The sequence below is a fragment of the Methylomonas sp. LW13 genome (assembly GCF_016865255.1).
GTDB lineage: Bacteria > Pseudomonadota > Gammaproteobacteria > Methylococcales > Methylomonadaceae > Methylomonas.
Genome location: NZ_CP033381.1, coordinates 1,383,894 through 1,441,564 on the forward strand (window position 1 = coordinate 1,383,894; position 57,671 = coordinate 1,441,564).

The window sequence follows — 57,671 nt, forward strand, 5'->3', positions numbered from 1 at the left end:
CGTTCATGCTGCCGAAGTTTTCAATGGCGGCCAGTTGTTTAACGATGACCTTTTGCTCGGCCATGCGTTTGGCGCCGTGCGCCAGATTGATGCTGATCACCGCCGGTAACAGCTGCGGCGTCAAGCCGACCGCCAGGGCCAGCGCGAACAGAAACGAGTCCATGATCGGTTTGTCCAGATAGACGTTGATTGCAAAGATCATGATGACCAGGATCAACGTGACTTCCATCAGTAGATAGCCGAAGCGGCGCACGCCGTGCTCGAATTCGGTTTCCGGCGCTTTCAGTTTGATGCGTTCGGAGAGTTTGCCAAATTCGCTGCCGGAACCGGTCGCGACCGCCAGGGCCGTGGCGCTGCCGCTTTGTACGTGCGAGCCCATCCACAGGCAGTTTTGGCGTTGGCTGAGACCGGTGTTGATCGGTAATTCGGTAACGTATTTTTCCGCGGGGTAGCTTTCGCCGGTGAGAATGGCTTCGTCGACGAACAAGTTGTCGGAACTTAGCAGCCGACAATCGGCCGGAATCACGTCGCCAGCCCGCAACTGCACGATGTCGCCGGGGACGATTTGTTCGGCGGGCAATTCTTGGAAAGTGCCGTCACGCAACACGGCGACCCGGATTTGCACCATCGCCAGTAAGTTGCTGACCGCGTCGGCGGCGCCTTTTTCCTGCCAAAAGCCCAACAGCGCGCTCATCAGAATAATGCTCAGGATGATCAGCGCATCGAGTTTGTCGTGTAGGTAAAAGGACAGGCCGGTGGCAAACAGCAGGATCAGAATAATCGAACTTTTGAATTGCCCGAAAAACAAGCTGACGGTGCTGGGCGGCTTGTGATTTTGTAAACGGTTATCGCCGTAGTGTTTTAGCCGCGCTGCGGCTTTCGGCTGGGTTAGGCCGCGTTCGTCTGTTTGCAACTGCTGGAATAGTTCCGAAATCTGGTGATGCCAAAATGCTTTTACTTGTTTGGGGACGATTTTGCTGGGCATCTGCGACCTCGATAATCGGTTGAGCGGACCTTGTGTTTAACGTCCGCTGCTTAAAAATTAACAAACACCGACGCCATGCCCAAATGCCGCATCGTCGCCGCACTGTGATTGGCGTTATCGACATATTGGTTCATGTAACCCAATTCGGTTCTGACGTTTTTGTTGAAGCTCCAGCCAAAACCGGCAAACGCGCGGTTTTGATCAAACCCTGATTTGCCGCCGAAGGTGGTGGAATTGACCCGGTAAAAGGCTTCATCCCAAGCAATCAGGCTCAAGCGCGGCTCGAACTCGAGGGGATGCATGAATTTGATCATTTGCCGGGGACGTTCGCGTAATTGGCTGCCGTTTAAAAAGTTGGTTTCCCACATCGTGCGGAAGGTAAAAGTGCCGATCTCCGTGGGCAATACATAACGAAACGCCGGCCAAATATCCTGTTGCGAGACATAAGATTTACCGATGTTTTGAGTCGGTAGCCAAGTGTAACCGGCCCAGAGTGTGGCTCGGTCGCTTAGGGCATAACCGGCCGCTGTACGCACCATGCCTTGATACCAATGACCCCAATCGCCATCGAAGCGCGATTGGCCTTCCAGCCAGACCCGGCCGTTTTTCAGGCTGGGATCGATAAAGCCCATGCTGCCTTCGGCCACGGCTTGTAACCAAGCGCCGGAGTCTTCAAGCAATTCGGCAGCGTTTACAACGGTCGAAATAGCCAGTAGCGAGCATACGCAGCAGGAATACCATAATGTTCGCGATAGTGTGTGCATGACGATTCTCCAAAATTTAAGCAAAAGCGTCTGTATCTCCCGATGTTATCGGGAGAGGAACGGGCTTTTGGCGGGGTTGTTAAGGTGTGGTGCTGAGGACGGCTAGGGCGTCACGCGACTGTTGTTGCCGTCGCGTGAGCCTAAGCCGGGTCAGAGTGCAATTTTGCGGCGCGCCGCGAGATGGTGGTCGGAATAGCTTTCGTGATCGTCCAAGCCGACAATTTGGCAACGGCCGCCAGCTTGGTTGTAATCTTCGGCAAAATGGTGGATGAATTCCATGACCGTATGGTCAATCAAATTGGCTTCGGTCAAATCAAAAAATACCGTTTTACGTTGCGGAAAATCGGCCAGCAAGCTTTTCAAGGTGATGAAGTTGGAAAACACCGCCGCGCCGGATACCGCAATATGATGGGTATCGGCATCGGTTTGACGCACATGAAAAGCCATCGAAAAGGCGTTGCGCAGCTTGAGGCCACGGCTGACATGAATCGCCAGTTCCACGCCGATGCCGATTGCCACGCCAACCAGCAAGTCGGTCGCCAACACACCGAGAATCGTGATGACGAAGACGGCAAAATTATCCACACCCACGGCCAGGGTTTTCGCAAATTCTTTGGGTGAAGCCAAGCGAAAACCGGTGAACACTAACAGGGCAGCCAGAGCCGACAATGGGATTTCGTGAATCAGTTTGGGAAACAGCGCCACGAAGATCAGCAGAAATAATCCATGAAAGAAGTTGGCCCAACCGGTTTTCGCACCGTTGTTGATGTTGGCGGAGCTACGGACAATCTCGGCGATCATCGGTAAACCGCCGCACATGCCGGCAATCACGTTGCCGATACCGACTGCGGTTAAATCGCGATTCAGGTTGGAGCTGCGCTTATACGGGTCCAGTTTGTCCACGGCCGAGGCGCTTAGCAGGCTTTCCAAACTGCCCACCAGCCAGATGGTTAATACCGCCAGCCAGAATTCGCCGGTGGCGATTTTGGAAAAGTCGGGCAGATAAAAGCCGGCCAGAAAATGTTCCGGTACCGCTACCAAAAATGACGGGCCGACGCTGAATTCATGGTGCGGCAGAATCGCGGCATCCGGCAAAAACAGGTATTGGTGGATATGGTCCAAATCAAAATACTGACCCAAGGCTAAGCCGAGTAATACCACTAGCAGCGGGGCGGGGATCATTTTTAAAGTGGGATGTTTGATCACTGACCAAAGTATCAACAGCAACAAGCCGAGCAAGCCGATCAGCGAGACTTCCGGATTCATGTCCATCAGCGAGTGCGGGATTTCGGCGATGGTCCCCAACAGGCTTTTCGCTTCCGGTTTAACCCCCAGCAAGGTATGAATCTGCTTAGCCATGATGATGATGCCGATGGCGGCCAGCATGCCGTGTACCACGGATGAGGGGAAAAAGGCACTGAGCTTACCGGCCTTGAACACGCCCAGCAGCACTTGCAACACGCTGGCGATAACGATGGCGGCGAGAGTGTAACGATAACCGGCCATCGCATCGCCTTGTCCCAAGGATTGTACGGCATCAACGATCACCACGATCAAACCGGCCGCCGGACCGTTGATCGTGACATACGAGCCATTGATTCGGGAAACCACCACGCCGCCGATAATCGCGGTGATGATGCCGGACATGGGCGGAAAGCCCGACGCCATGGCGATACCCAGGCACAAAGGCAGGGCAATCAAAAATACTAAAAACCCGGATAGCAGATCGCTACGCCAGTTTTCGATTAAACCGGGGAGCCCGGATTTAGGCAAGGTGGCCGAAGAGGATGTGGTCATGGTCTTTCTCAAGTAGCCTAGGAAAACCAAAGTGCAGCGAGAAACATGCCAGTTTTGCATGAACTGCGTCAGTGCAGATATATCAAGGGTTGTGGACGTGCTTGCCCGGAAAATGGTTGTCGATTTGATGGATTGGCCTGGTTGATTCGTCAGCTTCAACCAATTGGGTGGTTTATTTGCACCGATGGGGCTTAGCTTGGGGTTTAAATAATAAGCTGGAAACGTTGATATGCCAGGGTTTAGGGATTTGGCACGCACTATGCTGTGTGAAGCATAAGAGGCTGTTGGCCTCAACTTCTGTTTGACTAGCGAGGTTTAAGTTACAGATGTCTGCTTCCGCCCATCACAATATTCACAAAGCTGCGTTCGATCTCAATGCGGCTATCGACCACATCGCCCATTGGCTGCCCAGCCAGGGGCCGATCAAGGATTTTATTCACCACAACACCTTGCATGCCGTGCAGGATTATCCGTTTCACGAAGGGGTGGCGGTGGCGGCGCAGATATATGGCGCGAAAAGCTATTTGCCTTTGGCCGATTACTTGAAACGCTATGACGAAGGCCGGATCAGCGATCAAGCGCTGGAATGGGCGATTACGCAGGCCAATTGCAGCGTCTATCAAGAGCAGTCGTTGCGGTCATCTTTGTTTGAGCCGGACGGTCACAGTCATTATCCGCCGCAGTCCTTGGCTAACCACGGTATCCGCACTGCTTGGCTCAATCACCTGGAAATCGACTTGAACGGTATGGTGCATCCGGTGATGTTCAGATTGTTAAGTAACTTTCTTGATCAGGGTATAAGCCGTTGGGCCATGCCCAAGCCGGACGAGCGTTTCTGGGATTGCGTGTTACGTTTGGTGCAAAACAGCCTGTTACCTCTGTATCCGTTTCATCAGCCGGTGGTGCGGCAAATGCTGGACGCCGGGCCCGATCAGGTGATTTTGAATTGTTTAAGCAAAATCGTCGGTGACGAAACCTTGTACGGCCAATATCTATTGGAAGTATTGCTGGCCCATCCCGGTTGGTCGGGGATGGTGCGGATAATCGAAACCCAGCCGAATGTGTTGCTGGCGCCACGGGCTATTTCGCTGAAAGAATTGTTAGCGGTGGAACTGGCTTGCGAGTTGGCGTTTATCGATAAAAAGCACGGAGGTCGGTTTTTACAGATCGCCCAGCTACCGAATTTACACGCTATTCCTTTACTGGAGCGCGATGCCACCCAACCCCAGGTACCGCTGAAAATGCGGGTGTGGCACGAGGCAATGGAGTGGTCCCTGCATTCTGAATTGCTCATAGCCTTGCGCGAGCAAGCGCCCATTAACCCGTCAGCGGAGCAAGCGCCCAAAGTGCAGGCACTATTTTGCATTGATGACAGAGAATGCTCGCTGCGCCGCTATCTGGAAGAAATGGATCCGGGTATCGAAACCTTCGGCGCACCGGGATTTTTTGGTATCGATTTTCTCTACCAAGGCTTGGACGATGCGTATCCGGTGGCCCAGTGTCCGGTGGTGATTAAACCCAAACATCTCATTTTGGAATCGACCGATACGCCAAAAGCCGACAAAGCCGAGAAGGGCGAGTCGCTGTCGACGCTGCATTTTGGCGCGCATTCTATGTTGCGTGGTTGGTTGTATACGCAAACCTTGGGCTTGGCCTACGCCTTAAGGTTGGGTTGGAGTGTGTTGCGCCCAGGCGGCCAGTTGCCGGGCATCCAAAGCTTGAGCGAAGTGGAGGCGCATGGTCATTTACATCTATTGCGGGAGAGCGACGAACTGAATGAGGACGGCTACCTGCTGGGATTTTCGTTGATGGAAATGGCGGATCGAGTGAGTGGTTTGTTGCGCAATATTGGTCTGACTAAACAGTTCGCGCCCTTGATTATGGTGGTCGCACATGGCTCCAGTAGCGTCAACAATCCACATTTCGCTGCTTATGACTGCGGTGCTTGCTCCGGTAAGCCCGGTGCGCCGAACGCGCGGGCCTTTGCCTGGATGGCCAACCACCCGCAGGTACGAGAGATTTTGCGGGAGCGGGGGATAGACATTCCTTCCGGTACGCATTTTGTCCCCGCTTTGCACAATACCAGTCGCGATGAGATCACTTACTTCGATCAGCAACAGCTGGATAAGGCCGCGCGTCACGAGTTTCACAATTTCCAACACAGTATGCAGCATGCCTTGCAGCGCAACGCGCGCGAACGCTGCCGCTGGTTTGAACTGGGGCCGAAATCGCATAACAACGCGGAAGCGCATAGTCATGTGGTGGCGCGGGCTTCGTCGATTTTCGAGCCGCGCCCGGAACTCAATCATTCCAATAATCTGTATTGTGTGGTGGGGCGGCGCGACTTGACCCGGCATCTATTCTTGGATAGAAGGGCGTTTTTGCAATCCTACGATCCCAACAGTGATAGCGATGGTTCGATCTTGGTGAAAGTGTTGTCAGCGGTCATTCCCGTGTGCGGCGGTATCAATCTGGAGTACCTGTTTTCGCGCATCGACAATTCCGTCTACGGTGCCGGCACCAAACTGCCGCATAACGTGATCGGTTTGTTGGGCGTGGCCAACGGCGTCGAGGGCGATTTGCGCACTGGCTTGCCGTCGCAAATGGTCGAGGTGCACGAGCCGGCGCGCTTGTTAATGGTTGTAGAGCAAACAACCGCGATTGCCGATCAGGCCATTGCTATGTTGGGCGGCTGGCGGGAATGGCTGGACAACGAGTGGATACGCCTGGTGGCTTGTGATCCGGTGAGCCGCGCCCTGTATTTGTACAGCAGCGATGGCTGGAAAGTGGCCGAACCCGCGGCTGGCAGACCGTTGCCGGTTGCCAGCCATTCGGAAAAAATTATTGTCGGACAAACCCGAACGATTCCTGTCCACCAATTGGCAAGGAGACAGGCGTGAGTGCTTTATTATTGGCGTGTGTGTTATTGCCATTGCTTGGATTTTTGCTGATTTTTTTCAGCCCGGACAACGAACATCGAATTGCCGCGATCAGCCTGTGGATGACCCGAATCAAAGGGGTGGCTGTGCTAGGTTTACTGGCTGCATGGGCCGCCCATGGCTTTGCCAACTTTGAATATCAATGGCTGGTGTTGTATCAACACGACGATTACCAATTCCCTTTGCTGTTTTTTCTGGATCGAGTCGGCGCCGTGTATTTATTTGTGGTGTGGGCGGTGTTCTCGGCCATTGTCAAATATTGCCGGGTTTATCTGCACCGGGAAGCGGGATATAAGCGCTTCTTTCAGGCTATTTTTGGGTTTGCGTTTGGCTTGAATCTGATCGTGCTGTCCGGCAGTATCGATATGTTGTTTGCGGGTTGGGAGATCGTCGGCATCTCCTCATTTTTGCTGATTGCCTTTTACCGCCATCGCCCGCAGCCGGTGCGCAATGCCTTACGCGCTTACACGATTTATCGGTTTTGCGATGTCGGGCTACTGGTAGGGACCTGGATGAGCCATTTGCTGTTTCACGAAAGTCAGCATTTTAGCCAGTTGTTGACCATGTTCGATCCTAACAACATTCCTCCCGCGGGGTATGCCTCCTTGTCGATTTTATCCTGGCTGATCATTTTGGCTGCTTCCGGCAAATCGGCGCAGTTTCCATTCAGTTTCTGGCTGCCACGGGCCATGGAAGGGCCGACGCCGTCCAGCGCCATATTCTACGGGGCGCTATCGATTCATCTGGGTGTGTTTTTGTTATTGCGGACCATGCCGATCTGGAGTTATCACTACCTGCCGCGCTTGATCGTATTCAGTATTGGCGCGTTGACGGTGTTTGTCGCCACCTTGGCGGAGAAAACCCAGTCTAATATCAAAGGGCAGGTGGCTTACGCCTCCATCGCGCAAGTCGGGATTATGTTCGTCGAGTTGGCATTGGGTCTGGAAGATTTGGTGTTGCTGCACTTTATGGGCAATGCGTTTTTGCGCTGCTATCAGTTGTTGGTGTCGCCATCCATCGTGGCGCATTTACTGCGGGTGGAAGGCAATGTCGATAGCGATTTTTATATCAAAAACAATGAACAACTGACGTTTTTGCCGGCGTCGATTCGCGATTCCCTGCCTGACGTATTGCAAAATACCTTGTATGTCTTTGCCTTGCAGGAAGGGCAGTTGGAATTGTTGGTGAAGAAAATTTTGTGGGAGCCCTTGAAAAACCTGGGCCGGCAACTGAACGGGGTGAGCTTGTGGATCAAAATTTTGGCGGGCCTCGCGCTGTTGGCGATCATTGCCATCGCCGCGTCCGGCGTAAGCAGCGTGGCCAGAATCTATTTGTCCATGCCGATCTCCCTGGCGATGGCGGTCGTGTCTTTAAGCGCATTCAGTAACAAACGCAGCCCGTTCCAGGTTTGGCATAGCGTGGCCTTGAGCAGTATTTTGGCCGGCGTGGCGGTGTGGTTGATGGTGCCTGCCGCTTGGTACGATGTCGCCTTGTTCTTCACCGGCATCATACCCTCCTGGGCTTTGGGCATTGTGGCGCTCAGCGTCTTGTTGAGACATTACCATTTCGCCGACGAACCTTTTGTGTTTCGCGCGTTTGCCGAAACCCGGCCCGGTTGGTCGCTGATGCTGTTTTTGAGCTTCTTAGGTCTGGTTGGCTTTCCGATTACTCCGGCATTCTTGGGCGAGGATTTGCTGCTGTCACATGCCAGTAGCCAACACCCCTGGTTTGCCGCGCCGATTACCGTGTCCTTTGTGATTAATGGCATTGCCATCGCCAGAGTCTATTTAAGGCTTTGCATGGGGCGGCCCGTCGAGCTGAGAGAGGCGGTTTTTTAAAACAAACCGGCACTAATAAGCCGTACAAGACTTTTTTGCCAAAGTAAAAGTGGTGGTCAAGCGGTAGAGGCCAAATATCGAAAGTGGCTTTATAAACGCCGCCAAGATGGGTTATGCAATCGGTTGGCCGGTGTGAACCCCCGGTTACAAATTCAGCTATGGCGGTGTTTATGAGCTTATTGCCTGCTCAGTAAGAACAGTAAAACCACGCTGATCAGAAAGAACAGCGCTGTCGTGCTTTTCCAGAACAACAAAGGATTGCGTTCTATAAGCGGTATCTTGTCTTCCGCTTTCAGGAATTGCGGGTTGGGGGTGGAAAGGTCGTGCAGGAATTCGGACAATTCGTCGTAGCGGGATCGTGGCGAAACGGCCGTGGCCTTTTTCAAGGCGCCGTCTATCCAGATCGGTACCATTTCGTTGCGGCGGATGCTGGGAATGTAAACCAGGCGCTCGAGATTGTGGCGATTGGGTTTTTCCGGCATGTTGGCGAATGGCAGGCTGCCGTTGAGCATTTCGTAACAGATGACGCCTAAGGAGAACAAATCCGACTTCACCGTGCCGGTTTGCCCCAGGTGATATTCCGGCGCGGTGTAGTTCAGTGTGCCGAGAATATTCTCGGTCTGATGCCGGTCAAGCGGGGTGATCTCGGCAATGCCGGCGATTTTCACTGAACCGAAATCGATGATCTTAACGCTGCCTTGGTTGGTGAGCATGATGTTTTCCGGCTTCAAATCCTGATGCAGCATTTCCATGCGATGAAAAGCGCGTAGCCCTTTGGCGATTTGTTCGATCAGGGCGCGAACTCGCTTGATCTCAGGCTTGGGGTTCTGACTGATCCATTCTCTTAAGGTTTGCCCCTCGATAAATTCGGTCACATAGTAAAGACAGCTTTTGGCGCGGTCGGATTCGAGTACCGTCAAGACGTTGGGATGGTTAAGGCGTTTGCCGGCCCATTCTTCGTGCAAAAAATGCTCGATATAATGGGTGTCGTCGTTATACAGCACCGATGGTGTTTTCAAAATCACCCGCCGGTTATGCAGCGTATCGAAGGCTTGGTAAATTTGCGTGCGCTTGCTGGCATGTAATTCCGCTTCGATCCGGTAGCCATCCAGCAGCATGCCGGGTAACAGCGGCGGCGGGAAGGGCAAGTGCCCATGGTGGCGCAATATCTCGTCTTCGCGCAGTTGCGGCAAGTCGTCGATGCAAACCAGTTGGCAGGTCACATTGTCGTCGCTGCCGTTAGCCAAGGCGGTTGTTACCAAGGCTTCGGCAAGGGTTTGCAGATCGGAATCCTGCGCGAGCAGGGCTTTTAGGTGGTGCTCGCTAATAAAATCGTGGAGCCCGTCCGAAGTCATTATGAACAAGTCGTTTTTTTCGACGGTCAGCGATTTGTAATCGACCTCCAAATGCGGCTCGATACCCATCGCCCGATTCAGATAGCTTTTGTCGTTGGACACCCAAAGCCTGTGGTCGCGCGTCAGTTGCTCCAGCCCATGTTGTCGCCATAAATAAATCCGCGAATCACCGACGTGCAGAATATGGGCGGTGTTGGATTTAAGCACCAGCACACTGAGTGTGCTCACCATACCTTTAACCGAGGCATAGCGGATTTGTCCCTGGCTGTGCAGCCAGGAGTTGGTGGCAGAGAGGATTTTTTGTCCGGCCTTGGCCACCGACCAGGAATCCGGCGTGCTGTAATAATCTTCCAAAAACGCGGTAATGCAGCAATGGCTGGCTTCCTTGCCGGCTTCACTGCCGCTCATGCCGTCCGCAATGCCCGCCACGATGCCTTTTAGGGTGAGTTGCGGTTCCTCGGGGACGACTGCCCCCCAGCAATCTTCGTTTTCGGGTTTCACACCTTTGTCGCTGTGCGAACCGAGCTTGACTGATAAGGTTTTGCCCATAGTCTGCGGATAATGGATGTTGCGCGGCTTAGCAGGTGCGGTAATGGCGCAATTCCGCCAGGCGCTGGTCCAGTTTAGTCATCAGCAAGGCTTGGTGATGGCGCAGTAACACCGAGTCGCTGGGGCGTGGGGGTAGGGTGGCTTCGATTTCGTGGTGGACCAGGGAAATGACATGCCGCCTCAAAACGGCATCTTCCGGCAAAAAAGGATGGTTTTTGGACTGGACGAAGTGGTGTTCTCCGCCGGATGCCTGGCAAGCGCAACGCCAGCAAACGATTAAAGTCAAGGCTAGGACGGCTAATAATGCTTCGATCATGGGTATTCCTCTAAATAACTCAATATTAAAAATTACTAAAACGATACTTCGGCGGATGACGCCGGAATGCTTTGCCGGTTAAACCACTTCGATCATGGCCACGGTGCCGTCTTCCATGACTTCTGCCATGTGGCCGGCGGGTTCCTCGATAAATTGCACCGCCAGTGCAACCACGACAGCCGTACCGGCGATGGTCAGAAAAAAGGCTTCCGGTGTGACGAACGACAAGACTGTTAGAAAGGTAACACCGCCCACATTGCCGTAAGCGCCGACCATGCCGGCAATTTGCCCGGTCATGCGGCGCTTGATCAAGGGCACCATCGCGTAGACCGCGCCGCATCCGGCTTGGACGAAAAATGAACATAAGAAGGTCACGGCAAACGCCAGGGCAATCGGCCATGCCGAATTGATTTGCGACATGGCGGCATAGCCCACTGCGCAACCGATCACGCACACGCTCAACGACAATTTTCGCCCGTATTTATCGCTCAGCCAGCCGCCGCCAGGCCGGGCGACCAGATTCATGAACGCGAAGCTGGATGCCAATAGGCCGGCTTGCACCGGGGTAATGCCGGTCTGTTTGAAGGTTTCGTGGAAAAACAGCGGCAGCATCGACACGACGGCGAGTTCGGAGCCGAAGGTCACCAGGTATGCCAGATCCAGAATGGCGACTTGCTTAAACTTGTATTGGTGTATCGGTTCAATGGGTTGGGTGAGATGTTCCTGATTAACGTGCACGATTTTGTACAAGTTGTAGAGAAACAATAGCCAAATCGCTATGTAAATGCCGATGGTGGTGTCACCGGATAACAACTTCATGCCGGTTGGAGACAGTTTCCAGGTCAGCAAGCTTAACGCTGCATACAAGGGAATGGTCATCAGGATGTAGAAGAACAGATCCCAGATGCTGGTGACTTCCATGGCGCCGGCTTTTTTGGGTTTGAAATACGTCGAACCTTTAGGGGTATCGCTGACGCTGAAAAAATAAATCACTGAATAGAGCAAAGCCACGATGCCGGTGCAGGCAATCGCATAACGCCAACCGTTTTCGCCGCCGAATGCCAAGGCCAATGACGGTAGGGCGATGGCGGCCGCGGCTGAACCGAAATTGCCCCAGCCGCCGTAGATGCCTTCGGCAACACCCAGTTGTCTGGCCGGGAACCATTCGCCGACCATTCGGATTCCGATGACAAAGCCGGCGCCGACGAAACCCATTAAAAATCTCGCCAGCGCCAGTTGCTGAAAGTCGTCGGCAGCGGCAAACATGAAGCAGGGAATGCTGCTGATCGCCAACAAGCTTGAGTAGGTGCGTTTGGGGCCGAATTTATCCACCAAAATACCGATGGCAATCCGCGAAGGGATGGTCAACGCCACGTTTAATATCAAGATGGTTTTAATTTCGGCTTGGTTGAGCTTAAGGCTCTCGGCAATCGCCAACATCAGCGGTGCATGGTTGAACCACACCACAAAGCTGATGAAAAACGCCAGCCAGCTCATGTGCAAAATCTGCATTTTGCCGGTAAAGCTAAAAAGATTGAGTTTGCTCGAGGACATAACTTACCTTTGAAAAGTGGAGGATAAAATGAATTCCGCTGGCCGGATCGAGCGTCGGAAATTCGTATCAAGTAGCTTGTGTGTACAAGCTATTGCTCCCCTTGAAAAGGGCTTATTTACTCATGAAGTGTGGGTGTCCTGAAACGAGCGAAGGCAAGGCACAACAGACGAATAAACAGCTTGGCTGAAGTTGATCAGCCTATTTTCAACGTCGTTGTTGAAGGGAGCAGAAGGTGCAGCGTTGCACGGGCTATATGATAGCACCCATTATGTGAAAGTATTCAATCCGGCTGTTGTCTGGAATGCGGAATGAGCCGGCGAAGCAGTTTCGAAGCCCCTAATTGTTGAGGGGGGTGGCTGCGGATATCAAAATGCCGAAGCGGGTTCAGGCCGCTTCGGCAGGTGTCTGTGAGTCGCGGGTGGCAGGGGTTCAATCAGCTTGGTAATCCGGCCCTTTTTACCACGGATATTCCGTTTGGGCCGAGCTCGTCGAAGCCGAGGTTGGTGCGGCCTTTGGTAAACTCTATATCTTCAACGGCGTTGAGGCGAACGGTATTTAGGGCCGGGTGAATGAGCTGCACACGTTTTGCGATTATTAGCTGGGATCAGACTTTTTTCACAAATTCAGATTTCAACTTCATCGCGCCGATGCCGTCGATTTTGCAGTCGATGTCGTGGTCGCCGTCCACCAGGCGAATGTTTTTAACGCGGGTGCCGACTTTGACAACGAGTGAAGAGCCTTTCACTTTCAGGTCTTTAATCACCGTGATGGTATCGCCGTCTTGCAGCAGGTTGCCGTTGGCGTCCTTGACTACTTTCGTCTCCTCTTCGCTGTCACCAGCGGCATCGGCTGACCATTCGTGGGCGCAGTCCGGGCAAATATTCATGGTGCCGTCGTTATAAGTGTATTCAGAGCCGCATTTTGGACAGTTAGGTAAATCGTTCATGGTTGTTCCGTTGTTTTGATTAGCTGCGAGACAGCAGGTTTAATGTAAAAAATCCAGATTAGCCGCATCCTTTAAACCATAAACTCCATCATGCCAGCCGGGAATAAGAGCATCGACAGGCAGTGATCACTATTTTCGAGCTATTCCGATTTACATTTAGGTTTGGCTATCAACCCTTCCGGCACCCGGCTGAAAGGTTGATTTATAAAGCAAGCGACTGTAACGAGTTCGCTGCTCGGTCTAGCGGCTGCCATTTTCTGGAATGACGAATCCTGGGGATTAAGCTAAAGCGACGAGTATCCGGACGTTCAGTCCAGTATTGGAACCCGCTGGCTTTGTGTAGTCGAATATGTACTTTGCTTAATACCGGGATTCGACGGCAAATCATAACCCGGCTTTAGGGATTATTGGTATCTCGCGTCGATTTAGTGCAGGGAAGCCGGATGCAAGCTATGTTGCTTTTTTTTGCAGAACCATAACTCATCGAAACGCGACTGGCCGACCAGCCAGGAGCTGGCGGCGCGGAGAATGATAACGGTAAAAACGCATCTGTTTGGCCCATTGCCGAAAGTCTTGACATGCCGGTGTTTTAAGGTTGCGACAAATCGTCGCACTTTTTCTGGACAAAGCGATTTAAGTGCACTAGAATGCGACCACCTTGACTTAGGTCAATACGAGCCGAAAAGCTTCGTATCTATTGGGGGAGGGAATGCGACCGTGTAACGGTACAACAATAATAAAAGCGCAAGCTATTAACCTGCTATCACAGATATCAGGCGTCCAAAAAACATAAAAATAACACCGGACGAAGCCCACTTAATCGTGGGCTTTTTTATGCGCCAATTACCATAAACCTGTTTGTTATTTCAGATGGCCGAAAAATCAGATTCGCTTCCACAAGATATTATGGAGGCAGAGCGTTTCATTGATGAACTAATGAACGACACCAAGCACCCGGTTCACAATCATGCTCATCCTTTGCACAAGGAATCGGTTAAAGCATTAGATGAGTTGATGCAGAGTCTGGATGCAATGCGCCATGAGTGGTTGTCTAAGGGATAGTTCAGAAAAACGCACGGATTTGTTTATTCTGACGTCCTAGCTGTTCGTATGCTTTTCTTTATGGCTAGCAAATATATCTTTATTTTTTCTCAAAAACGGATATAATCGTCGGTTCGAGTATGTTGCAGTAACAAAGCGCATTAATAGTGTAGGGAGATAGTATGCTTATCTTGACTCGTAGAGTAGGAGAGACCTTGATGATTGGTGACGATGTGACTGTTACAGTTCTCGGGGTAAAAGGAAATCAAGTTAGAATTGGCGTAAACGCACCAAAAGATATATCTGTTCATAGGGAAGAAATCTACGAGAGAATTAAGAAAGAGCAGTCTGAAGCAGGGAGTACGGAAGGCTGATTAAGTTATAGGAGAGATGGCCGAGAGGCCGAAGGCGCTCCCCTGCTAAGGGAGTATGTGCCAAAAGCGCATCGAGGGTTCGAATCCCTCTCTCTCCGCCACTAAATTTAAGTTTGACAAAGAATAACAAAAATAAGATAATAAGCGGCTCAGATAAGCGCCCGTAGCTCAGCTGGATAGAGTACACGGCTACGAACCGTGCGGTCGGGAGTTCGAATCTCTCCGGGCGCGCCATTTGAGTAAATTACCGAAATTAATCCCCTGTAGCTCAGTCGGTAGAGCGGGTGACTGTTAATCACTAGGTCGGCGGTTCGAGCCCGTCCGGGGGAGCCAAATAAATCAAGGGCTTAGGTAGAAATACCTAAGCCCTTTTTTTATGCGTGGTCACTTTTATGGTCACTTTGTTTTTCTCTTAAAACCGAAAATTTTTCGGTTCACCATCTGAAAAACGTACGTTACATAAGCAAATATTTTCGCCAAAGTCATAGTAACGCTTGGAATTAAGATCTGGAAGCTTTGCAATCGTTAACTAAAGCGAACTGTCACTCTCTTTGTTTGCCCTACTTTCATAGAAAGCGTTTACTTTGCTTGCTAGCCACATTTGAGGATTCTTAATTACCGGTGGAGGTACTTCGCCTGCCTTCCTCATTCGCCAAAATTGAGTGCGAGTCACACCTAATTTCTCCAACATATCACTGATCTTTAAGAACTCTTTTTCTTTGGCAATTTCTGTCGTCTTTTGTTCGCTTTCAGTATTCACAGGATCAACCTAATTACAAAGAGTTGTTACACACACCGCAACGTTCAGATAGATCTTCCCTCGCATTCAATAAAACCCAGGCTCGACAATTCGTGCATGTCGAAATCTGAACTTTTTTATCTTTGATGTCCTGGGCTACCACCCAAGCAGCCGAAAAGTCGAGTTGTCCGGAAGGATAGGAACGCTTGTAGGCGTCAAAAGCGGTTATCAGTGTTTGGATTTGACTGTCGGCCGATTTGTTTGAAGCAGCCCGATAGCACACGGCAAACAGCGTTACGTCCTTGTATTTCCGCCGGCTTCCAGTCAAGCCACGGGTGGAAAATTTGATGGATCCACGGCTGGGCGAACGGCCATGTAATTGACGGTATGTCTGTCTCAATAGCTTGATCGGAATCCCCGTGGCTTGATGCACGATTTTGACTTTGGCGTGACGATTAAGCAGTTCAATTGCCAGAGATTGCTGTTGATATTTCTTGAGCATTAGCTGCCTCCCTTAATCAATAGTGCCGCTTAATCCGAGCATGGCTTCCACTATCGGTGGAGATTCTCTGTTGATGTTTTGAATAAATTGACTCGAAAATCGAGGGGTAAAACATAGCCAGTTTGAGCGGGCAATTAAGTCAATGTCTTCTAAAGATAAACGACCAACTGCCAAGCGCATGGCCTCATCGGTAATTCCCAAGATTAATTCGGTCAGAACCGAGTTCTCCCGTGCGATTTCTCTGGCTTTGATGAGCCAGGCCTGATTCATGGCATAGATCTCTTCATCGCAACCCAACTGATCTATCGCCGTCAGTTTGTCAAAGTAGGCCTCAAGATTTTTGAATGCTGACTGCATCATGTTGTCGATGTGCCCCGCCATATTGACTATTTTCAGTTTCGATTTCAGAAAATCGGATCCGAATTCGGCGACCAATGGCAAAAACAATTCCTGAAAGAACCCCAGCGTGATGCTTTTAACGTCCTTAAAATCAATCGTCAGCGATTGCTGATTGGCAAAGCACTCGCGTGCCAATCGCGCGAGATTTTTGCCATGGATCGATTGAGGTATTTGGGAATTGGTGGCTGTGACGACAACGATATGCATGCGACTTCTCCTTAGTAGCTGATGGATCGTTTCTAACGAGCGCTTGGATTGTTCAATGTGAGCATTTTTGATTTTGTAGAAATCCAGCGTCGCCGACCTGAGCGATCAGTCCATACATCACAGATAGGGCATTGACTAAATGTGGCATCAGAATGAATCATGCCCAGGTAACGAGCGTGGCAACACCCGCAAAGAATGAATATCAAATTACCCGTAGTGAGCAGGGTAATTAAATACCAAGCCCGATTTATGTCTAACGGATAATTATGGGTGGATCGTGATTGAATAAATTGCCGATCGGCTAATATTCTTGAAGCAACGTTTATGTAGATCTCATAGGCCGCAATCAGTAAGGTCGCATTCAGGTTCGGGGTAGAAAGCCGGTGCCGTATGTCTTCGATCATGCCTAAAAAAAGCGAAGCATGAATGTTGTTGAAGGCCGAGCGGATGGCCCATTGATGATCATGTGGCAGCATGCCTTGTTTGGGCGATTGTCCTTGTACCGCTTTAAAAAATTCGATGCTTTGCTTTCGGGTTAAATGGCAGAGTTGGCTGACAATTGGCGGACGGGCGCCGAGTTGGATTAGTCTTTCCGCCAAGAGCAAGTCTGCGCCTATGTTTGGCCTGCTTTTAGAGAGCATGGGTTTCATCCGCAGTTCCAGTGATACAAGGTTGGAGAAGATCCACATAGGCAACCGTGGGCAAGTTGCTTGGGACATAGACAGGCAATAACTGAATTACTGCACGACTGCTTTCGGCGTGTTCACGAAGTTGCTGCTGTGTCATGCCGGCGAGACGATCTATGCCACCCCTATCAATTCCAAAGCGCCAGGCTGTTTCCGCCGGATTACTGCGTGCGCATTCCCTGGCTAACATGAGATATTCGAAATTTAACCGGGCAAGATCTTCATCCAGTGTTGACATAAACGCCTCTGTGTTGATTAACGACTGTTGTCGATATGCTAGGAGGGCAACGCGCAAATGTCCCGGTCGCAAAGTGACCTGTTTTGGGTCACTTTGCTCTGGAAGCCTTGTTAGATAGCGGTTTGCGTCGTTGAATATCATTGGTCTATTGAGCTGTCGATGCCTTTTTCGGCATGTGATGAACGGCCAATTTGATATCGTTAGGCTATTTGTGCGGCTTGAAGAATTGAATGATCCTGAAATTCTTCTAACCTCGTTCTGTTTACCAAAGGCTTTGTCCCTGACAAGCGGCATCTTACTTGGCGTTTGATCTGAATAACTACATTCCAAAATCATTTTTACTTCACTCATATCGCATTGGCTATGGAGGACATTGTTATGAATCGGCTATTCGCTAACCAGTCCGTTACTGTCGGTTACCTGGTTTGGGGTGGTTTATGCGTGAGGTAATTCAATGCTTGATCGATTGGTTGGATAGCGAGCCAAGCGATGAAAAAGGCCACCGCATATTGCGCGCGTTAGCCCAGGAATCGTTAATGAAAGCGGATTTCGAAGAGTCGAAGCGACGTTTCACGGCCGATGCAATCGTCGCTGCTGTTGGTGAGTCCTTAGAAAGTGCCGAACCTAAAAAATGGATCGACTGGCCGGGTTCGTTAAAAAAATATTGCGAAATCCGCGAACCGCAAATCATGGAATTTGCCCGTAAGCGTGGGCTTCCTCATTATCCAAAGCCGGAGCGTAAAAGCACAAAGGGAGGGCCGGGACGACACACGACGTTCTATATCAAAGCTGAACCGGTTCCGGAGATATTGGAAGAAGACCAAGCAATCGAGGACGTTCGGGCTGGGAGCAACGCAGCCGATTTGCAAGCCAGCTATCAAATGACTGAATTGGGTGAAGTCAAACCCAGTTGGGTCGCGCGTTGGTTATTCCGGCATGGACAGATCGAATTAAGACAATGGCATGTCTGGGTTATATTGGGATGGCTAGCAATCATAGCTGGGTTCGCGGTGTTAATTGCCTATGCCGGATGGCTATCGTTATCCGTGCCCAGGCCGGTGACAACGCAAGATTTGACATTACTGGTAAGTATTTTCGCGATTCCCTATGGTTCCTGGGTCACGATCATCAAGCCTTGGATATTATTGTTGGATGATCGAATCGTAGTAGCCCATGAACTGTTCACAAATTTTCATGAACAGTCTGCGCAGTTCGAACTGCTACGAGATGGGGATTTAAGAGTGGTGCGGTTAGTTCGGTATTCGGCGGCATGTCCCATTTGTGGGGCCACGATTTATCTCGAAAAAGGCGAACCGGATTACCGGCGCAGATTGGTGGGGCGATGTTATGAAAGCCCAAGAGAGCATGTCTTTAGTTTTGATCGAATCACGCGTTGCGGGCGGTTACTGGTAGATAGATAGCATTTCGAAGGTGCATCTCAGCCCTTTTAGGGTGGACATAGAACTGTAGCTTGTTCTCATTTTCGGTAATGAAAATGAGCGCATTATCCGACTGGATAATGCGTTCATGTATTGAAAGAGACTTAACTACCCATGCCTGCTTCGAGTGTTTGCGTTTGACCGGATTGAACTGGATACGCCATCACCGATGCCGGTTTGCCTTGCTGATCCAACTCAACCACGAAGGCTTTGCCGTACAGCGCAGGACAGCCGCAAAAATCTGGTAACAAGCGTTGCATGGCATTGGCCGGATCGCTGGCGGTATTGGCAACCACAAAGGCGATGAAGGCATCCGAATCGCTTTCGAAGGTCGATTCCTGAAATTCATCGTATTCGCTTCTGAAGCTGGCCATTTGTTGCAACACCTGAGCCGAGCAATCGCCTTTGGGTACGATGATGTCATCGGCGTTTTCCTGGCCTTGGTAGCAGGCCTGATCCCTGATTTCAACAACATCCCGCCCAAGCCAGATTCGGTAACCCTCGCAAAAACGCACAACTACCCAACACCAATCACCTTGGAATTGAGCCTGATGGCTTTCATTGACCGTTTCAATTACCAGTTCTTCATCATTGAGATGCCGAACCAGTGTATGAATCCAATGCCCGTTATCCAGTGTGCCGTGGTACAGCAAATAATCTCGACTCCAGGCAAACAAATAACGCCCTGCGCCGTCCTGTTTGATGTCATCATCAATCGAGACAACGCCTCGATCCATAATTTCTTCAAGGGTCATGGCTTTTTCCGGTCGCTGTTCGAAGTTTCCAAAAACTTCGGTATCGCAAACCGGATAAGCAATGATTTCGCGTAAAGCCTCAGGCGGCACTACTGGCACATCATTGAGTAACTTCAACAGCTCCCAATGCCGCAGCATTTCATAAAAACCAACGAACGCTTCGGCAGAGAGAGTGGCTTTCATCTGGATAAACCGCTGTTCGATGGTTTGCGCCAAAACGGCTTTAACCCGTTTGATGACATCAGCTTCATCCACCAATTTGTCACGATCCGGCAAGCGGGCGTGAAAACGGCAAGAGTCCAGATGAATGATATGACGATGCGATGTGTAGCTGTGCGAGGTATAAATGGGCAAACCTTGCAGATAGACATCGAACTCATATTGCGCTCCATTGGGTTGGTCCATGCCATGCAGATAAATCGTGCCAATCTCGGTGTTAACAAAGCTCAATCCGCCATCCAGGGCGCATGAACGCTCAAGCAATTGTTCGTTGAACAGCACTGGAATGGGGAAACCGAGCACCAAGCGTTTTAGCGTGCTGGCAATTTGACCCATTTCCATATCCACATCCTGCAAGGTAATGCTAGTGATGCCGTTCCAGTCCTGGACTGGTGTGATCGGCACCGGTTTAAATGCCAAAATGTGGTCGGTTTCGATGTCGATCGAACCACTTTTGCTGATGACGCTGATGTGCCGACAGGCAAACAGTGCCGATAAGAAGCCGATTCCAAACGGGTGTTCGTGGGCAACCACGTCTGCATCCCAACCGGATTCGGCGACTGTCAGTAGTATTGCAATCGAGTCGATGCCGCAGCCATCATCCAAAACCTGTAGCGTTTTGGTTTCAGGACAGAAGTTAATCACCACCATGGCCGCATTGGCCCGGCGCGCATTTTGAATTAACTCGCCCAGCACAGTAGTTTTGTTGGTGAAGCTGAAGCGCAGACTTTTGACCAAATTGGCTTGATTAACTTTCATCGCGACTTCGCTGGTTTGTGTGTTCATGTGTTATCTCCAGGTATAAAAAAGCCCCGAGGACACGACACAGTCCAACCCCGACGGGGAGAACGGATCATCTCCCCGAGGCGGGTGATACTGGCTAGGCCAGTGGTTAAGTTAAAGGCCGGTCTAACGCCGAATTACGATGCCAAAGCCAGGTCTGTAGTCGATGGTAGGGAGCCCGTCCATTCCAACAAGCTGGATTGTTCGTTTTCCAATACCGCATCGGGATCGATGCCTCGGCTGGTCAATACGCTGCTCATCGCCTGGGTTAACAGACAATGACCTTTTTCCCGTTCCGACTCGCCGCCGTGCTTGATCGCCCAAAAGGGATCGAAATGGACATGCCGGCTACTGCGTGGACACTGCTTGTTCACTTCGGTGTGAAACGCCCGATCTAAGTTCTCTGCCTGGTCGAACTGCTGCCAGAAACCATGACCGGCTTGCGTATCCACGGGCGGTAACCAGCGGCGCTGGCGGCCAACCCAACGGTTCATCCGGTCGATCAGGGTTTTACTTTTCGGAAAAAAGTGAATGGTGCCGACGCCCGGATAATAGCGAACGTCAAAATAACTGCCGCCTATCCGTTCTCCAACCCGAAGCGCGTGAAAATGCTGTCGAAACACCGACACCAAACTCACTTCCGCTTCGGTCTTACCATCGAGCAAGGCAAACACCTTGTCGAAATCCGCTAACAGCCGTTCTGACTCCCAGTTCAGACTACTATGGTACGACTCAACTTTGTGCCCTGGTAGAACGAACCGAGTGGTTTTGATCCGCATGCCCAGCGTGCGGTGTTTGTCATTGGATTTCCAGCCCATGTAAAACACCGCGTTATCGCTGTAATAGCGGGTGATCAGATCGAACACATCGCACACCATGCTCAGTTGAATTTCACCTTGCTGATCGATGATGCCTTGCAGAAATCCATAGATATTCGGCACGGTAAATTCCAAGGACTTCACCGTTTCGAAATCTGACTCCAAGCGTTTCTGCGCTGCCGATGACAAGCGTGATGTGACCTGTGTCGAGCGTAAGATGCTGGCCCAGGCCCGATTCTTCAGATCGTGATAGCGTTTAAACAGTGTCAGTTTCACCGCATCCGAAGACGACTCGTCTTCACTGCTGATACCGCCACCGCTCAGTTCGCCGAGCGTTTTGCCCAGCATGGTTCGATAACGGCTGGCTCGGGCTTCACTGACCACGGCCTGTCGCGCTGCTTCGACCGCGGCATTGAACATCAACACCGCGTTATCGATGAAGGCATTCGGCAAGGCCAGCTCATGGGGCAGTTGAAATTCGCCCGCTAAATCGTCGGCCTCCCGCCTATCCTGGCGCAAATCGTCCAGAATACTGCCGAGGATGTCCTGTTCGAACGTCGAAGTTTTTTTCAACCAGATCAGGGCCACGTCGACCGGCGTTTTGCGTTCGGCATCCTCGCCGGCGAACATTTCTTGCAGAAACTCGACCTCGCCGTGCTGCTCGATCAACCGTAATAACAGCTGGCGTTCTTTCGAAAACGGATTGCGCACGGTTTCGGCATTGAGAATGGCGACGATTTCACCGTCAAACAATATCTCCCAAGCCTTCAACACGTGTTTGGCGCCTTCGGCAAACGGCGGATTCATGATGATGTGAGAATAGACACTGCCGCTTTGAAACTGCAGAAAATCCATCCCTACCACCGCATAACCTTCATCGCGCAGAACCGCGTGTTTGCGGATATCGATTTCAATGCAATCGATCGGCAAACGTTTACCGTACTGGTATGGCCCTGGACGAAGCAAATGTCCTTCGCCTGCTGAAGGCTCTAATACCCGAGCGAATTGCTGGTTCTTGAACATCTCCCAAGCTTTACGACTCAGTGCTTCTGGCGTGGGGTAATATTGATAAGGGTCTGTCATGGTGTACTCCAAAGAATCCCCTGACGACCGATTTATCCCTGGCGGGATAGAATCATCCCGCAGGGGTAAAATAAAAAATCTCGGTTTAACCGAGTGTCGAAATCAAACGGCGCGTCAGATCAACGCAAACCGCTTACCTTGAATGAAGTCCTGATACTGCCGGGCTTCATTTTTTGCCTTGAACCGGGCATGCACGCTGCCGTCGATCCAGATTTCCCAGGGCAAGCGTTTAAGCTCACCTCTAACCAGTTCCACCTCGCCAACCCGAAAATCATCATGTTGGTAAAGCACCTGGCGTGGGCTGTCGATTCGAACGATGCACTGATCCAGCAAGGCCGGACCACCAATGTCGCCGGGTTCGATCAATAGCAGCACTTTGATCGTACCGGTCGAGCGGCCAATCCAGCCGATGACATCGTGTTCATCGAGCCAGGACTGACCGGTAGCTGGATCGCCGTAATACAGCCGGATTTTGCGCCGGCTATGGCGAAGCTGTTCCAACAACTCGACCACCGGTTCCGGTGTGTCGGCGTGATAACAGGTGCCGGATGGCAAACGCTGATACTGGATGCAATGACCTGTGCTGAAGGTGTGTTCAAAGATGTGTGAGTTCATGATGTTGTCCTCAAAAAAACGGAAACATCACGATTCCCCTGCGGGAATAGGACATTCCCGTGTGGGTGGATAAAAATAAGCACCGAATCGAATGACTTGGCTAACTCAGGCATTTACGAATTACGCGTCTGAACGACGCACTATTTTTTAGGATTTGTTTTCCAGTGCAGGTTTTCCCAAGGCTTGCAATGCCACAGGAATCAACTGATCCAAATCGTCCCAATCGATACTGCCGCCGTTGGCTTCGCCTTGTTGATAGGCTTCAACCAAACCTCGGCAAACCCTCATGGCCGCTTGCTCTTTCTTCAATTGCCGTACCGAATAATCCGGTTCCGGAAACTGTGCAACGGCAACGCATTCCCAGACCAAGCTTTCACCCTCCACTTCATGGTATTCATCGGACAATAACGGCATAGCAGCGGTGTCGTCCCAAATGCTGGCATCGTTGAATGCCTGCTCGGCAATCTGTTGTGCCGCTTCGGGACTATCCGCGGTAATACCCACCGACACCCGGTGCACATAGTCGATTTCGTAGGAAACTACGAAGAACCGATTAACCCCAGCCGCCGTGACATTGGCTGAGGCGGGTTCTTCGACTGGCAATTCGGTTTCCGCCGACTCACCCTCGATCAATGCGCTTTCATAAGGCTCGATCTCCTTGTTGCAGTCCGGGCAGCGATCGTTACAGCCGCAATCCCATACATCCTCCCATTCGGTTTGGCAGTAAGGGCAGCGGTATTGATTCAGATAGCGAACCGCGCTGTTTTCGGCAGGGGTTGTGCCACTGCTGGATTGGTTGATTTTTTTCATGGTCATGTCCTCCAAAAAATGCAGGAACGACCACCCGGCAGGATGAGGTTCCCGCAGGTAAAAATCGCTGAATAAAGCCGAAAATCGGCTCGCACAGCGGGGTTGAATTCGCGCAAAAAACGGTATATGGTGGCTAAAACTCTTTAAAAAGCAGAGAACGAGCCATGTTTGACGATATTTTGTGCATTTTTGATTTCCTCAGTCCTAAGCAGACCAAGGAGCCGTATCCAAGTCGAAAACCGATGGCGATTCCGTTGGACTCCAACGATCAATCCACATCAATCTGCAAAAAATTATTTGCTGATTTGGATGCCGCCGAAGCAGAAGTCTTGAACGATATTGACGATCCAGAAATCGCTTGGACGCTATTAAGTCGTATTCGTCAACTCAGGCGAGATAGCCAACAAGATCTTTCGGCTTTGTTGCCATCAGACTTATTGCCGACTCAATTTGATCACCCCATCAACAGAAACCCCGTTCGTATCGTCAAAACACAAACGGGTGCTCAGTGGTCGGTTTTCAATGGTGGGCAAGCTCATTAGCCTGAATCACCAGGCCATTGCCAGACTTGAGAGCAGTCCGTAATTGGCGTACAGGATGGGATGATTTTGATAAATCATGATCCATCACCGAAGTAGCTTTTTTCGAGCGTTTTGTCGGTTTACCGGCTTTCGACTCATCTAAAGCTGCCATTGGCCTGACTTTTTCCAATTCCAGCTGCAACTTGGCAAGTTGAATATCGGCCTTGATCAGTTCCATGGTTTTGGTTTTTACCTGCAACTCCTCATCCAATCGATCAACTTGCCGATTGGAGCCTGCGTTGCGACTATGAATTTCCTGTCGCACCGAATCCGATAGGGCCAACCAATCCACCTCATGACGGATGCTGGACATGATCACCGGTAATCGGTTTCGCGATTGGCGCTTGCTTTGATAGCTGCGAAATGTTTGAGACGCATGTTTCAAAGCATTAAACATTTGCAACGCCGTTGCCCAAAGGACTCGCAAGGCGAGAATAAACATCGCCAAAATAATGATGCCGAAGATAAAGTTCATTGAAGTTCTCCTTTATAAAATTTAAGAAAGCACTTCGAATGAACAGCACCCGGCCGGGCGATGGTCGCCCGAAGCGGGTTTTAGATTTGCAGGGGTGAATACCTCTGCGATTTACATCGGGCTTAACGCACCCGACACGATCACGGTTTAACGTGCTCGCCGCTTAAAGACGGAACGCCGACCAAAGTCGGATTCAGCATTCTGGAAAGAACGCATGAAATGTCTGTTTGTTGAATGAGCTCTAGGAAGTGAGTGCATTCGACAAACCTGGAGACAATCAGCTACCCATAGCCACAATCGCTTAGGTTATGACCTAAGGATTGGGCTACGGATAATTGACTGGCGGTGATTTAGGCCGCCAACAACACCGCTTTCGAGAGATCGAACAATTGCGCTCTCAACTCCTGAAGCTCGTTGATGGTAATGGCAATCGGGAATAGATGACTGACATCCAGCCCCAAACCAATGCCGACCGTTTCAATACCGCTATCCCGGCAACGCTGCAAAATATCCAGCGTGCTCAAGGTATCGTTGGGTTGACCATCGGTCATTACCATCAATACCTTGCGCGGTTCCCGGCAACGCAGCAGCGACGCCGCACCAAACCAAATCGCTTCGGTCATCGGCGTACTACCCGTAGCGGCTAGCGAAAAGGCGCCGGTTCGGGCGTTCACGCGTTGGCCATGCTCCAGTAATCGGAATACCGAATCGTTTTGATGGCCTGGAAACGCAGTCACGCCAGGGTTAACCCCCGGAATGCCTTCAAAGGCCAACGCCAGTGCCAAGGTCGCTTCCAACGCAATTGGCATTCGTGATCCAACGGACTGACCTTGGCTATCGGTGACCTGATAACCCATGCTTTCGGATTTATCGAGTAACAGATGAATGGCCGTATTGGGTGACGCTTTGATCTCTTTGCGCTGAAACAGTTTGGTTTCACCCAGTGGCAAGCGGTGTAAACGCTTGCCATCCATCCGACGTCCACGACATGCGTGTTGCGAGCGGTTGATGGTTTGCGATTGCACCAAGCCTTGTAGAGCAGCACGGATTTTCCCCGATTCGCTTTGCACCTTACGCAGCAAAAACGCACCCGCCCGATCGTCCATAGGCGGCTCGATGCCACTGGGCATCAGCAGTTCCGATGCGTTTTCCGCTGCCAACGACAACGCGGATTTCAGCGATTCGAAAAGGTCTTGCTCGATGTCACTGTCACCAGCGGACAACAGGGTTTGTAAGATGCCCATCGGGTCGGCAATTTCCGTGACCTCTTCAGCATCCCCTTGTGGGTTGGATGAATTGTTATCGGAGTGCGTTGTCGGCTCATCGTCAGGATTTTCCGGATTTGAATCATCGCTACCCGCCGATGCTGATGACGGATCGTCGTCAGTGTCGGCGGGCAATCGTTCATTGGGCTCCATTTCATCCTGGGAATCCGAGCCATTCGAATCGTCCGAATCGGCTGATTCAGTATCCTGATCCGTATCATCCGGTTCAGGGGTGTTTCCATCATCTGCCGATTGCTGATTGCGCTGCCGTTGTTGCTCGAATTCCTGCTCAATCATGGTCAGGATGCGATCAGTCAATTGCAGGCAATCGGATTCAGACTGCAAACCCATCGGCACTTCGGACAACAAGCCTTTCAGCCGGGTCACCGCACCTTTCGGAAACTTTGCCTTCAGCGCCATTTCGGTTTGCTCGACCAAAGGCAGTAAGGCCGTTTGACCCAACACCCTGGCACGCAAACTTTTCAAGACAAAACTATAGAGGATATTGGCCGGATGATCATCAATGCTGTTGGCCACAAAGTCGCCTTTGGCAATCATCTTTTCAATCACCGTGCGTATCGTCAGCCTGGTACCCGGAAAGTCCTTGGCCAGTTCGTGCTCGATACGGACATCTTCAATCGCATTGCATAAGCGCCGCCGTAATACCGAACTGCCATAGCGCAGCGTAAAATCCGAATAACGAATATGCGCGGCTTCATGAGCCAATAGCCCCCAGGCGTAATCCTGATAATCCGCATCGTCGCCCTCATAGGCCGGCAGCCAAATGGTTTGGCCATCGGTTTCGGCTTGATCTCCGCCGACACAGACTTTAATGCCAAAGCGATTGCCAATGGCCGCCGCGACGATGGGAAATGCGTGGTGTAAGGTTCTATTTTTCATGGTTTGCTCCAAAAGTTGGAGCAAACCACGACCCCAGAGGGACATGAATTTGCCCCAGTGGGTGAATAGTTAAATGGCGTCAGATCAGAACCAGTAGTCCTGGTCAGAATCGTCCGCCTCCTCATCGTCTCCCGCAGTCACCGTTTCAGGTTCTGCTGAATGCTCAGAAGGGTTGGATTCATCGGTATCGTTACCGGTTTTTAGAGCGGTCTGACTTTTATCCAGCAAGACCTCAAGCGCCCAGTTATCCGCTGTCGATTCCGCTTCGAGTTCATCATCAAAGATGCCATCAAACAGATCGGTAAAATCGGGAGTGTCTGAAACGCTTTCAGCGATGACTGGTGTTGGTGCTGTTGGCGCGACGAGTACTGCTGGTGGCTCGGGCTCCGCGTATTCGATGACTTCTTCAGTCTCTTCAACAACGGGCGGTTGAGTCGTCAAAAGTCCTTCGCCGTGCCGCCGGGTTTTATCCGGATCGGACAACAGCATCGCCGTGGCTAGAATCTCCTGCAAAATGCTGCCTTCAATAGCGCCTTTGTTGGGAATTCTCGCCAATAAATCGTCAATGGTGCTGACGACCGGCGCGACCCGATGATCCAGAAAACCTAGCCCATCGAGCTTGTCGCGCATGCGGCGAATCGGCCGTAACGCATTACGCGTCACTTGCTCCTTACCTAGCAACGACTGCTCGATGAGTTGATTGGCTTCCACGGAGATTTCGTAGAACATCTGCTCACTGAGTGAACCGATTTTGCTTTCCAGACGTGCAACATCCGCCGGCGGCAAGCTATCGGGTAAACCGACACTCACCACCAGAAAATCAAACGATAGTCGCGTCGAGACAAACTCCACTGAATCCACCGCTTGTTCGATGATGCCGGCAAATTCCGGATGGCGAACCACCCAGTCAGTGACCGCCGCATCGTAACCGGCAATAAACTCGGTTTTAGCTGCTGCAAAATCCAGCGCAATGCGCTCGAGTTCAGCAGTAATGCTGGCTGCGGACTCAACCGGCACGGCAAAACCACCCAGAAAGCGGGTGCCGACGCGCAAACATATGCGTTCAGCTTCTTTCTTCAGGCGGTTGAATACCGTCAGCTTATCGGGATCGAGCAAACGTTTGGAGCCTAGGCTGGCTAAATCCTCCGGCGGCAATTTGCTACCATCGGCCAGCACCAGGTCTTCTTTTTTCAGTTTCTTGCGTGCGCCGTAGATATTGGCTTCGACTTTCACCAATACCACGCGATCTAATATCACTTGCGTTTCATGAGACATGGGAACCTCCTAAAAAATTAGAGGCACACCCATCCCGTTGGGGCCGATGCGCCCCTTTCGGGTTAAATAAAAAACAATATGGGTTAAAACCAGCAGTCGTCCGTGTCGGACATGGCCGCTGCCAGATTTAATCGGGGTTTGAGTAGACCTAAGATTTCAGCAGTTTCACGAATACTGTCGAGGTCGGTGCCGAAAAATGCCAGCACGTCCTGTTCAGCTTTCAGATCGGCCGAGAGATCTCGGGCGGTTTCGGTGGCAATATCAATGTCCGCGCCTTTAAAGCCTTTTGCTTTCAGTGCCAGTAAAAACAGCCAGGGCAAAACACCATGCACTGATTTGATCTGACCACTTAGTTCAAAGGTTTCAGCATTGAGGGTGGTATCAATCAATTGTTGCCAACCATCCCAGTCTTGTTCAGGCTTAGATTGCTGATCCGATACCGATTGAATAACGCCGATCAGTCGCTCGATCTCGATACCCAATTCCACACGGATAGACTGCTTTGCATGGCAATCAATGGTCCAATAAAGTGCCTCGACTGGCGGTGCTGGCACAGACTCGGGATTTGCATCAGGTTCAGGCAATTGTGATGACGTTGCCGGAGTCTTACCCGGAACCACCACATTGCCGTTAACATCAATATCCACCTCGGCGACCAACACATAGCCTTTGGCCTGTTTTTGTCGTTCGATGTCGGGTTGCTTCAGGCCGTAACGGTTACTTACGCCCGGCAATCGATCTGCCGTTTTGCCCCAACGAGTAGTTATACTGCCATCCGAGTTACTCCTGACCGCCCAGTCTTTAGAACTGCCGTCACTGTTATGATGACGATAGAGATTCCAGGCGGCCATGACTAGACCTGCCAGTCATCGCCAAACACATCCTTGGCGATGCGATGAATCGCTTCGCGTTCGGCGGGCTCGGCTCGGAAGGTCAAGGCCCGATCCAGCGAATAGGCCAAGGCATTGGGCGCACTTTTGAAGGTGGCCACCAATGACGCCCAACGCACTAAACCGCGGGTCGACAGGGTCACGGATAACATACCGCTACCATCGACACCACCGATAAACACCTTGCGAATCTGATTGGCGACCTTGATCATGCTTTCGCGCACCGTTTCCGGCATGCTCGGCACCACATCGGCCAACAGTTTCATTTCGTCTTCAGGCTCCGGGTAACCGACTTCCATTAAACGAAAGCGATCCAGAAACGCCAGGTTTTGACGTAACACGCCCTGATACAAGCCCGACTGATCGCCGCTACCTGCACTATTGCCGGTGGCGACCAAACGGAATTTGGGATGTGGGGCAATCACATCGCCGGTCTGCGGAATCGTCAACGGCTTGCCTTCGACGATTTCATTCAGGCCGATCAACTCTGCGGGATCAATGGCATCGATTTCGTTGATCAACAACACATGGCCCAAGCGTACCGCCAAGGTCAAGGGGCCATCGATCCACTTCATCGCACCGCCGTCGACCAGCATGTATTGGCCGAGCAGATCGTTGAGTTCCAGTCGACCATGGCCGGTGACCGAATGCACACCCCAATTGAGACGCGCAGCGACTTGTTCCAACAACGAGGTTTTACCGGAACCGGTAGGACCAGTCAGATATAAGCCGTCACCATTAGCAGAACCTAAAAACGCCAATACGTCGCGCAAATGATCCTTGCGAAACACATAGGGTTTTTGCGCCGGGACATAAGCGTTTTGTCCTGGGATAAAGCCTTCCACTTTCATGGAGACCGGTGCAGGTATGCCGAAGGTGTCGGCAATCGAATAGGATTGATACATGGTGAACTCCTTATGTTTGGGTTAAACCCGCAACACGAGGCGCACCATTCCCCTGACGGGTAGTGTGTCCCCGTCGGGTTGAGATAAATTCCTGGCTAGCCAGGGGGTTAGTACGTTGAACGATAAAAGGTTAAAGTGGTGTCAAAACTACCTTTAGCGAGGCATCGATACTGACATTCGCATCAGGTTCGCCAATTCCGCGCGGGCGAGGATTTCCTCGTCCATAAAGCGCAAAATACGACGAATGTCGGCTTTGAAATCCGGATCTCGGGTTTGACCGAGCATCTGCCGAACCACACGCTGTTTATCTCTAATCTCGTCCACACTGGCCGTTTCCAACCAGCAAAATAGGCATTTCCAAAAGTCTTTATTCATAGCGAACCTCCTTTGTTGATAAAAGGGGCCACCATGACCCGCTAGGGTGATGAACCCCGACGGGACTGCAAACCAGGCTTGACGCACCTGATACATAAACGTTATTCACCTTCATGCCGCCTGATAGCGGAACGCCGGTTCACACCGGATTCAGCGTGTTTCGAATGAAACAGCCAAACTGTTTTCCAGCTAAATTTTCTTCACTGACGTCAAAACCCGAGATCAGAACCAGAAATCAGCACCGACCATCTCTTTCAACGCGTCAGCATCAAAAGGCACTTCCGCCAGCCTGCCGGAGTCATCCCGACAGGTTATGCGGATGCGGCTGGACGGTTGTTTTCGATAAGTGTCAAGCATTGCTTCGGTGACATCCGGCAGTAAGGCCTTCATCACCGCTTTGTAATCCACACTGCCTTGGATCTGAAAGCGACTGACACGTAAGCCAGAATGCTCGGCTGCCATGAAATCCCCCATCAACAACACCAAGGTTTGCTCGATGTCGAATTGAGTGGCTTCCAACGCTTTGAGCTGAGCTTTCAGGTCATCGATCTTTACCGCATGGTCGCGATAATTCGCCGCCAATTGCTGCCATTGCAGTTCGGCATGGCCTTTGGGTAGATAAAGATCGCGGTCAGGATTTTTTTCGGGTTCCTGTCGCTGTTTGACGTTCGACCAGAATTCCATGGCGGTATCGACGAGCCGGTTTAAAAAGACTTCATCCCGCTCGATCTCAAACTCCACATCCTGACCTTGGTGATAGAAGAACAAAAAGCCGCGCTGTGCATCCGCCACCAGCATTTGCTGTTGCACTTGGCACCAGTAAAGTTGATAGGCTTCAGATTGCTCACGGTTTAGCACCACATCCAGAAAAGTCGTTTCATGCGGGCATTTGATTTCAACCGGTTCGTTGTTTTCCGACAAACCATCGAAGGACGCCCGCATTAGCGAATACCAATCTGATTCGCCGCAGAGGGGCAGCAGCATGACATCGTGTTTATCTTCAAAGCGCTGTAAGGCTTCTGGTTCTTGCTCGATACCTACTCGGATCAACGGATTGTTGTCCAGGCTTTGTTCCAGCACGAGACCAGTCTTTTCGGCCCACAATCGCCAAGGCGTCTTGTGCGGCGAACGATTCATAATGATCGCCGCCTCACTGGCACTAAGCCCTTGTGAACGCCATAACCGCCATTCCGGCGATCGCTGAGAGACATTGATGACTTTCATCACCGATACTCCTGCAATTGGATATGGCAGCCTAGGCGCAGTGTCGACACGCCGCGTTTGATGAGTTGGTTCTCACAACGCCGGGCCCAGTGATAGTCTGCAAACAGCAGCAACACGAGATCGGGGGTCGGCATGACCAAACCGCCATAGCTTTCGACCAGACTTTGCAGTTCTGGCTTGGTAGGCGCTTGGATTTCATGGACAGGATTGCCCGGACTCCAGTTACGCTCCAAGTAACCACGGCCATGCCGGCGAATCACCGTGGGTGAATCGTAGCGATGCCAGTCGGTATGACACGGTATGCGGTTGGATGATTGATCAATGGCATTCATGACATCTCCTCATAAACAAAAAGGGCGTCATGAATTTCACCCCAAGGGCGATTCAGGACGCCCAGGTAGGGTTGAAAATAGTCACCGGCAATTTACCGGCGGTTGATAGCTAAAACGGCTATGACTGACGCGTCGATCCCAAGGTCTCGCGAGCCTTGTTCAACGCCTCCGAAGCCGGATCATGAGCGGGTGGCATACCAGAAGCGTCTTGGGGCTGATGATTAACATCACCCTGAGCCGATGTGGTCTTGGCAACCGCTGATGCTTTATCCAGTTCAGCAATGGCATAGGTCAGATCCAGTCCCACAAACTTGTTATTGGCATAGTCGTAGGCAGCTTTCCAGGCGCCGGCAAGTGCTGTGCGCCTAACCAGTTCACTGACGGCTTTTTGCACCTTGGGCGGTATCATGGATAAATCAATCACCCGCGGTGGTTCGACGCTGCCGACAATCGCATCATCGATAACGTCCGCTTCGTCGATACGACTGGCAGTGCCGTTAATCACGCTGCTGTCATTCATGTCGTCGATGCTTTTGCCATCCATTTCCTCGGCGGCGTATCCGCACTCCTCCGGAAAGGCTGCACGTAGCGAAGCGGCTTTACCGCACTTGGCCAACTGACCTTTCGGCCGTTTGATCCACATAGCCGTAGGCACTTGTGAGTTTTTACCGCCGGCGGTGCTATAGGCTTCTTGCCAATACACTTCCTCGGTGAATGCACAGCGCTTGCCGCCAACAATCCGGTACACCGTGACCGCGACCCATTCCGGGAAGGTTACGGTGACACTGGATTCTTGCCATTGCTCGTTGTCGTCTTTGTAGCGGCCGGTGAAGGTCTTGGTGATGTCAGGTCCCCAAACCGGTCTATCCATGCCGGCCCAAACACCGGTACGCGACGCAGTAGTCTGGATTTCCATGATGGACGGCCAGACAGTTTCGACATTACGACCCAAGGCGGCACTCCACATCGGCACCACATGAACTGGTTTTTTGAATATATCCAGTTTGCGGGCCTTGCAGTAATCCAGCGCCATCATGATGGCTTCCGGGGTTTTAGCGGTTGGGAACGTCACGTCGGTGAGGACTTTCCAGGACTGCTCCGAAATGCCATAGACCTGATTGACATCGATGGGCATTGGCAAATTGCGGGTTTTTACAGGATTATTGCGAGGTTGATTGCTCATGGCGTGTCTCCTTAAAAAAATAGAGGACGCAATGCCCCATCTGGGGAGTGACGTCCCCATGGGGTGAAACACCTAAACAGCGGATGCTGCCAGGCGGGTTAATTAAAGATCAATCTGAATAGCGAATAACAAGGGCAAAAAGCTACTCAGAAAAACGGAATGTCATCGAAATCCTCATCCAAACCTGCGTCATTAGCCGCAGTAGGCGGTGTAGAGGGTTGACTGGAGTGACGAGGAGCCCCGTTTTCATCAGCACGGTCCAGCATCTGTAACTCACGGACAACCACTTCCGTGCGGTAGCGTTTTTCGCCATTTTTATCCCATTGCTGGGTGCGAAGACTACCTTCCACATAGATCTTGCTGCCTTTGCGCAGATACTGCTCGGCCGTATCGGCCAGTTTTTTGAAAAACACCAACCGGTGCCACTCGGTGTGTTCTTGTTTGGCTTTAGCTTGGTCTTTCCAGACTTCGCTAGTCGCCAAACGTATTGCCACCACCTTGCCGCCGTTATTGGGTAAATACCGAATATCCGGATCGGCGCCGAGTCGGCCCAGCAATATGACTTTGTTTACACCACGACTTGCCATGATGAAATCCTCCAATTGGCCGCGCCCGACAAGTGAGAAATAAACCCACCTGCGCGGTGATGGGTTGGATCCCGGAGGCATACTCCCCAGCAGGGGAATAGGCGTTCCCAAGACAGGGTAGGGTCGAAAACTGATCAAACAACAGAAATCACATCAGGCTTGACGCACCTGACTCGCCGATGAAAACCACCTACGCCGCCTGAAGACGGAACGCCGGTCGAAACCGGATCAAGTTGTCTGGAAAGACAACATGAACTGTCGGATAGCGTTGATGGGCAGGATCGATTTGCGCGAAATTCCGGTCAAACTCCGGCCAACAACGGTTGCCAACATTGAAGCAGAAATTTTTTGGAGTGATCTTGCAGCTAATGTCGAATTCACCATTAGCTGCAAAAGGGATGAAAAAATCTTCGATTACTATCGGAGTCCATCCCACACTCATCAAGGAATGCAAATGGCTGAAACCTCCGCACCAGTAAAACCAGCTCGACTTGAAATAAGCCGCCCGGTATTCGAACGCACCTTCAAGATCAACAGCGAACAGGCGATTCGGGTCATACGCAAGAGTTATGACCGTCTGATCAAGTCGCTGTACGCGATCGATGTGATTTTGCGCATCGTCGGACAGGAACAAGCCATTGATGAAATCGAGGCTATCGTCAGCACGATGATTGCCGATTGCGCCACGCAACTTCAGCAGGAAAAAACTCGCCTGGAAAAACTCAAAGCCGACAACGGCATAACCGAAACGCCGACCTACACTCATCCAACCGAATTCGTAGCCAAGATCGCATCGCCGCAAATTGCTCAGTTCGTTGAACTGATTCGCTTACTGGATCAACTGATGATCGTCATGGATACCTTGTGGCTTTGCCAGGTCATCGACAATAAGCACTGCGTGGAAGCCCGCTACCATTGGCAGCAACGCTTGCAGCGTTTGGCCAACCGCATCGTCACGATAGAACGGCAGGCGCATCGGGCGGCATATGCGCAAGGGCATGGTGAAGAGGTGCGGTTGGCACGGGAAGAGTCCGGATTACAAGCAGAACCCGAAGACATGGCTGATCTTGAAAATGGTGGCGACGTTATAACTATGGAGAAAACTCAATAGTTAGAGAATATCTGGGCAAAAAAAACGCCAGGACCAAACTTGAAAACTTAGTCGCCTATCCCCATCTTTGCCAATTGAATTATTTTCATTGGAGGATGATGTGGGCGAGTCAACAGTAGATCGGTTTCAGATACTTGCGTTATCCGGTGGAGGGTACCGGGGTCTCTATACTGCAAAGGTAATAGCAAATATTGAGGAAGATATAAAAGCGCCAATAGCGACAAAGTTTGACTTAATTGCTGGTACTTCTGTAGGCGGAATTCTGGCACTCGCACTCGCACTGGAAATACCTGCTAAAGACATTGTGGATTTATTCGTCAAGCACGGAGATAAAATTTTTAAGCCACAACGCTGGTCGTTTTTTGGTATGTTTAAAGCACTGTATTCTAATAATTCTTTAAAAAACCTGCTTTCCGATGAAAAATTATTTGGTGAGCGCATGTTAGGCTCATTAAAACATCCTGTAATAATTCCTGCAATCAACTACACGACCGGTAAGCCAGTTATATTTAAAACTCCGCATCATAAAAACTTCAAAACTGACCACCAACATAAGATCACTGATATTGCATTAGCTACTAGTGCTGCTCCCGCGTATTTCCCACGACATGTATTTGATAATAACCAATATGTGGACGGTGGGTTATTTGCAAACGCACCCGGAATATTAGCGTTGCATGAGGCGGAGAATTTTTTTGAATACAATTTAGACAATATACACCTTTTATCCGTAGGGACAATGTCGTCCAAGTTCACTGTTGATCCACGAAAAAATCGTGATGGCGGCACAATTGATTGGGGTGGGTTGAATCCAGCCAACACTCCGAAAAAATTGTTTGGGTTGTCAATATCAGTTCAAGAGTCTTTAACCGACTACATGTTGAAGCATCGCCTTAAACCCGAACATTACATGCATATTGATGAAGATTTAACAGATCAACGTGCGAATGCTGTTTCCTTAGACAAGGTTGATATTGCTGCTCAAGAAGTATTACAAGGTTCGGCAGTCGAAAGTGCAAAGATCTGTCTTGGCAACTCTAAATTTAATAGCTTTATGGAGCATACGCCCAAGACACCCGTATTTTATTACGGTGAACATTCCAATTCTGAAAAAGGATAATTCATGCTGAAATTAAATAAGCTGTTTTTCTATGCCGATGAGAAAGATGTATTCAATGAGGTTATTCGACCATCTCAAGAACAACGTGATTACTTGGTTTCTTGTAAAAATGATATTCGTGACCATCTCCGCCCCAGAATTAAAGAGGCAACCAGAAAGATATTGAATATGGATAAGTCTGTAGAACCTCGCTTTCGTACGCAAGGTTCATGGTCTTATAAAACATGTATCCAGCCCGCATATTCTCCTCACCAGGAAATGGATTGGGATTATGGTGTTTATCTTCCTGTGGCGGTGTGGGAGCAAAATGGACCTCCGCATGCCATGGCAAAGCTTTATTTCGATCTTGTAGAGCGATTGCTTTACGATCTCTGTAAGTCTAAAGGTTGGGAGTTACAGACAGGGAAATCGACTTGTATTCGTATCCAAGTAGCAAACTGGGCCCATATTGATATTCCGCTATACGCGGCTCCCGAACACAAATTTAATGAAATTGTGGAGAAATCTTTAGCACTACTGTCTATAGATAACAGAGGGCGAAGCATGGTTCATGACTCAGCTTTTCTATCCGAAAGTGCAGAATTTGGAGAAATTCCGGAGCAAGTTTGGGAGGACTTGGATGACATCATGATGGCGACGCGTTCTGGGGAATGGAAAGCCTCGGACCCAGAAGCTGTTTCAAGGTGGTTCAATGACAGGGTAGAAGAGCATGGAGAACAATTACGAAGGGTTTGCTGCTATCTTAAAGCTTGGAGGGATTATCATTGGAAGGATGGAGGTGGACCTACATCAGTTTCAATTATGATTGCAATAGCTCAAGCCTTTAAACCTAATAGAGGTCGCGACGACCTTGTTTTAGAATCTTCCGCAGAACATCTTTCGAATGTGATTCTTGGCGAAATTCGTGAGTTTGGTATTGATGAAGGTGCAGAAGACTTTAATAATCGATTATCAAATGTTGAAAAAACACTAGCAGCACAGCGAGCAAAACAATTTGTTCAAGCTATTCGAATGGCTCGTTCCTATGAATGGCACATGAAACATCAAGCTATTACTGAACTCCAAAATAAATTAGGTGAACGTATTCCTTATAAGCATGATTGGGTCGAAGTCGATAATGGTGCCGACGAAGTCAGAACAACTCCCCCGCAACGAGTATCTCAGCCTGTTGTTCGCAGAACAAAAGCTGGTTAAGAGATGGCGAATGACCAGCTTGGTGCTGCATTTAGACTACTAACTTCTAAGGGATTTGTTTCCACTGGACATCGACATGGACGTCGAACTTTTAGAGGTATTCTTAATTGTTCATCGCTGCCAATATCTATAAGTTTAGAAATAAGTGATTGGGATTTTTTGGTTTATCCAGTAATTAAGATTCTTGAGTATCCAAGTCACTTGCCGGCTCTTTTGCCGCATTTGAGTTCAGAGGGAAATTTATGCTATTTCGCGCCGGGTTCTATCGTTTTAGATCGCTATAACCCAGCAACTGCAATTGATCAATGTTTGGTCCAAGCCACAGATGTATTAAATAAAATACTAGAAGATTCTGATTACCGTATCCATGATATTCAGAACGAATTTTTGTCTCATTGGCTTTTAGATCAGGGCCGTATTCCTTGGTTGGTCTTAAAAGGTACAATCGATACAACGAAAGTATCCACTAATTACTTCATTCTTGGGGATGATGATAATCGCAAGGCGATCATATCTGATGATGCCAATGAAGTTGAAATTATTGCGGGCTCACTTGGGTTTTCTAAGCCTAAAATTAGCAAATGCAAATGTTGGATATTGCACACTGAGAAATTTCCAACTATTCCTGACAATACACTGCCAAAGACAGTCAAAGAACTTTTTGAATGGTTAAAAAGTTGGGACAACATTTTATACGTTAGATTTCAAAATATCCTAGAAAAAGAACAAGAATATTTACAATATAGTTTTGTTACTTTTGCAATAAGCAGTCCAGTTGGATGGGTTGGTTTTGGATTTGATTTAGACACAATAACTCTTCTTGCTGCAAAAAAAACCGCTGGAAAACGTGGTCCTAAATTATACAAACAGTTTCTGCACGGAAGAGGTAGCGGTGGAAATATCTTTAGAGTTCATATTACCGACATAAGCGCTGATTTTGTTCACAATAGGAATCTATCATTTTCTGATTTGAAAGATAAACGTATTGTATTAATTGGTTGTGGTGCGATAGGTGGTTTTCTTGCTCAATCCCTAGTTCGCTTAGGCGCAGGAACTGGTTGTCGTGGAGAGTTGATACTGATCGATCCCGATACGCTCGCGCCAGATAATTTAGGACGTCATGTTTTGGGTTATTCGTCTTTGTTTAAGTTAAAAGCTGTAGCACTTCGTGATGAACTATTGAAGCAGTTTCCGCTATCTCGAATTTTTGCAGAACCTATAAATATAACGAAGTATTCTAAACTTTTTGCCTCGGATTTATTGATAGATGCTACAGGCGAGGAAGCCATTAGTGAAATGTTAAATGCCAGTCAGATAGCTAAGCGACCTAAAGCTCCTCCAATCCTGCATATCTGGATCGTTGGAAATGGTGAAGCAACACAGTCACTTTGGGTTGATTCAGAAAAGTATGGATGTTTCCATTGTTTGAGATTACCCAATACTCAGAACTATAGAGAAGAGCGCTATAAAATACTGAAAGCAGAACCTGAGCGCGGCTTTATCGGGTGCCAAGCTTTTACGCCTTATGCGGTATCTGCCTCAATAAGTGCAGCCGCATTAGCTACAGATAGTATTATTGATTGGATTAAAGGTGATCCGAGTCCACGGTTTAGGACTAGAGCCGTTGAAAATGCAAATATCCGCCAAGTGAAAAATCAAAATATCTCTCCACTGGATGGTTGTGTCGCATGTCGAAATGTTTAATGTGGAAACATCCTTTTAATCCAGATTCCAAAATTCTGATTGAGGAAAATGTTCTTAATATTTTTGACCGTTATCGACAGAATTCACCGGAAAAGCCGGAGTCTGGTGGTATCCTTTTAGGGTACAGACGAAATTATCATATACATATTGTCGATGCGACAGCGCCCCAATTACATGATAGAAGGTCATTGTTTCAATTTTTTCGTAAAGATCAATTGCATCAGGAATATGCCACTAAGCGCTGGTTAAATAGTGGGGAAACAGTGGATTATTTGGGTGAATGGCACACTCATCCGGAACAATATCCCTCACCCTCGATATTAGATAAAACTGAATGGCGAAAAATAATACAGTCGCAAGTAAACCCGATGATCTTTCTAATAGTGGGCACTCATCGAGATATTTGGCTTGGGGTTGGCAAAGGAGATAATTTGCTCCAAGCCTCTAATATTTTAGATTTTTAAAAATTCATTAGAAAACAGCCTCTCCAGCGTGGCCGGGATTAGCGCCTGATTGGCTTCGCGGATTTTGGTGTGTCGTTGTTTCAGCTCGTTTTGACGGGACAGGATTTCAACGATCTGTAGCTGTTCGTGTAATTCCGGCATGGGCAATTCGATGTTTAATAACTGCTCTGGGCGGGTACGTTCTCGGCGGGCGCCAACGCCTCGGGTTGCGGCTTGTAGCAATGACCAGAACCACGGCGTTCTGATCAGTTCTCCCAGATAGGCAGGGCTTGCCAGATCGGGTTTGCAACGGAAAGTTCTGTACTCCGGCGAGACAAACATGTCGGCCAATCCGGATGGACAGACTGCCAACGCGCCTTCCCAACCTTTGACCTGGCTTAGCACGATGGCATCGGCATACAAGCGATTGAAGGCTCGATAAGACGTTTCCGTTCCCGTCAATGCTGGCTTGGCGAACAGTCCGCCGCCGAATCCGCGCACACCGACTTGAGGATATTGGCCCTCGGGTTTGACGAGTTCGGAGTCTTCGAATAATTCGATGATGTCGCCCAGGCGAACCACGCGATCTGCCGCGAATTTATGATGCAGGCTGATTAATAGCGCCTCGGCAACCGCGTCGATGGCATCCAGATGTTGATCGATTCGCCTCACTTTGTCCGCCAATTGATCCAGGCGGGCAACGATGGTTTGCTGCTTTTCTAACGAGGGTAAGTGGATTTGCTGAGTTAAAAATCGATCTTCTTTAATTCGAACCCGGTTGGTTGTACCTTCGCTAGCAGCTTTGCATAGCTCAACAAAGGGTGTTGACCGAACTAGCCAACCCATGAATGAAGAGTCGAGCTTTTCGGCAAATTCGAATGATGGAAAATCGTTACTAACGATTGCGCCATCCAATTCCGGGGGAACAATGCCGATCGCACCATTTCGGGCATCAATCTTCGAGAGAATAAGTTGATTGGCTCGAACCACTTGGCGAGATGTTCCTACATCACCGCCTCTTACTCTACCTCTGCTGATAACGCCTTTACCCCAAAGCCTAATCGTTACTTCATGATATTCAGTATCGAAATCAAGTATTGCGGTCTCATTGCTTCGCCTAAGCAACTCACCTAAAGAAACCATGGGCCATCGACTCATGCGTCACCTTCATTTTTGGAGCCGACTAACCGCCGCGCCTCCAATTCAATCCGTGATCGCTCCAATTCCTCCGCCAACAGCTTTTCATCCGGCAGCACGGTTTGATACTCGGCGGCCAGGACCTTGTTCGGCAGGTTATCCAAGGCGTAATGGGCTTCCGCGGCGCCTTTGGCGGCGCAGAGTATCAGGCCCACCGGCGGGTTTTCGCCGGGCTTCATCCAGTGTTCGCGGGCGTAATTCAGGTACAGGTGCATCTGGCCGGCGTCGGCATAGCTGAATTTGCCGACCTTGAGATCGATCACCACCAGACATTTCAAGCGGCGATGGAAAAACAGCAAGTCGATGCGAAACCAGGTATCGTCAAGCCGCAAGCGGCGCTGACGACCGACAAAGGCAAAGTCGTCGCCCAGTTCCAGCAGAAAGTCGGCTAAATGCTGGATCAGCGCGTATTCGAGATCGGATTCCGAGTATTGGTCTTTCAGGTTAAGAAATTCCAGCACAAACGGATCCTTGATGGCTTGTTCCGGCGTGATGGCGTCATCCGGTTCGGCGTGTTCCGCTCGTTCCAACATCGCCACTTTGTTTGTGGATAATGCGGTTCGCTCGTAAAACTGGCTGTTGATCTGCCGATCCAGTTGCCGTACCGTCCAGCCGCAACGCAGAGCTTCGGTTTCATAGAAGCCGCGTGCTTCCGGTTTTTTGACCGAAAGCAAGCGCACGTAAGCCGACCAGGGCAGCGGGAAGGCTTCGGCCAAGGTTGCGAGAGTTGGTGATTGTCCAGACGCTGTCTGGATAATTGGCGTTGAGGAAGATTCTGCAGACAGTGTCTGCGGATTTCGGGAAGAAATGCCAGACACTGTCTGGCATATTAGCTCCAATGGCCAGGCCAGATAGAACGCTCGCATTTGCTGGAGGTTTTGGCGGCTAAATCCCCGGCCAAAACGATTGCTTAAATCCAATGCCAACCGCTGAATCAACGCCTCGCCATACGCGGCGCGATCTTCGCCGCCTTGTTCGAATTCAACGATGCGGCGGCCAATTTCCCAGTAACTGGCGGTCATTAAGGCATTGACGCTACGGGCGGCGGCGCGGCGGGCGTTTTCCAGTAGTTGGACAATATCGGTATGAATGTCGCCGTAAGCGCTGGGCAAATGACTGGATTCGCTCATTGTTCCACCTCATGTACCAATGTCTCGATCTCGCCCAATAAACGCATCACTTCGGTTTCGTGACTACGCATGCTGGCAATCAGGTCTTTGGGATCGGCATGTTCCAGGCCGGCCTTGGCGTGGGGATTCTTTTGATCGAGGTTATAAATCGGCCAGTACAGCGCATCGCTTTCGCTTTGCGCGGCTTTGGCGGCGGCTTCGTGGGCTTGTTGTTTGGCTTTCAGGTCGCGCAGCTGGGTTTGCAACGCGGCTTTGTCACCGTTGTCGGCGGCGGATACAGCTTGTTCCAGTTCGCGAATCTGTTTGCCCAAGGCCAGTGCGGCGGCGCGTTCGCTTTCCGCACGTTGCCAATGCGGCTCGGCTGCGGCCAGCGCTTGGGCGAGTTTGCCGGCAAAGTCGACTTTCCAGGCTTGCGGAGTTTCCTCGCGGCTGTGCCACCAGTTTAAGGCCGGTTCCAATTCCTCGAATTGCAACGGTGCGGTTTTGCTGTATTTCTTGCGGCCCTCTGGTAGCGGTTGTTCGTAATACCAGATGGTTTCGGTGGGGCCGCCACGCTCGAAAAACAGCAGATTGGCCGGAATATCGGTATAGGGCGCGAATACGCCTTGCGGCAGGCGCACGATGGTATGCAGGTTGAATTCTTTCAGCAGCTCTTCCTTGATGGTGGCGCAAACGCCGTCGCCAAACAAGGTGCCGTTGGGCACGACTACGGCGGCGCGACCGCCACGTTCCGCGCCGAAGCCCGCATAACGCAATTTGCGCATGATGAACTGCAAGAACAGCAAAGCGGTTTCGGCGGTCTGCATGTTGGCCGGGAAATTGGCTTTGATACCGGCTTCTTCCTCGCCGCCGAACGGTGGATTGGTCAGAATCACATCGACGCGTTCGCTGTGGCCGATTTCGGTGACGCGGCGTTCCAAGGTGTTACCGTAAGCAATCTGTGGGGCTTCCAAACCATGCAATAGCAAGTTCATCTGCACCAGCATATACGGCAGCGGTTTGGCTTCCTGGCCGAACAGGCTTTCGCGCTGGAGTTTTCGGCGATCTTCGGGGGTGACGACTTGTTTCAGTAAATGGTCATACGATTCCACCAGAAATCCGCCGGTACCGCTCGCCGGGTCGAGTACAGTTTCGCCGAGCTTGGGGTCGGTGACTTGCACCATGAAACGAACTACCGGGCGCGGGGTATAGAATTCGCCGGAATCGCCAGCCGCATCGCGCATTTCCCGCAGCATGGATTCGTACAGATGCGACAGGGTGTGAATCTCTTCGCTGCTGTTGAAATGAATGCCGTTGATCTTGTTGATGATGTCACGCAACAAAAAGCCGCTGACCATGCGGTTTTGCACGCCTTTGAACACGTTGGCGATGACTTCGCGCTGACTGCCTTTTTCACCTTCGCCAGCCAAGCCGCGCAGATAGGCAAACAAGCCTTTGCCGCGTTGACCGTCAGGACGGATGGTTTCGTCCTGGTTGATGAAAGATAATAACTCTTCGCCGGTGACGCCGTCTTCCCGTGCCGCCCAATCCCGCCAGCGATAAGGCGATTCGACGATGCCTTGATAACGTTTGCCGTCCAGCTCGGCTTCCTGTTCATGGAGGATTTCCAGGTCGTCGAGGAATTTCAGAAACATCACCCAGGTGAGCAGCGGCAAGCGGTCGACGTCGCCGTTCAAGCCTTTGTCTTTGCGCAGGATGTCGCGCGCCGATTTGATCAATGCGGACAGTTGTTGTGCGGTGGTTAATACGGGTTTGGTTTTTTTAGGTTTGGCCATGCAAAGGTTTAACAATTATTGGTAGAGGGCGGACTGTAATTGCGATACAGCTGCTTTCAGGCCCTGAATGCCGCCGAAATGGCGGTTGGCGATTTCCGTGGGGGTGCCGTATTGTTCGAACGGCTGGACTTTCATCAATTCGGATAAGGCATTGAATTGGCTAATGCCGCGCTCGATGTATTTATCCAGCATCAGCGCGAGGATTTCGCGGGCCGTTTCGCTGTGCTGGCTGAACAGATTCTGAGCCGATTTGCGGGCTTGCTCGGCACGTTGCCGGCGGGTCAACAACGGCGCATTCCAAGCCAGATTGCAAAGCAGATCGAAGGGATCGGCATCCGGCAAGTCGGACGATGCGGCGAGTTCTTCGAAACTGATGCCGCGTTCGGTGAGTTCGCGTAGCAAGTCGCTACGGGTATCCGGGTTGGCCCAGTCGCGCTGGAATTCCTGGCTGCCGGGATACATCGAACGCACCGCGCGACCGGAATATTCGGTGTAGCGCACGACCTGCAATTTTTTGCCGTCGGTATCCAGATCGTAGACCAGGTGGCCGATGACTTCGACCGTGCCGCCATCGACATAGAATTTACGCGGCTCCTGCGGCGGATCGGTGGTGATTTCGCCGTCGCCGTCGGGAGGATTGTCATCGTCCGGCTGGTATTCGCCGGGAATTTCCTGGACTTCGTTATCAATGATCTCGACCGTGGTATCGACAATTTCGCCTTCTTCATCGATGGTGACTTCTTCGATACGTGCCGGATCGCCGTCAAAGTCGGGATCAGCGAAATGTCGTGTCGCCGTGCCGGTGAAATCGATGATGTTGAAATATTCCTTGCCGTAATCGACCTTCAGACGCGTGCCACGGCCGACGATTTGCTTGAATTCCGAGCGCGAACCGACGACACGAGCTAAAACCACGTTTTTCACCATTTCGGCATCGACGCCGGTGGTGAGGAGTTGCGAGGTGGTCAGGATGGCAGGTGTCGGTTTATCGACATCCTGAAAATGGGCCAGATGGGTCAGGCCGATAGCGCCTTCATCGGCGGTAACTCGGCAGACGTAATCGGGATATTGCTTGACCAGGTCGCTATTCAGATTGAGCAGTTCCTGGCGCATTTCCGAGGCGTGTTCCTGATCAACGCAAAACACCAAGGTTTTGGCGAAGCGATCAGTACCTTTCAAAAAATCGCTGAGATGCTTGGCCATGGCGCGAGTTCTTGCGCGTAAGGCAATCACGCGTTCGAAATCCTTGGTCTGATATTCATCATCCGGTACCGGGCGGCCGTAACGATCCAGTTCGTCTTTCGAGGGGCGCCAGCCAGCGGCGTCGACGGTGGTAATCACGCGATGCACACGATATGGCGCCAGAAAGCCGTCTTCAATGCCTTGACGCAGACTGTAGGTGTAGACCGGATTGCCAAAATATTCGTAGCTATCGCGCGAGTCTTCTCTCAATGGGGTAGCAGTCATGCCGACTTGTACCGCCGGTTGGAAATAATCTAGCACCGCCCGCCAACTGCTGTCGTTGCGACTGGAGCCGCGATGGCACTCGTCGATGATGATCAAATCGAAAAAGTCCGGACGGTACTGACGAAACACATCGCTGGCGGGATTGGTCAATGCCTGGTAGATGCCGAAATACATTTCCCGGCCCTGACTGACATCGTTACCGGAAATTTTGAAACGGGCATCGCCAAACGGGGCAAACATCTTGGCCATAGGGTCGTCGACCAGGATGTTGCGGTCGGCGAGAAACAGAATTTTGGGTCGTCGATATTCGCCGGTTCTGTTCCAGCGGCTATTCCACAACTTCCAACACAGTTGAAACGCCACGCAGGTTTTACCGGTGCCGGTGGCCATGGTAGTCAGGATGCGTTTTTGTCCGAGTAAAATCGCTTCGATGATGCGGTTGATGGCAATGACCTGGTAGTAACGAGGCGTTTTGCCGGATACCAGGTTAAAGGGTTCCAATAAATGGTTGCTGGCCGATTCGGATAATGACGCTGAAGCGCTCAAGCGTTGCCAGAGCTCAGCGGGACTTGGATATTGATCGATAAGCTTCTCGGTACCTGTCGTGTAATCGATTTCAATAATTTGCCGACCATTGGTGGCATAAGCGAATTTAAGCCCAAGAATTTCTGCATATTCGCGCGCTTGTTGTACGCCGGTTTCGGTGGGAAAGGCGATGCTTTTGACTTCGACGACGGCGAGCGGAAAATCGCGGCGGTAATACAACAGATAATCGGCACGTTTCTGTTGGCCGCGACGAACTTTGCCACCGGTGACAAAAATCCGGCCATTGGTGAAGGTACGTTGTTCGCCGATTGAATGGGGTGAGATTGACCAGCCAGCTTGAACCAGTTTTGGGGTAACGAATTCGCGACTGGTATCGGCCTCGGTCATGATCGTATCGCGTTTGTTGTCCCTGTCCATCCAGTTCTTTCCTGATCAAATGCCTAACGGTTATTATGCAGTATCAATAAATGATGGAATGTTAGCAGCTAAGGGGCTTAACGCATAAGTATTAACTATTTTGGTGCATAGCTATTCAGCAATTTTTGGCCACAATCATTTTAAGTAATATCATTCAATCTCGTAGATCAAACGTCCATACAAGCAGTTTTTATCAACAAGGGAAATAACATATATGAACAAATCCGACCTCATTGACGCCATCGCCAGCCACGCCAACCTGACCAAAGCAGATGCCGGCCGAGCACTGGATGGACTTACTCAATCTATCCAGTCCACACTCAAATCGGGTGATTCTGTGGCGCTGGTCGGCTTCGGTACCTTTGAAGTGAAAGAGCGCGCCGAACGCACTGGTCGGAATCCACAAACCGGCGAAGCAATTACCATTGCCGCTGCTAAATTACCATCTTTCAAAGCCGGCAAAGGCTTGAAAGACGCCGTCCAGTAGTTACTGGCCGCAGAGTTTATTGCGGCCCCATGCCCCAGCCTTCCAGCTCAGACTGCCGTTTGACCGTAGGGACATCTAGATCGGTCATCCGGCCTTGGGTGCGGGTCAACGTGTCCTGGCGAGTGGTCGTGGTGGCGCCGTATTTTTGTGGATTGAGTCTGCTGCCGGTGCCGGTGAGTTGATCGAGATTGAGCATGTCGGCGGCATTGGCGGCTGTCGGCAAATGCCCCGTCTGAGCAAGTATGCCCAGCCATTCGTCCAGATTGACTTGAGTCCAATCGACTCTATCCAGATCGGACACTTTAATCCCCGTACAGACAGGGCTTTCCGGTGTGCCAAAATCCATCCCCAATTGCGGTTTGATTTGTTCGTTGAGGATGCGGGCTAGGGGCGAGTTGTAGCAGCAATAACTTTCCTTTCTTACCAGACAAAGCCCTGCCACCTTGCTTTCGCAAACAGTACCCAAGTCGGTGCAGACTTTAAGCTGCTTTTTCGCCGCCAGTTCGTACTCGGACTGTTCGCACGAGTAAACAATCTGGATGATCATGATAATGATCATCACCACGGTGTAGGCTGTCATCAGGGTGCTGAGCATTTCGCCTGCCACTGCCGCGCCGCCGCCCAGTTCGACACCGCCGGATTCTGCGGCCGGCGTTAAATTGCCCGCCGAATCGAAAGCCGCTTGCCCGCCGGCACTGAACAAGGCATTACCCGCGGCTTCACCAAAGGTATTACCTATCCATTCCGCCACCGATTTCATCAGTTCACCTTTCAGCGAGTCCAGCAAACCTTGTGAGGCAACGTCTGAGGTACTGAGCATATCGGTACCGACCAAATCATTTACACCTGAGGCAAAGTCCGCCTGAAAGCTATTCCAGGCATCGCCGGCCAAGGTAAACGGTGTACGCATGGTTTCCCAGGCGCCACGGACGATGGAAGTGCTGTCCATGGTCATGACGGCATTATCCAATTGACTGGTGGCCAACAGTAAATCGATATAGCGTCCCAATCCCATGGTCCCCTCAGGCGTTTCGCAGCAATCCACCAAGCTGAGCGCGCCGCCGACCATCTTGCAACTGGCAGGTTTGCCCTGGAACACCTGGCAAGTGGTGGGATCTTTCTGTTGAAGATCGGTGTTGGCGTAGTTGCAATGTAAATCCATCGCCATTTGCTGCGCGCTATTCAGCAAGGCCACCGCCTTGGTGAAATCCTGACTCTGAGTGCGATTCACCGTGATGCAGTCTTCACCCATACAGCGCACCGGCCCCGCGCATTGCTGCTGGGTGTTGCTTTGGATGCCGGGAATGCCGACCGTCTGGCCGCAGTCGTAGGTATCAATGCTGTCCCAGCAGGTGCCGGATGCCAGAACATCCAGACATTGGCTTTTGATGAATGAGCAGCCTTGCGTTTCTAAAGTCGAACAACTCTTCGTAGGCGTATCATTGGCCGGTGGCTCCAAGCAATGCGTTCCGGCCGTATCGGTCCAGCATTGACCGTATTGATTGAGATCGCATTGCCCGGCGGCGTCGATGCGCATGCAGGTATTGCGAATCCCTGTAGAATTCGCCACAGGGGCCTGGGCTAAATCGGAACCACAGACCATGACTTGCGAAGTCGGATCCACATAACAACCCGAGGCATTGGCGGGATCATTGCTGCAACTCAACTGGCTGCCCGCCTGGCAAATGCCGTCAGTGATCGCATTGGCCAGGTTTTGGCAATTCGGCCCGCTCCAGCTCCATTGATCCTGGGTGATCAGTTTCGACAAATCATATCGGAGCCGAATCCTGGAATAACCTTCACCATTACCACCGACCATGGTTTCCTGTTTAAAGACTTTGTTACCCGTGCTGTTGAAGGCATAGGTGACATCACGATTGGGATGATCGACCCAGCTATTACTCAGTTCGCAAGAACCGCCCCAGCCGGTCGAACCGGTATAAATCAGATTGCCGCCATAGTACACGCGGGCATGGTCATCGAACTCGACGTCCTCCAGCGTGGCACTGATGATGGCTTCCGGATGAAGGACGTTGTAAGTCACTTCCCAGTTGAACACACCGCAACCAGCCGACCAGTAGTTATCGCCGACACGGCCGACATATAAATCCATGCAGCCAGATCCACAACTGGACATGCCTCCGTTCCCGGATACAAAACTGAGTAGGGTCTCTACGTTGACTTGATGCGTCGCCGTACAACTTTGCGGCACCGTCGGTTGGCGCAGACACAGTTGGTAATCAGGAATCCGAACCGAATGACTGGTCTCGGTTTGCGTGGTCACAGTGGTACAGTCCGAAAACGACTGCGCCCAGGGCGTGAAATTGGCAAACACCTGATCGCCGGCATTCCAGACTGCATCATTGTGTAAATCCGGATGCGACTGGTGAGCGTTGTCGATCAGGGTGCGATAGGCTTCGCCGGTGAAGCTGGCTTCCCCATTTAACGTGGTTTGCGCATTCAAGCCTGCGGCGATGGTACCGGGATTGTTGCCATAGAGATTGGCAAAGTCGCTGGCCGATGTACTGGTGCTGTTTGTGTCTGGAAACAGCGTGCCGATCGAAATCGCACTTTCCTGGGAAGTGCCGGGATTTAGCGTTAAGGAGCCGCTGCCGGTATCGAGCGGAAATTGAAAGTCGCCAACAATCTGTTGCCCTGTCTGCTGACCCTCGCTGGCCGAGGCTTGCATGGCATCGGCCCACGACACCCCAAATGGTGTCCAGGCCATCGTCACGCATAAAACTGCGGACAGTACTTGCGTAAATCGGCGCTGCGGTTCAAATAATGCCCAGATATGCATCACAACCCCACGCAACAGTCCTGCCAGCGCCACAGCAGGTAGAGGTGATCCTCGCCTGGCCCTGGATAAGTGCGTCCCGCACCCCATTTGAAGGTGGTCTCGCCGATGACATGATTGGACTCGGTTTCCGCCACCGGATAAAACATGCTCAGCCGGTATTGCGACTTAGGGATGAAGGGATAAATCGTCCCGCCGCACAGGGCATCGTTTCCGGAGGTTTTCCAGGCCAGGCCTCGGCGATGCAAAGCTGCTGTCGCCCGCGTGACCAACAGGCTGGTGATACGCGGATCGGTGCCGTAACTGGTGGGTGAGATACCAGAGAGAGGATACATATGCCCCCAAGCCCCGGCGCACCAGAACAAGGCATCCAGGGGATTACCTGTCGCAGCCGCCGCGGCATCGGCGACACAGGCCGATATCGCCACCGGATTTGCGAACAACGCTGTTTCCGGACTGGTGAAGAACGCCAGCAAATCGCTGTTCCAGGTTGGGTCGAGCTCCGAGACATAGAGCAAATCAAAGTCGCGATAGCCGTCGCTATTGCATCGTCCATCCCAGAACAGATCCAGCATGATCGTCAGCGGAAAGGCGAAGTAGTGGTAATTGAAAAACGACATCTCGCTGGCGTCGAAATCTGCCTTGCCGGTGGTGGAGATCAGTCGCACATTCGATGCGCTGATTTTATGTCCGCCCAGTGCCGGCGAACACCAAGGATTGCGGACGATCTCAATCAGCCGCGCCGGATTCCATAAACCCACCGTCATGCCCAATTGCGGTATGCCCATGGGGTCGGTGCAGAAGCAAAACTTTTCATCGGTAGCGATGCTGGGGACATTGCCGCCACCCAGCGACGCCCCGGCCGCCCGAATCGGAAACAAACAACTCCAGCAAATATCGGTGACCAGCTTGCCAGACCAAAGCTCGGCATCGGCACACAGCGGATCGGTAGCGTTGGTTGTGGTGTCGGCATGAAGATTCGTCGCCAAGGTCATCAACAGCCACAAAGCCCAAGGGAAAATCAGGCAATTCATGACCGTTCTCCCGCCGAAGCCGGCAGTTTGCGTTCGCGAACCACTAGCCGATTGCCTGTCTGCTCGACCAGACTCGGTACGTGTTGTAATTGAAATCGGCTACGTACGTCTGGCGTCAACAAGTACACCGATGAATTCAGCGATGTTTCCAATGCTTTCAAGCCGTCCCAGCCATCCTGACGCGACACCGACGTGGCCAGATACATCACGCGGGCTTTTTTGTCCTGGCATGACAACTGGCGAATCCAATGGACTTGGGCGGTTTCAGTAGCGTCAAACACAATCAGGCATAAGCCGAACGGCATTTTGTCCAATGGATTTACAGTTTGTCCGGCCCGGACAATGAGTTGACCGTTCGGCGCCGTCAGATTGCGCGGAGCGGTGATCGTCATATCGATTACTCGCTCACGATCTTCCAACGCGACTGGCAACACTTCGAATTTTTGTTGTCCCCAGAAACGAGCAATGGCCTGTTGCTGCTTCTGCCGCCAGTCGATCGCAGCCATCCGTCGTTTGATTTCTTCGAGCAGATCGATTTCGGCAATGTCGTAGACTTCGCCCAATCGGCCTAAATCACCGGCAGCACCGGCTTTGAATTTATCATTCAGCCAGGTCAAACTGCTGACGCCTCTGACTTGTAGTAAAGCCTTGTCATCCGCTTCGACGACGATGGCCGGCACCGACGACACCGCCCATTTCTGAAAGCGAGTCGGATCGATGACGATGTTGGGCACGGGATCGATGTCTTTTAGCAGTCGTTTCAGATCGGCAAACAGAGCAGGTAGTTTTTGACCGGGTTTGGGGCCTCGAAACATCAACAACGCATCGTCCTGTCCCGATGCCTCTTCGAATATGCCTTTCAATGCGGTATCGCCGAGCGAAAACGAAACGAACACCACTTTGAGCGGTTTGCCTGGATGAGGTGTTACCGTTTTGTCGAGTCGGTTTGAGGATGCTGAAATTGATTGCATAGCATTCGAGTTTCGCATCATCTCCAGGGCTTGCCGGTTTGCTTCCGACTGATAAGGATTGCCTTCCAGCCAAGCAGGCTTAGCTTGTCCATCCAAGGCATTAAGAATCCGCTGCGATTGGGATAACCATTCCTCTTCGGCTTTCACCGAGGCCACCAGTAATGCATTTGCCAAGCAAAAGAGCACGACCTGACGCAGGCGATTGGACAGTAATTCAAAATAGCGCATAAGCCCGCCCAATCACTTGGTGGTCATAGACATAGCCCCAATACCGCGAGTCAAAGCTCTTATCCGTTTTGCCGGTCAACCAATAAGCTGCGGGTGGGATGGTTTCGTCACGTTTGAAGCTGGACGCGGGTTTCTTGAGTTTTTCCGCTAACGGCAAACCTTCGATGATCAAGGAACCGTTGACCGTGGTCTGCCGACTGTCGACCTGAATATGATCGCCGGTAACACCGGCGGCAATTTTGACGATGATTTGACCGTCCTTGAAATACGGCGACATGCGCTCGGCACGAAACGCCATCAAATCGCCGCGCCAAATATCTTTGTTGTAGGTGTCGATCAGATAAATCCATTTGTCGGGTAAACACCGATCAACCTGATCATCGCCGCCAATCAGGAAGCGATGGCCAACGTAACGTTCGACGGCCAAGACGAAGAGCAATATCGGCAAGGCCTTGAGCAGGAATTTGCGCAACGGTGGTTTACTGTAGGAGTCTGTGGTGGTGATGTACTTGCTCATGACATCACTTACCGTCATGACGGACATAGACATCGTCCGGTGCGGCAACCACGGCCGTCGAATCGATCACCAGGTAACCCGCATCACTGAGTTTCTTGGCTTGGGCTTGCCAGTCATCGACGATCTTGGCCATTTGTTCTTGCGTGGCATTCGGCGGAATTGATTGAATCAATTTGGCCCGATCCAGTACGAACACTGGTGTGACCAGATTCAACCGAGCAATCGGTTGCTGTAATTGCTGATAAGCTGCCAACCAACCGCCCACACTGCCTAAACTGGCCGTGATCAAGACAACACTCAGCCATTGCGATTTAGCGTCCATGGCTTACCTCCCGAGGTTTAGATTTACGATTGTCGAGCAGTTGCTGAATGGCATCGCCGAGAGATAGTCCTTGTCTACGCAGCTGCTTGAGTGCCTGCACATCTTCCGGTTTGGTCGAGAAAAGAATGCGTTTGAATGGATCGACAATAAGTCGGCCGATACCGGAGCCCATCTCGGTGATAAAGAAAATCTCGGAATAGGCACCGGGTAAGGTATGCACGGTTTTCAGGAGTTCATAGCCGCCGTCCGACAACGGCAAACGACGATCCTGTTTCATGCCTTCGATGACTTCGGCTTTTTGTCCGAGCAAATACATATTGGCCGAGTTCTCGACGATGGCTCGGCCGGCTGCATTACGGTATAAGTCATTGACCGATTGAGTGATCGTGACTGCCGCGCCGCCATACTTTCGAAAGCGCCGGTAGCCATGTTCCATGAACTTGGCGACATCGCCTTCGGTGAGCAAATCCCAGGCTTCGTCGATGATCACGATCTTGGGTCGATTGCGTTCACCGAGATACATCTCCTGCTGGATTTGGTAGATCAGTTGCAACAGAACCACTTGTTGCAGATGCTTGCGGCCTTTCAGTTCTTCCAGTTCCAGCACGGTAAAGTCGCTGGCGAATTTGGCGTTGTTGCGGCCGTTGAAGTAGCGGCCGTATTCGCCTTTGGTGGTGAACGGAAACAACTGTTCGCCGACATCCTTCAAACGCTGGTCGATTTCGGCACACAACTGTTTGGCAATGTCGTCGACCGACATGGTTTGGGCTTTCTCAGTCCAGAGTTGTTTCAATATCCGCTTGAGGCCAGCAGTTTGAAAATCGGTCAATTTCTCGGTCGGTGCCGCCATCTGACTGACCAATCCGGCTAACATATCAGCTTCTTCCTCGAAGTTCTGCACGATCTCGAACGGATTCATGCAGATCCCGGAACCGTGGGTGAATTTGACGAAATCGCCTTCCAGCACCTCGCACAGATTTTCATACGAGCGGCCAACGTCGATCGCCCAGATTTGCGCGCCTTCGGTCAGATAGCTGACGATGATTTCGTTGGTCAGGAAGGATTTGCCTTTACCCGATTCGGCGGCGATACACAGGTTGTAGTTACCGGTGGTATCGAACAGCGACACCGCCATGTGTTCGCCGTTACGGGAGACGAAATTCAATGTGGGAGTGCCTGTCCCAGCCCAATCGCCGAATAAGGGCAATAAGGGAATGGCATGGCGGGTGGCGAGGGTGCGATAGCGTTTCAAATCGGCAATCGCCGTGCGCTCAGGACCGAACGGCAAACAGTTGAGGAAAAACGGCAGGCAGAAATATTTGTCTTCCAGCAGCTGAAATCCTAGTTCCCGAAAATACACCCGAGCATTCGAGACAGCTGCCGTCTCATCAGATTCATCGCAGAACAGCAGCACGCCGAAATAACTGCGAATCGGCCGGTCGCCGTCGCCATAGGCTTCGAACAGCACATCGAAATTGTGTTTGCGTTGCACCAACACCGGTAAAAATCGGGCAATCGGCGTGTTGACCTGATTGGTGATGAATTGCCTAACACCTTCTTGTTTTGATCGGGTGGATTCGGCATCGGGGTAATGTAGGGTCAGGCTGATCAGGGCATTCTGGCGAATGCCGCGGGTACCGGACAGAATGTCACCGAGATAACTTTTGGCGCTACCAAAGTAAAAGTGATCCGGGGTACGTTTGGCCGATAGGGTTTTTACGCGTTTGTTGCCCAGCCAAATACCTTTTTCGTCGGTTTGTAAGGCATTGTCGTAATCCAGCAATTGGTCGCGGATCAGTTGCGTCGGATCGCATTCCGGTACTACGCGATCTTTCCAGCCGGCATCCGAGTGCCAGTTGAGGATGGTATTCAGCACTCGCACATATTGATCAGCGTCCAGGACAGCAGGATAAAGACCGATGGTCGACAAAGATTGCTGAGTGGCGAGTTGTAATTCCGTTGCCCGGCGAATTTCCGCTTCACTGGGTCTGGGATTAGCGATGGGTAATTTCACCGTGACGATGACATGACTGCGTCGCAGCCGAGCGCCCGAAATGGATTCCGGAGGTTTCGTGGTGCCTTGACGTAGGAAGTCGATGCTGGCCCCGGTCATCGTTTTATAGGTCTGTTTTTGCTGCTTTAGGCGCCGGGTTTGCATCACCGCCAGCGATTCTTCAATATCCGGTGAAGTCCAAAGGCTGACTTGCAATAAGGTATCGGTCGGCCAGTCTTGATTGAGAAGAACGTTGACCCTAGCCGAAACACTGGGATCGGCCCCGGTCAATGGCCGGCAGATAAAGCCAAAACCGATGCTGGAATCGGCCAGCAAAAACAGATGGTGGTCGTGGTCATAAGCGAGGGTTGAAAAAAGCGTATCGGCGGTATGGATTCTGGACTGTTTCATGCCGATTCCTCCTCGGCGTATAACAAACGCATGGTTTCGGCCTGGTTTTGTAGCAGCAATCTAATGGTGTAGGGATGCCGACTGACGCGGACCGCGCGTTTCTTGCGCAGCAGTTCCCGCGCTCGCGCCGGATGGCACGGATTGATTGGTTTACCATCGGCGGCCTGAACGCGAACCGTGCGATCAGTCTTGTGTTCTGGGTTACGGCGGTTGCCCGCCGTCATCTCGGTAACGGGGTGTGGTCCGGTAATGTTGCTCATGACAACCTTATAGTGTCGCGGTGACAATATTGGTGATGATGGTCGGTGCCGCAAATAGACCCACGCCGCTGGCAATACCCAGCACGAAGCCCATGATGCTTCCGCGTACCACCCCTGCGACTAAACCGACAATCACGAAGACGATGGCGATAATCCGACCCAGCAAACCTTCGACCCAGCCAGTCAGCAAGGTCCAGACGTTGTTGAACTCGGTACCGCCGGCACCGGCCATGGCGTCGGGCGCCAACAACACAAAAAACAAGGAAGCCAGGGCAACTAGAACCCCGGTTCGATAGGATACTTTCATACAAGACGACCTCATAGTTGAATGACGACGGTTGCCCGTCCGATCTCGGAAGCTTGCTCCGGCTCAACATCAGCGGTCGCCCGCTAAGACTCGCCGATCCCGAAGGTCACGGCGGTGAAGAATTTAGTTTTTGGCGGCTGGGCTGTTCAGCGTGGATGGCAAACCACGCGATTCCAAATCATCGTTATCCAATGCCTGATGTTTTTCAGGAGGCCTTTGCTCGACTTGCAGAGGAATGAGCGATGGACTCAAGGTCGGCGCCGACTTGCCGATCATCCATCGTCTTGGTTCCAGTTCGGTGTAGACATAGTTCGATACCATCAGATCGCCTTCGGCATCTTCCCAAGGAGCGATCCAGATGCGCATGACTTGCGAAGGGGTACGAATCGGCGTGGGGTCTTCGATTTTGGGCACCGGTTGTTGCATGGGAACGCTGGGCGCTGGTGGGGTTTGTGACTCCGAATGACCAGCCTGCTGGCCGGCGTCCTCTTGCAATCCGGGATTGGTCACTTGATAGGCCTGTGTGGTCGATAAACACTGCGGTTCATCCGGCATACCTTTACAGCCGTACTGGGTTGCGCAGCCAGTGACAAGTACCCACATCAAACTGGAGATGATGAATAATGAAATTTGGCGATAACGTGTCATGGCTTTTTCTCCATTTTCGTAGGTTCAGGAGCGGTTGCGGCCGATACGGCATTTGGTTTGTTGGCCAACCAATCGGCCAAGATATCGGGTGCGCCACTATGCGTGCGACCATCTGGAGCAATCAGGAATGGCACCCCTTGCAAGCCAAATAGCTTGGCGGTAACGATGGCTTTCTGTAACGGCTCTTTGTTGCATTGCTTGGGCTGCTCGGTCGGTAACCCGGCGTAATCCTGTTTCAACAGCCGTTCGCGCACCGCGTCTTTGGCTTTGGCATCTGGTGAACCCAACTGACACGCCAGTTGCACGACGATGTTTTGCGATTCGGCACCCAGGATCGGCACCATCACCAGCTTGAAGGTGTATTTGTCTTTAAGGGCTTGCAGATCTTTCATGACTTTGCCGCAATACGGACAACGTGGATCGATGAACACCAAGACCGATTCCTTGCCATGTCCGACCGTGACCGGGCCCAGATCGTCGACATTCAGCTTCATCCGCGACAGATCGATGCGATTGGCGATTTTGTCGATGTCAGGCAAATCCTTGATTTCCTGCTGGGTCCAGACATCCATCAGCTTGCCGCCGTAAAGCGCAAAGCGACCGTTACTGGAAATGAACACGGTTTGTGCGCCGGTCTTGACCATTTTCAATCCGCTGATTGGCAAATCCTGCATGCCGTCGATTTTGATCGACAGTAAGCTGGCGGCAATGCCGGAGGCTGCTACCTTTGGCGGATTGTCGGCAAAGGTGGCTGAAGCAAATATCAGCAATGATAGGAGTAAGCTGGTATGGCGTAGATTCATATTATTGTTCCGGATCATGGGTTGAATAATCAGCTTGGAGTTTTGAGTTTCAATGCCGTGCCTTTCTGCACGATGAAATTGACTTGGCGGGTGGCGTCGACTTCGATGACCGGGTAAATCTCTTCCGCCATGTCCATGTAAAAATGCGACAGTCGTTCCATCGCGTAACCAGCGCCTTTCAAGGCACCGCCTTCCATTGATTGCGAGGAAAAGGCACTTTGGAACGGTGTGCTTCCTGCCAGGCTGCCCAGTCCTCCGGTCATCAGCACCGGAATCTGGTTACGGCCGAAGGCATCGGAAAAGCCTCTTAAAAATCCGGCCATCATTGATTGCGCGAGTAGGGCGCCTTGTTTGGAAACGACGCGACCGCGCACACCGTTCTTCCCGTCTTCGCCGGTCGCATAGGCGTTCATGGGTACCTCGATCACGCCACCGTCCTGGCGCACGCAGGAAAAGGTCTCGCCACGAAAATAGGCGCGTTCGGCACTCAAGTCGCCAAAGCCGGCGGCGAGCAGAAAACATTCGCGGACATCGGCGTGGAAGCGGTTGGGCAGAATGGCTTCCTTCTTGATGCGGAACAGCACCGGCATCGGTTCTTTCTTGGCTTTTTTGCCGGTCGGTGCATCCAGGCCGTTTAATAAAACGCCAGTCAGGACGCTGCCGGCAGGGATAAAGACATCACTGCGTGCTGTGGCATTTGCCGAACCGTTTTCGCCAGCGGCTTTAGCATCCGTTGTAGGTGTGGACGCTTTTTCTTCCTTGATGACCCGAATCTGCATCGCTACAGGCGTTTGTGCATTGGCACCGGTTCGTCCGCCCGAGATACCGGCATTGCCAGTCGTCGGTGACGGAATCGCAGCCTGTTCAAAGACGCTGTTCAGATCTTCTTGAGCGGTATTGGGTCTAGTCGAGTTGTAACGGCGGCCAGCATAATTAGGTGACGGCGTATTGTTGCCAGTTGCGGCGTTGTTGGTATCAGCATCATCAGTAGGTGGTATCGTTGTTGTGGATTTGTTTTTCAACGACTCGACTTCACCGCTGACGG

The 57,671-nt window shown here is 51.3% G+C and carries 53 protein-coding genes and 3 tRNA genes (2 of these 56 cut by a window edge); 15 read left to right on the plus strand and 41 right to left on the minus strand.

The features are described from left to right. From mgtA to JL719_RS06160, 3 genes are all read right to left on the minus strand, one after another. Positions 1-985, minus strand: the 5' end (the start) of a protein-coding gene (mgtA, locus tag JL719_RS06150; protein ID WP_033157959.1) for a magnesium-translocating P-type ATPase. 1,550 nt of this gene lie to the left of the window's left edge; only the first 985 of its 2,535 coding nucleotides appear in the window; the start codon lies at positions 983-985; the stop codon falls past the left edge of the window. 50 nt (positions 986-1,035) lie between these two features. Further along, entirely contained in the window at positions 1,036-1,749 is a 714-nt protein-coding gene (locus tag JL719_RS06155) for a DUF2490 domain-containing protein (RefSeq protein ID WP_033157958.1), read from the minus strand. A gap of 150 nt (positions 1,750-1,899) precedes the next feature. Next, complete coding sequence (locus tag JL719_RS06160) at positions 1,900-3,546, minus strand: SulP family inorganic anion transporter (RefSeq protein WP_033157957.1); 1,647 nt, start codon at positions 3,544-3,546, stop codon at positions 1,900-1,902. A gap of 326 nt (positions 3,547-3,872) precedes the next feature. On the opposite strand from JL719_RS06160, the gene JL719_RS06165 reads away from it, so the two are divergent. Continuing rightward, positions 3,873-6,446 carry a YbcC family protein gene (locus JL719_RS06165; protein WP_033157956.1) on the plus strand — a complete coding sequence of 858 codons (2,574 nt, stop codon included), beginning with the start codon at positions 3,873-3,875 and terminating at the stop codon, positions 6,444-6,446. After that, the gene (locus tag JL719_RS06170; RefSeq protein ID WP_033157955.1) at positions 6,443-8,323 is read left to right on the plus strand and encodes a proton-conducting transporter transmembrane domain-containing protein; all 1,881 of its coding nucleotides are present in this window, start codon (positions 6,443-6,445) and stop codon (positions 8,321-8,323) included. Before JL719_RS06165 ends, JL719_RS06170 begins: the two co-directional genes overlap by 4 nt. A 176-nt stretch (positions 8,324-8,499) precedes the next feature. On the opposite strand, the gene JL719_RS06175 is transcribed toward JL719_RS06170, so the two are convergent. The 4 genes from JL719_RS06175 to JL719_RS06190 all read right to left on the minus strand — a co-directional run bounded on the left by JL719_RS06175 (position 8,500) and on the right by JL719_RS06190 (position 13,044). After that, complete coding sequence (locus tag JL719_RS06175) at positions 8,500-10,227, minus strand: bifunctional protein-serine/threonine kinase/phosphatase (protein WP_033157954.1); 1,728 nt, start codon at positions 10,225-10,227, stop codon at positions 8,500-8,502. A 28-nt stretch (positions 10,228-10,255) separates the two neighbouring features. Continuing rightward, entirely contained in the window at positions 10,256-10,543 is a 288-nt protein-coding gene (locus JL719_RS06180; protein WP_033157953.1) for a hypothetical protein, read from the minus strand. A 78-nt stretch (positions 10,544-10,621) separates the two neighbouring features. Beyond that, positions 10,622-12,097, minus strand: a complete 1,476-nt coding sequence (locus tag JL719_RS06185) for a NarK family nitrate/nitrite MFS transporter (RefSeq protein ID WP_033157952.1) — start codon at positions 12,095-12,097, stop codon at positions 10,622-10,624. 605 nt (positions 12,098-12,702) lie between these two features. Beyond that, on the minus strand, positions 12,703-13,044 hold the full coding sequence (locus JL719_RS06190) for a zinc ribbon domain-containing protein YjdM (RefSeq protein WP_033157951.1): 342 nt from the start codon (positions 13,042-13,044) through the stop codon (positions 12,703-12,705). A gap of 870 nt (positions 13,045-13,914) precedes the next feature. Between JL719_RS06190 and JL719_RS06195 the strand changes: the two genes are divergently transcribed. The 5 genes from JL719_RS06195 to JL719_RS06215 all read left to right on the plus strand — a co-directional run bounded on the left by JL719_RS06195 (position 13,915) and on the right by JL719_RS06215 (position 14,792). Next, positions 13,915-14,106 carry a hypothetical protein gene (locus JL719_RS06195; protein WP_033157950.1) on the plus strand — a complete coding sequence of 64 codons (192 nt, stop codon included), beginning with the start codon at positions 13,915-13,917 and terminating at the stop codon, positions 14,104-14,106. A gap of 161 nt (positions 14,107-14,267) precedes the next feature. Next, on the plus strand, positions 14,268-14,459 hold the full coding sequence (csrA, locus tag JL719_RS06200; RefSeq protein ID WP_020482891.1) for a carbon storage regulator CsrA: 192 nt from the start codon (positions 14,268-14,270) through the stop codon (positions 14,457-14,459). Between the two features lie 10 nt (positions 14,460-14,469). Further along, positions 14,470-14,560: transfer RNA gene (locus JL719_RS06205), tRNA-Ser, on the plus strand. Positions 14,561-14,616: 56 nt separating this feature from the next. Beyond that, positions 14,617-14,693 (plus strand) — tRNA-Arg (locus JL719_RS06210). A 23-nt stretch (positions 14,694-14,716) separates the two neighbouring features. Beyond that, positions 14,717-14,792: transfer RNA gene (locus tag JL719_RS06215), tRNA-Asn, on the plus strand. 196 nt (positions 14,793-14,988) lie between these two features. Here the strand turns inward: JL719_RS06215 and JL719_RS06220 are convergent. From JL719_RS06220 to JL719_RS23985, 5 genes are read right to left on the minus strand one after another with little or no spacing between them, the layout of a single operon-like run. Continuing rightward, positions 14,989-15,219: a helix-turn-helix transcriptional regulator gene (locus tag JL719_RS06220; RefSeq protein ID WP_026601855.1), complete on the minus strand. Its 231-nt coding sequence runs from the start codon at positions 15,217-15,219 to the stop codon at positions 14,989-14,991. 13 nt (positions 15,220-15,232) lie between these two features. After that, positions 15,233-15,700, minus strand: a complete 468-nt coding sequence (locus tag JL719_RS06225) for a FlhC family transcriptional regulator (protein WP_033157949.1) — start codon at positions 15,698-15,700, stop codon at positions 15,233-15,235. 12 nt (positions 15,701-15,712) lie between these two features. Then, entirely contained in the window at positions 15,713-16,306 is a 594-nt protein-coding gene (locus JL719_RS06230; RefSeq protein ID WP_033157948.1) for an STAS-like domain-containing protein, read from the minus strand. 32 nt (positions 16,307-16,338) lie between these two features. After that, the gene (locus JL719_RS06235) at positions 16,339-16,956 is read right to left on the minus strand and encodes a FlhC family transcriptional regulator (protein WP_165385924.1); all 618 of its coding nucleotides are present in this window, start codon (positions 16,954-16,956) and stop codon (positions 16,339-16,341) included. Continuing rightward, complete coding sequence (locus JL719_RS23985; protein WP_225893043.1) at positions 16,937-17,581, minus strand: flagellar transcriptional regulator FlhD; 645 nt, start codon at positions 17,579-17,581, stop codon at positions 16,937-16,939. Before JL719_RS23985 ends, JL719_RS06235 begins: the two co-directional genes overlap by 20 nt. Positions 17,582-17,766: 185 nt before the next feature. Here JL719_RS23985 and JL719_RS06245 point away from each other — a divergent pair, with 185 nt between their 5' ends. Beyond that, on the plus strand, positions 17,767-18,651 hold the full coding sequence (locus tag JL719_RS06245) for a hypothetical protein (protein ID WP_225893045.1): 885 nt from the start codon (positions 17,767-17,769) through the stop codon (positions 18,649-18,651). Between the two features lie 122 nt (positions 18,652-18,773). Here the strand turns inward: JL719_RS06245 and JL719_RS06250 are convergent, their stop codons facing one another. The 4 genes from JL719_RS06250 to JL719_RS06270 form a co-directional block, all read right to left on the minus strand. Continuing rightward, positions 18,774-20,429 (minus strand): ATP-binding protein, encoded by a 1,656-nt coding sequence (locus tag JL719_RS06250; RefSeq protein WP_026601849.1) that lies wholly within the window; start codon positions 20,427-20,429, stop codon positions 18,774-18,776. A 134-nt stretch (positions 20,430-20,563) separates the two neighbouring features. Continuing rightward, the gene (locus JL719_RS06260; protein ID WP_026601848.1) at positions 20,564-22,327 is read right to left on the minus strand and encodes a DUF4942 domain-containing protein; all 1,764 of its coding nucleotides are present in this window, start codon (positions 22,325-22,327) and stop codon (positions 20,564-20,566) included. Positions 22,328-22,441: 114 nt separating this feature from the next. Beyond that, entirely contained in the window at positions 22,442-22,942 is a 501-nt protein-coding gene (locus JL719_RS06265) for a hypothetical protein (protein WP_026601847.1), read from the minus strand. A gap of 147 nt (positions 22,943-23,089) precedes the next feature. Then, complete coding sequence (locus tag JL719_RS06270) at positions 23,090-23,752, minus strand: 14-3-3 family protein (RefSeq protein WP_026601846.1); 663 nt, start codon at positions 23,750-23,752, stop codon at positions 23,090-23,092. Positions 23,753-23,916: 164 nt separating this feature from the next. Here JL719_RS06270 and JL719_RS06275 point away from each other — a divergent pair, with 164 nt between their 5' ends. Then, entirely contained in the window at positions 23,917-24,294 is a 378-nt protein-coding gene (locus tag JL719_RS06275; RefSeq protein ID WP_026601845.1) for a hypothetical protein, read from the plus strand. Here JL719_RS06275 and JL719_RS06280 read toward each other — a convergent pair. The 10 genes from JL719_RS06280 to JL719_RS06325 form a co-directional block, all read right to left on the minus strand. Next, positions 24,272-24,808 (minus strand): hypothetical protein, encoded by a 537-nt coding sequence (locus tag JL719_RS06280; protein WP_026601844.1) that lies wholly within the window; start codon positions 24,806-24,808, stop codon positions 24,272-24,274. The two genes, JL719_RS06275 and JL719_RS06280, sit on opposite strands and share 23 nt — an antisense overlap. Before the next feature lie 350 nt (positions 24,809-25,158). Beyond that, positions 25,159-26,973: a VWA domain-containing protein gene (locus JL719_RS06285; protein WP_026601843.1), complete on the minus strand. Its 1,815-nt coding sequence runs from the start codon at positions 26,971-26,973 to the stop codon at positions 25,159-25,161. An 84-nt stretch (positions 26,974-27,057) separates the two neighbouring features. Then, positions 27,058-28,248, minus strand: a complete 1,191-nt coding sequence (locus JL719_RS06290) for a DUF3150 domain-containing protein (protein ID WP_026601842.1) — start codon at positions 28,246-28,248, stop codon at positions 27,058-27,060. 83 nt (positions 28,249-28,331) lie between these two features. Then, positions 28,332-29,099: a hypothetical protein gene (locus tag JL719_RS06295; RefSeq protein ID WP_026601841.1), complete on the minus strand. Its 768-nt coding sequence runs from the start codon at positions 29,097-29,099 to the stop codon at positions 28,332-28,334. Between the two features lie 2 nt (positions 29,100-29,101). Then, on the minus strand, positions 29,102-30,043 hold the full coding sequence (locus JL719_RS06300) for an AAA family ATPase (protein ID WP_026601840.1): 942 nt from the start codon (positions 30,041-30,043) through the stop codon (positions 29,102-29,104). A 153-nt stretch (positions 30,044-30,196) separates the two neighbouring features. After that, the gene (locus JL719_RS06305; protein ID WP_026601839.1) at positions 30,197-30,418 is read right to left on the minus strand and encodes a hypothetical protein; all 222 of its coding nucleotides are present in this window, start codon (positions 30,416-30,418) and stop codon (positions 30,197-30,199) included. 222 nt (positions 30,419-30,640) lie between these two features. After that, on the minus strand, positions 30,641-31,642 hold the full coding sequence (locus JL719_RS06310) for a YqaJ viral recombinase family nuclease (RefSeq protein WP_026601838.1): 1,002 nt from the start codon (positions 31,640-31,642) through the stop codon (positions 30,641-30,643). Beyond that, on the minus strand, positions 31,642-31,974 hold the full coding sequence (locus JL719_RS06315) for a hypothetical protein (RefSeq protein ID WP_026601837.1): 333 nt from the start codon (positions 31,972-31,974) through the stop codon (positions 31,642-31,644). Before JL719_RS06315 ends, JL719_RS06310 begins: the two co-directional genes overlap by 1 nt. Before the next feature lie 118 nt (positions 31,975-32,092). Continuing rightward, positions 32,093-33,157, minus strand: coding sequence for a phage recombination protein Bet (gene bet, locus JL719_RS06320; protein ID WP_026601836.1), 1,065 nt, complete (start codon positions 33,155-33,157; stop codon positions 32,093-32,095). Positions 33,158-33,303: 146 nt separating this feature from the next. Next, on the minus strand, positions 33,304-33,744 hold the full coding sequence (locus JL719_RS06325) for a single-stranded DNA-binding protein (RefSeq protein WP_026601835.1): 441 nt from the start codon (positions 33,742-33,744) through the stop codon (positions 33,304-33,306). Positions 33,745-34,198: 454 nt separating this feature from the next. Here JL719_RS06325 and JL719_RS06330 point away from each other — a divergent pair, with 454 nt between their 5' ends. From JL719_RS06330 to JL719_RS06350, 5 genes are all read left to right on the plus strand, one after another. Then, on the plus strand, positions 34,199-34,855 hold the full coding sequence (locus JL719_RS06330) for a hypothetical protein (RefSeq protein ID WP_033158005.1): 657 nt from the start codon (positions 34,199-34,201) through the stop codon (positions 34,853-34,855). 100 nt (positions 34,856-34,955) lie between these two features. Beyond that, positions 34,956-35,975 carry a CBASS cGAMP-activated phospholipase gene (locus JL719_RS06335; RefSeq protein WP_026601833.1) on the plus strand — a complete coding sequence of 340 codons (1,020 nt, stop codon included), beginning with the start codon at positions 34,956-34,958 and terminating at the stop codon, positions 35,973-35,975. A gap of 3 nt (positions 35,976-35,978) precedes the next feature. After that, entirely contained in the window at positions 35,979-37,169 is a 1,191-nt protein-coding gene (locus tag JL719_RS06340) for a CBASS cGAMP synthase (RefSeq protein WP_026601832.1), read from the plus strand. A gap of 3 nt (positions 37,170-37,172) precedes the next feature. Continuing rightward, positions 37,173-38,873 (plus strand): ThiF family adenylyltransferase, encoded by a 1,701-nt coding sequence (locus tag JL719_RS06345; protein ID WP_064035916.1) that lies wholly within the window; start codon positions 37,173-37,175, stop codon positions 38,871-38,873. Then, entirely contained in the window at positions 38,873-39,337 is a 465-nt protein-coding gene (locus JL719_RS06350) for a Mov34/MPN/PAD-1 family protein (RefSeq protein ID WP_026601830.1), read from the plus strand. The genes JL719_RS06345 and JL719_RS06350 overlap by 1 nt, the downstream gene beginning before the upstream one ends. On the opposite strand, the gene JL719_RS06355 is transcribed toward JL719_RS06350, so the two are convergent. Genes JL719_RS06355 through hsdR form a run of 4 tightly spaced genes read right to left on the minus strand, consistent with a single transcriptional unit; the run spans position 39,326 to position 45,848 of the window. Beyond that, positions 39,326-40,474, minus strand: coding sequence for a restriction endonuclease subunit S (locus tag JL719_RS06355; RefSeq protein ID WP_033157946.1), 1,149 nt, complete (start codon positions 40,472-40,474; stop codon positions 39,326-39,328). The two genes, JL719_RS06350 and JL719_RS06355, sit on opposite strands and share 12 nt — an antisense overlap. Further along, a complete protein-coding gene (locus tag JL719_RS06360; protein WP_026601828.1) occupies positions 40,471-41,643 on the minus strand; it encodes a PDDEXK nuclease domain-containing protein in 1,173 nt (390 codons plus the stop codon). The genes JL719_RS06355 and JL719_RS06360 overlap by 4 nt, the downstream gene beginning before the upstream one ends. Continuing rightward, entirely contained in the window at positions 41,640-43,418 is a 1,779-nt protein-coding gene (locus tag JL719_RS06365) for a class I SAM-dependent DNA methyltransferase (RefSeq protein ID WP_026601827.1), read from the minus strand. Before JL719_RS06365 ends, JL719_RS06360 begins: the two co-directional genes overlap by 4 nt. A 15-nt stretch (positions 43,419-43,433) precedes the next feature. After that, positions 43,434-45,848, minus strand: a complete 2,415-nt coding sequence (hsdR, locus tag JL719_RS06370) for an EcoAI/FtnUII family type I restriction enzme subunit R (protein ID WP_026601826.1) — start codon at positions 45,846-45,848, stop codon at positions 43,434-43,436. Positions 45,849-46,062: 214 nt separating this feature from the next. Between hsdR and hbs the strand changes: the two genes are divergently transcribed. Further along, positions 46,063-46,335, plus strand: coding sequence for a non-specific DNA-binding protein Hbs (hbs, locus tag JL719_RS06375; protein ID WP_026601825.1), 273 nt, complete (start codon positions 46,063-46,065; stop codon positions 46,333-46,335). Between the two features lie 16 nt (positions 46,336-46,351). Here hbs and traN read toward each other — a convergent pair whose 3' ends face one another. The 11 genes from traN to JL719_RS06430 all read right to left on the minus strand — a co-directional run. Further along, the gene (traN, locus tag JL719_RS06380; protein ID WP_026601824.1) at positions 46,352-49,135 is read right to left on the minus strand and encodes a conjugal transfer mating pair stabilization protein TraN; all 2,784 of its coding nucleotides are present in this window, start codon (positions 49,133-49,135) and stop codon (positions 46,352-46,354) included. Beyond that, entirely contained in the window at positions 49,135-50,166 is a 1,032-nt protein-coding gene (locus JL719_RS06385) for a TraU family protein (protein WP_026601823.1), read from the minus strand. Before JL719_RS06385 ends, traN begins: the two co-directional genes overlap by 1 nt. Next, positions 50,163-51,365 (minus strand): TrbC family F-type conjugative pilus assembly protein, encoded by a 1,203-nt coding sequence (locus JL719_RS06390; protein ID WP_026601822.1) that lies wholly within the window; start codon positions 51,363-51,365, stop codon positions 50,163-50,165. Before JL719_RS06390 ends, JL719_RS06385 begins: the two co-directional genes overlap by 4 nt. Beyond that, entirely contained in the window at positions 51,352-51,882 is a 531-nt protein-coding gene (gene lepB, locus JL719_RS06395) for a signal peptidase I (RefSeq protein ID WP_033158002.1), read from the minus strand. The genes JL719_RS06390 and lepB overlap by 14 nt, the downstream gene beginning before the upstream one ends. Positions 51,883-51,886: 4 nt before the next feature. Continuing rightward, on the minus strand, positions 51,887-52,204 hold the full coding sequence (locus tag JL719_RS06400; protein ID WP_026601820.1) for a hypothetical protein: 318 nt from the start codon (positions 52,202-52,204) through the stop codon (positions 51,887-51,889). After that, positions 52,194-54,608, minus strand: a complete 2,415-nt coding sequence (gene traC, locus JL719_RS06405) for a type IV secretion system protein TraC (protein ID WP_026601819.1) — start codon at positions 54,606-54,608, stop codon at positions 52,194-52,196. Before traC ends, JL719_RS06400 begins: the two co-directional genes overlap by 11 nt. Beyond that, a complete protein-coding gene (locus JL719_RS06410) occupies positions 54,605-54,868 on the minus strand; it encodes an RRXRR domain-containing protein (RefSeq protein ID WP_225893047.1) in 264 nt (87 codons plus the stop codon). Before JL719_RS06410 ends, traC begins: the two co-directional genes overlap by 4 nt. A gap of 7 nt (positions 54,869-54,875) precedes the next feature. Continuing rightward, positions 54,876-55,175: a TraA family conjugative transfer protein gene (gene traA / locus JL719_RS06415; protein WP_026601817.1), complete on the minus strand. Its 300-nt coding sequence runs from the start codon at positions 55,173-55,175 to the stop codon at positions 54,876-54,878. A 123-nt stretch (positions 55,176-55,298) separates the two neighbouring features. Further along, positions 55,299-55,823, minus strand: a complete 525-nt coding sequence (locus JL719_RS06420) for a TraV family lipoprotein (RefSeq protein ID WP_026601816.1) — start codon at positions 55,821-55,823, stop codon at positions 55,299-55,301. Then, the gene (locus tag JL719_RS06425; protein ID WP_026601815.1) at positions 55,820-56,626 is read right to left on the minus strand and encodes a DsbC family protein; all 807 of its coding nucleotides are present in this window, start codon (positions 56,624-56,626) and stop codon (positions 55,820-55,822) included. The genes JL719_RS06420 and JL719_RS06425 overlap by 4 nt, the downstream gene beginning before the upstream one ends. Positions 56,627-56,655: 29 nt before the next feature. Further along, positions 56,656-57,671, minus strand: partial view of a TraB/VirB10 family protein gene (locus JL719_RS06430; RefSeq protein ID WP_026601814.1) — the 3' portion only. It continues 364 nt past the right edge of the window; only the last 1,016 of its 1,380 coding nucleotides appear in the window; its start codon lies beyond the right edge, outside the window; it ends in the stop codon at positions 56,656-56,658.

Excerpts from the sequence above, each read along its gene's own strand:
- JL719_RS06155 (WP_033157958.1), bottom strand. The coding sequence starts at position 1,749 with ATGCACACACTATCGCGAACATTATGGTATTCCTGCTGCGTATGCTCG.
- JL719_RS06160 (WP_033157957.1), bottom strand. The coding sequence starts at position 3,546 with ATGACCACATCCTCTTCGGCCACCTTGCCTAAATCCGGGCTCCCCGGT.
- JL719_RS06165 (WP_033157956.1), top strand. The coding sequence starts at position 3,873 with ATGTCTGCTTCCGCCCATCACAATATTCACAAAGCTGCGTTCGATCTC.
- JL719_RS06175 (WP_033157954.1), bottom strand. The coding sequence starts at position 10,227 with ATGGGCAAAACCTTATCAGTCAAGCTCGGTTCGCACAGCGACAAAGGT.
- JL719_RS06180 (WP_033157953.1), bottom strand. The coding sequence starts at position 10,543 with ATGATCGAAGCATTATTAGCCGTCCTAGCCTTGACTTTAATCGTTTGC.
- JL719_RS06185 (WP_033157952.1), bottom strand. The coding sequence starts at position 12,097 with ATGTCCTCGAGCAAACTCAATCTTTTTAGCTTTACCGGCAAAATGCAG.
- JL719_RS06190 (WP_033157951.1), bottom strand. The coding sequence starts at position 13,044 with ATGAACGATTTACCTAACTGTCCAAAATGCGGCTCTGAATACACTTAT.
- JL719_RS06195 (WP_033157950.1), top strand. The coding sequence starts at position 13,915 with ATGGCCGAAAAATCAGATTCGCTTCCACAAGATATTATGGAGGCAGAG.
- csrA (WP_020482891.1), top strand. The coding sequence starts at position 14,268 with ATGCTTATCTTGACTCGTAGAGTAGGAGAGACCTTGATGATTGGTGAC.
- JL719_RS06225 (WP_033157949.1), bottom strand. The coding sequence starts at position 15,700 with ATGCTCAAGAAATATCAACAGCAATCTCTGGCAATTGAACTGCTTAAT.
- JL719_RS06230 (WP_033157948.1), bottom strand. The coding sequence starts at position 16,306 with ATGCATATCGTTGTCGTCACAGCCACCAATTCCCAAATACCTCAATCG.
- JL719_RS06235 (WP_165385924.1), bottom strand. The coding sequence starts at position 16,956 with ATGAAACCCATGCTCTCTAAAAGCAGGCCAAACATAGGCGCAGACTTG.
- JL719_RS23985 (WP_225893043.1), bottom strand. The coding sequence starts at position 17,581 with ATGAGTGAAGTAAAAATGATTTTGGAATGTAGTTATTCAGATCAAACG.
- JL719_RS06245 (WP_225893045.1), top strand. The coding sequence starts at position 17,767 with ATGAAAGCGGATTTCGAAGAGTCGAAGCGACGTTTCACGGCCGATGCA.
- JL719_RS06250 (WP_026601849.1), bottom strand. The coding sequence starts at position 20,429 with ATGAACACACAAACCAGCGAAGTCGCGATGAAAGTTAATCAAGCCAAT.
- JL719_RS06260 (WP_026601848.1), bottom strand. The coding sequence starts at position 22,327 with ATGACAGACCCTTATCAATATTACCCCACGCCAGAAGCACTGAGTCGT.
- JL719_RS06265 (WP_026601847.1), bottom strand. The coding sequence starts at position 22,942 with ATGAACTCACACATCTTTGAACACACCTTCAGCACAGGTCATTGCATC.
- JL719_RS06270 (WP_026601846.1), bottom strand. The coding sequence starts at position 23,752 with ATGAAAAAAATCAACCAATCCAGCAGTGGCACAACCCCTGCCGAAAAC.
- JL719_RS06275 (WP_026601845.1), top strand. The coding sequence starts at position 23,917 with ATGTTTGACGATATTTTGTGCATTTTTGATTTCCTCAGTCCTAAGCAG.
- JL719_RS06280 (WP_026601844.1), bottom strand. The coding sequence starts at position 24,808 with ATGAACTTTATCTTCGGCATCATTATTTTGGCGATGTTTATTCTCGCC.
- JL719_RS06285 (WP_026601843.1), bottom strand. The coding sequence starts at position 26,973 with ATGAAAAATAGAACCTTACACCACGCATTTCCCATCGTCGCGGCGGCC.
- JL719_RS06290 (WP_026601842.1), bottom strand. The coding sequence starts at position 28,248 with ATGTCTCATGAAACGCAAGTGATATTAGATCGCGTGGTATTGGTGAAA.
- JL719_RS06295 (WP_026601841.1), bottom strand. The coding sequence starts at position 29,099 with ATGGCCGCCTGGAATCTCTATCGTCATCATAACAGTGACGGCAGTTCT.
- JL719_RS06300 (WP_026601840.1), bottom strand. The coding sequence starts at position 30,043 with ATGTATCAATCCTATTCGATTGCCGACACCTTCGGCATACCTGCACCG.
- JL719_RS06305 (WP_026601839.1), bottom strand. The coding sequence starts at position 30,418 with ATGAATAAAGACTTTTGGAAATGCCTATTTTGCTGGTTGGAAACGGCC.
- JL719_RS06310 (WP_026601838.1), bottom strand. The coding sequence starts at position 31,642 with ATGAAAGTCATCAATGTCTCTCAGCGATCGCCGGAATGGCGGTTATGG.
- JL719_RS06315 (WP_026601837.1), bottom strand. The coding sequence starts at position 31,974 with ATGAATGCCATTGATCAATCATCCAACCGCATACCGTGTCATACCGAC.
- bet (WP_026601836.1), bottom strand. The coding sequence starts at position 33,157 with ATGAGCAATCAACCTCGCAATAATCCTGTAAAAACCCGCAATTTGCCA.
- JL719_RS06325 (WP_026601835.1), bottom strand. The coding sequence starts at position 33,744 with ATGGCAAGTCGTGGTGTAAACAAAGTCATATTGCTGGGCCGACTCGGC.
- JL719_RS06330 (WP_033158005.1), top strand. The coding sequence starts at position 34,199 with ATGGCTGAAACCTCCGCACCAGTAAAACCAGCTCGACTTGAAATAAGC.
- JL719_RS06340 (WP_026601832.1), top strand. The coding sequence starts at position 35,979 with ATGCTGAAATTAAATAAGCTGTTTTTCTATGCCGATGAGAAAGATGTA.
- JL719_RS06345 (WP_064035916.1), top strand. The coding sequence starts at position 37,173 with ATGGCGAATGACCAGCTTGGTGCTGCATTTAGACTACTAACTTCTAAG.
- JL719_RS06350 (WP_026601830.1), top strand. The coding sequence starts at position 38,873 with ATGTGGAAACATCCTTTTAATCCAGATTCCAAAATTCTGATTGAGGAA.
- JL719_RS06355 (WP_033157946.1), bottom strand. The coding sequence starts at position 40,474 with ATGAGTCGATGGCCCATGGTTTCTTTAGGTGAGTTGCTTAGGCGAAGC.
- JL719_RS06360 (WP_026601828.1), bottom strand. The coding sequence starts at position 41,643 with ATGAGCGAATCCAGTCATTTGCCCAGCGCTTACGGCGACATTCATACC.
- JL719_RS06365 (WP_026601827.1), bottom strand. The coding sequence starts at position 43,418 with ATGGCCAAACCTAAAAAAACCAAACCCGTATTAACCACCGCACAACAA.
- hsdR (WP_026601826.1), bottom strand. The coding sequence starts at position 45,848 with ATGGACAGGGACAACAAACGCGATACGATCATGACCGAGGCCGATACC.
- hbs (WP_026601825.1), top strand. The coding sequence starts at position 46,063 with ATGAACAAATCCGACCTCATTGACGCCATCGCCAGCCACGCCAACCTG.
- traN (WP_026601824.1), bottom strand. The coding sequence starts at position 49,135 with ATGCATATCTGGGCATTATTTGAACCGCAGCGCCGATTTACGCAAGTA.
- JL719_RS06385 (WP_026601823.1), bottom strand. The coding sequence starts at position 50,166 with ATGAATTGCCTGATTTTCCCTTGGGCTTTGTGGCTGTTGATGACCTTG.
- JL719_RS06390 (WP_026601822.1), bottom strand. The coding sequence starts at position 51,365 with ATGCGCTATTTTGAATTACTGTCCAATCGCCTGCGTCAGGTCGTGCTC.
- lepB (WP_033158002.1), bottom strand. The coding sequence starts at position 51,882 with ATGAGCAAGTACATCACCACCACAGACTCCTACAGTAAACCACCGTTG.
- JL719_RS06400 (WP_026601820.1), bottom strand. The coding sequence starts at position 52,204 with ATGGACGCTAAATCGCAATGGCTGAGTGTTGTCTTGATCACGGCCAGT.
- traC (WP_026601819.1), bottom strand. The coding sequence starts at position 54,608 with ATGAAACAGTCCAGAATCCATACCGCCGATACGCTTTTTTCAACCCTC.
- JL719_RS06410 (WP_225893047.1), bottom strand. The coding sequence starts at position 54,868 with ATGAGCAACATTACCGGACCACACCCCGTTACCGAGATGACGGCGGGC.
- traA (WP_026601817.1), bottom strand. The coding sequence starts at position 55,175 with ATGAAAGTATCCTATCGAACCGGGGTTCTAGTTGCCCTGGCTTCCTTG.
- JL719_RS06420 (WP_026601816.1), bottom strand. The coding sequence starts at position 55,823 with ATGACACGTTATCGCCAAATTTCATTATTCATCATCTCCAGTTTGATG.
- JL719_RS06425 (WP_026601815.1), bottom strand. The coding sequence starts at position 56,626 with ATGAATCTACGCCATACCAGCTTACTCCTATCATTGCTGATATTTGCT.